The sequence below is a fragment of the Trichocoleus sp. DQ-A2 genome, assembly GCF_039961915.1.
Taxonomy (GTDB): domain Bacteria; phylum Cyanobacteriota; class Cyanobacteriia; order Cyanobacteriales; family FACHB-T130; genus FACHB-T130.
The window spans coordinates 1-47279 of record NZ_JAMPKD010000039.1 but is presented as its reverse complement, the minus strand read 5'-3'; the positions used below and the strand labels follow the sequence as shown (position 1 = coordinate 47279).

Annotated in this window: 40 protein-coding genes, 1 tRNA gene and 2 pseudogenes; 22 read left to right on the top strand and 21 right to left on the bottom strand. The window is 47.8% G+C overall.

All coding sequences use genetic code 11. From position 1 onward, the window contains the following. Window positions 1-160: 160 nt before the first annotated feature. Window positions 161-1447, bottom strand: a complete 1287-nt coding sequence (locus NC997_RS25905) for a DUF389 domain-containing protein (RefSeq protein ID WP_190528063.1) — start codon at window positions 1445-1447, stop codon at window positions 161-163. Between the two features lie 214 nt (window positions 1448-1661). Here NC997_RS25905 and NC997_RS25900 point away from each other — a divergent pair, with 214 nt between their 5' ends. Together NC997_RS25900 and NC997_RS25895 are read left to right on the top strand one after the other, a co-directional pair. Beyond that, window positions 1662-2468: an ion transporter gene (locus tag NC997_RS25900; RefSeq protein WP_190528061.1), complete on the top strand. Its 807-nt coding sequence runs from the start codon at window positions 1662-1664 to the stop codon at window positions 2466-2468. 151 nt (window positions 2469-2619) lie between these two features. After that, entirely contained in the window at window positions 2620-3207 is a 588-nt protein-coding gene (locus NC997_RS25895; RefSeq protein WP_190528059.1) for a hypothetical protein, read from the top strand. A 76-nt stretch (window positions 3208-3283) separates the two neighbouring features. Here NC997_RS25895 and NC997_RS25890 read toward each other — a convergent pair whose 3' ends face one another. Beyond that, window positions 3284-3853 carry a DUF3611 family protein gene (locus tag NC997_RS25890; protein WP_190412026.1) on the bottom strand — a complete coding sequence of 190 codons (570 nt, stop codon included), beginning with the start codon at window positions 3851-3853 and terminating at the stop codon, window positions 3284-3286. 302 nt (window positions 3854-4155) lie between these two features. On the opposite strand from NC997_RS25890, the gene NC997_RS25885 reads away from it, so the two are divergent. The 7 genes and pseudogenes from NC997_RS25885 to NC997_RS25855 all read left to right on the top strand — a co-directional run bounded on the left by NC997_RS25885 (window position 4156) and on the right by NC997_RS25855 (window position 9038). Then, window positions 4156-4929 (top strand): hypothetical protein, encoded by a 774-nt coding sequence (locus NC997_RS25885; protein ID WP_190528079.1) that lies wholly within the window; start codon window positions 4156-4158, stop codon window positions 4927-4929. A gap of 44 nt (window positions 4930-4973) precedes the next feature. Continuing rightward, on the top strand, window positions 4974-5360 hold the full coding sequence (locus NC997_RS25880; RefSeq protein WP_190528077.1) for a nuclear transport factor 2 family protein: 387 nt from the start codon (window positions 4974-4976) through the stop codon (window positions 5358-5360). Beyond that, window positions 5357-5827, top strand: coding sequence for a cupin domain-containing protein (locus tag NC997_RS25875; protein WP_190528057.1), 471 nt, complete (start codon window positions 5357-5359; stop codon window positions 5825-5827). Before NC997_RS25880 ends, NC997_RS25875 begins: the two co-directional genes overlap by 4 nt. Before the next feature lie 531 nt (window positions 5828-6358). Continuing rightward, a complete protein-coding gene (locus tag NC997_RS25870) occupies window positions 6359-6808 on the top strand; it encodes a GFA family protein (RefSeq protein ID WP_190528055.1) in 450 nt (149 codons plus the stop codon). A 309-nt stretch (window positions 6809-7117) separates the two neighbouring features. After that, complete coding sequence (locus NC997_RS25865) at window positions 7118-7321, top strand: hypothetical protein (RefSeq protein WP_190528054.1); 204 nt, start codon at window positions 7118-7120, stop codon at window positions 7319-7321. Then, window positions 7299-7628 (top strand): annotated as a pseudogene (locus NC997_RS25860) (type II toxin-antitoxin system PemK/MazF family toxin). Before NC997_RS25865 ends, NC997_RS25860 begins: the two are co-directional and overlap by 23 nt. Window positions 7629-7646: 18 nt before the next feature. Next, window positions 7647-9038: a nucleotidyltransferase domain-containing protein gene (locus tag NC997_RS25855; protein WP_190528051.1), complete on the top strand. Its 1392-nt coding sequence runs from the start codon at window positions 7647-7649 to the stop codon at window positions 9036-9038. A gap of 561 nt (window positions 9039-9599) precedes the next feature. Here the strand turns inward: NC997_RS25855 and ftsH3 are convergent. The 6 genes from ftsH3 to NC997_RS25825 form a co-directional block, all read right to left on the bottom strand. After that, window positions 9600-11438, bottom strand: a complete 1839-nt coding sequence (gene ftsH3, locus NC997_RS25850) for an ATP-dependent zinc metalloprotease FtsH3 (protein ID WP_190412024.1) — start codon at window positions 11436-11438, stop codon at window positions 9600-9602. Between the two features lie 333 nt (window positions 11439-11771). Further along, window positions 11772-12590, bottom strand: a complete 819-nt coding sequence (locus NC997_RS25845; RefSeq protein WP_190528049.1) for an aminotransferase class IV — start codon at window positions 12588-12590, stop codon at window positions 11772-11774. A 790-nt stretch (window positions 12591-13380) separates the two neighbouring features. Further along, complete coding sequence (locus tag NC997_RS25840; RefSeq protein WP_190528047.1) at window positions 13381-13929, bottom strand: DUF3124 domain-containing protein; 549 nt, start codon at window positions 13927-13929, stop codon at window positions 13381-13383. A 518-nt stretch (window positions 13930-14447) separates the two neighbouring features. Beyond that, window positions 14448-14840 carry a hypothetical protein gene (locus NC997_RS25835; protein WP_199306216.1) on the bottom strand — a complete coding sequence of 131 codons (393 nt, stop codon included), beginning with the start codon at window positions 14838-14840 and terminating at the stop codon, window positions 14448-14450. A gap of 79 nt (window positions 14841-14919) precedes the next feature. Continuing rightward, window positions 14920-15900: a hypothetical protein gene (locus NC997_RS25830; protein ID WP_190528045.1), complete on the bottom strand. Its 981-nt coding sequence runs from the start codon at window positions 15898-15900 to the stop codon at window positions 14920-14922. A 270-nt stretch (window positions 15901-16170) separates the two neighbouring features. Further along, entirely contained in the window at window positions 16171-18375 is a 2205-nt protein-coding gene (locus tag NC997_RS25825; protein ID WP_199306215.1) for an ATP-binding protein, read from the bottom strand. A gap of 398 nt (window positions 18376-18773) precedes the next feature. Here NC997_RS25825 and NC997_RS25820 point away from each other — a divergent pair, with 398 nt between their 5' ends. Beyond that, window positions 18774-19694: a bestrophin family ion channel gene (locus NC997_RS25820; RefSeq protein ID WP_190528041.1), complete on the top strand. Its 921-nt coding sequence runs from the start codon at window positions 18774-18776 to the stop codon at window positions 19692-19694. Window positions 19695-19924: 230 nt separating this feature from the next. Next, window positions 19925-20083, top strand: coding sequence for a hypothetical protein (locus NC997_RS25815; protein WP_190412018.1), 159 nt, complete (start codon window positions 19925-19927; stop codon window positions 20081-20083). A gap of 290 nt (window positions 20084-20373) precedes the next feature. Here the strand turns inward: NC997_RS25815 and ftsH are convergent, their stop codons facing one another. After that, window positions 20374-22314, bottom strand: coding sequence for an ATP-dependent zinc metalloprotease FtsH (gene ftsH / locus NC997_RS25810; RefSeq protein ID WP_190528040.1), 1941 nt, complete (start codon window positions 22312-22314; stop codon window positions 20374-20376). 231 nt (window positions 22315-22545) lie between these two features. On the opposite strand from ftsH, the gene NC997_RS25805 reads away from it, so the two are divergent. The 4 genes and pseudogenes from NC997_RS25805 to NC997_RS25790 all read left to right on the top strand — a co-directional run bounded on the left by NC997_RS25805 (window position 22546) and on the right by NC997_RS25790 (window position 26333). Further along, entirely contained in the window at window positions 22546-22740 is a 195-nt protein-coding gene (locus tag NC997_RS25805; RefSeq protein WP_190528038.1) for a hypothetical protein, read from the top strand. A gap of 183 nt (window positions 22741-22923) precedes the next feature. Next, window positions 22924-24117 (top strand): AI-2E family transporter, encoded by a 1194-nt coding sequence (locus tag NC997_RS25800; protein ID WP_190428982.1) that lies wholly within the window; start codon window positions 22924-22926, stop codon window positions 24115-24117. 70 nt (window positions 24118-24187) lie between these two features. Continuing rightward, a pseudogene (locus tag NC997_RS25795) lies at window positions 24188-25032 on the top strand (DUF4351 domain-containing protein). 101 nt (window positions 25033-25133) lie between these two features. Continuing rightward, window positions 25134-26333 (top strand): homocysteine biosynthesis protein, encoded by a 1200-nt coding sequence (locus tag NC997_RS25790; RefSeq protein WP_190412013.1) that lies wholly within the window; start codon window positions 25134-25136, stop codon window positions 26331-26333. A gap of 66 nt (window positions 26334-26399) precedes the next feature. On the opposite strand, the gene NC997_RS25785 is transcribed toward NC997_RS25790, so the two are convergent. Continuing rightward, the gene (locus NC997_RS25785; RefSeq protein ID WP_190528036.1) at window positions 26400-27350 is read right to left on the bottom strand and encodes a hypothetical protein; all 951 of its coding nucleotides are present in this window, start codon (window positions 27348-27350) and stop codon (window positions 26400-26402) included. A gap of 243 nt (window positions 27351-27593) precedes the next feature. Between NC997_RS25785 and NC997_RS25780 the strand changes: the two genes are divergently transcribed. After that, window positions 27594-28481 carry a tetratricopeptide repeat protein gene (locus tag NC997_RS25780; RefSeq protein ID WP_190528073.1) on the top strand — a complete coding sequence of 296 codons (888 nt, stop codon included), beginning with the start codon at window positions 27594-27596 and terminating at the stop codon, window positions 28479-28481. 68 nt (window positions 28482-28549) lie between these two features. Here the strand turns inward: NC997_RS25780 and NC997_RS25775 are convergent, their stop codons facing one another. The 3 genes from NC997_RS25775 to NC997_RS25765 all read right to left on the bottom strand — a co-directional run bounded on the left by NC997_RS25775 (window position 28550) and on the right by NC997_RS25765 (window position 31322). Continuing rightward, window positions 28550-29167: a TMEM165/GDT1 family protein gene (locus NC997_RS25775; protein WP_190528034.1), complete on the bottom strand. Its 618-nt coding sequence runs from the start codon at window positions 29165-29167 to the stop codon at window positions 28550-28552. Between the two features lie 263 nt (window positions 29168-29430). Next, window positions 29431-29586, bottom strand: coding sequence for a hypothetical protein (locus NC997_RS25770; RefSeq protein ID WP_190528032.1), 156 nt, complete (start codon window positions 29584-29586; stop codon window positions 29431-29433). An 8-nt stretch (window positions 29587-29594) separates the two neighbouring features. Beyond that, window positions 29595-31322 (bottom strand): succinate dehydrogenase/fumarate reductase flavoprotein subunit, encoded by a 1728-nt coding sequence (locus tag NC997_RS25765; protein WP_190528030.1) that lies wholly within the window; start codon window positions 31320-31322, stop codon window positions 29595-29597. 33 nt (window positions 31323-31355) lie between these two features. Between NC997_RS25765 and NC997_RS25760 the strand changes: the two genes are divergently transcribed. Next, the gene (locus NC997_RS25760; protein WP_190528028.1) at window positions 31356-31526 is read left to right on the top strand and encodes a hypothetical protein; all 171 of its coding nucleotides are present in this window, start codon (window positions 31356-31358) and stop codon (window positions 31524-31526) included. A 7-nt stretch (window positions 31527-31533) separates the two neighbouring features. Here NC997_RS25760 and NC997_RS25755 read toward each other — a convergent pair whose 3' ends face one another. Then, window positions 31534-31845 carry a hypothetical protein gene (locus tag NC997_RS25755; protein ID WP_190412006.1) on the bottom strand — a complete coding sequence of 104 codons (312 nt, stop codon included), beginning with the start codon at window positions 31843-31845 and terminating at the stop codon, window positions 31534-31536. 790 nt (window positions 31846-32635) lie between these two features. Between NC997_RS25755 and NC997_RS25750 the strand changes: the two genes are divergently transcribed. Further along, window positions 32636-36511 carry a PAS domain S-box protein gene (locus NC997_RS25750; RefSeq protein ID WP_348257835.1) on the top strand — a complete coding sequence of 1292 codons (3876 nt, stop codon included), beginning with the start codon at window positions 32636-32638 and terminating at the stop codon, window positions 36509-36511. A 159-nt stretch (window positions 36512-36670) separates the two neighbouring features. Further along, window positions 36671-37213, top strand: a complete 543-nt coding sequence (locus NC997_RS25745) for a GAF domain-containing protein (protein ID WP_347276121.1) — start codon at window positions 36671-36673, stop codon at window positions 37211-37213. A 241-nt stretch (window positions 37214-37454) separates the two neighbouring features. On the opposite strand, the gene NC997_RS25740 is transcribed toward NC997_RS25745, so the two are convergent. From NC997_RS25740 to NC997_RS25720, 5 genes are all read right to left on the bottom strand, one after another. Beyond that, window positions 37455-39164, bottom strand: a complete 1710-nt coding sequence (locus NC997_RS25740; protein ID WP_347276122.1) for a metallophosphoesterase — start codon at window positions 39162-39164, stop codon at window positions 37455-37457. 255 nt (window positions 39165-39419) lie between these two features. Further along, a tRNA-Pro gene (locus tag NC997_RS25735) sits at window positions 39420-39493 on the bottom strand. Between the two features lie 49 nt (window positions 39494-39542). Next, window positions 39543-39908 (bottom strand): DUF1818 family protein, encoded by a 366-nt coding sequence (locus tag NC997_RS25730; protein ID WP_190528022.1) that lies wholly within the window; start codon window positions 39906-39908, stop codon window positions 39543-39545. Between the two features lie 62 nt (window positions 39909-39970). After that, window positions 39971-40591, bottom strand: coding sequence for a hypothetical protein (locus tag NC997_RS25725; RefSeq protein ID WP_242031395.1), 621 nt, complete (start codon window positions 40589-40591; stop codon window positions 39971-39973). A gap of 19 nt (window positions 40592-40610) precedes the next feature. After that, window positions 40611-40838, bottom strand: coding sequence for a DNA-directed RNA polymerase subunit omega (locus tag NC997_RS25720; protein WP_190416141.1), 228 nt, complete (start codon window positions 40836-40838; stop codon window positions 40611-40613). Window positions 40839-41068: 230 nt separating this feature from the next. On the opposite strand from NC997_RS25720, the gene NC997_RS25715 reads away from it, so the two are divergent. Continuing rightward, window positions 41069-41806: a GDSL-type esterase/lipase family protein gene (locus NC997_RS25715; RefSeq protein ID WP_190528020.1), complete on the top strand. Its 738-nt coding sequence runs from the start codon at window positions 41069-41071 to the stop codon at window positions 41804-41806. On the opposite strand, the gene NC997_RS25710 is transcribed toward NC997_RS25715, so the two are convergent. Further along, a complete protein-coding gene (locus NC997_RS25710) occupies window positions 41792-42298 on the bottom strand; it encodes a pentapeptide repeat-containing protein (RefSeq protein WP_190528067.1) in 507 nt (168 codons plus the stop codon). The genes NC997_RS25715 and NC997_RS25710 overlap by 15 nt on opposite strands. 120 nt (window positions 42299-42418) lie before the next feature. Next, complete coding sequence (locus NC997_RS25705) at window positions 42419-43858, bottom strand: LCP family protein (protein WP_347276120.1); 1440 nt, start codon at window positions 43856-43858, stop codon at window positions 42419-42421. A gap of 263 nt (window positions 43859-44121) precedes the next feature. Here NC997_RS25705 and NC997_RS25700 point away from each other — a divergent pair, with 263 nt between their 5' ends. After that, a complete protein-coding gene (locus NC997_RS25700) occupies window positions 44122-45183 on the top strand; it encodes a mannose-1-phosphate guanylyltransferase (protein WP_190416139.1) in 1062 nt (353 codons plus the stop codon). 135 nt (window positions 45184-45318) lie between these two features. After that, entirely contained in the window at window positions 45319-46971 is a 1653-nt protein-coding gene (locus NC997_RS25695; protein WP_339380518.1) for an AarF/ABC1/UbiB kinase family protein, read from the top strand. Window positions 46972-47279: the final 308 nt, after the last annotated feature.

Genomic DNA, 47279 nt, shown 5'->3' with positions numbered 1-47279 from the left:
CGCTTTTATAGGCTTTTCTAGTCATAGCCGCAGTTTTAGGCAACATCCACTTATGGTATTGGCGGCATTGCTATCCACTCCCTGTCTTCAGATTTACTTTATAAATCAGCTCTTAAATGACGCTGCTCATATTTAGCTTGAAATTTAGCTTGAAAATAACTTAACTTTCCGATTGCGGCGCTTCCAGAACGCTGACATCAATTAAAGGGGTCACGTTAAACCCTTTGCCAAGTAATTGCCTTTGAATTGCGCGAGTCATGCGAGAGCGAATCTCTTCGGAAGACTCAGTAACACCCGCCTGACGCTGAACATAAATGGTACCCAACAACGTGTTCTGACCTTTGATATTCGAGGGGGTGAACCGAACATTGGCTTCCACCAGTTTTGCCAAACCGCTATCATTCACCACCTTCTGGATTTGGGCAACGGCTCGCTGTTCGCGGCTACTGCGCTGAAGCTCCGGGGAGGAGGAAAACTGCCAAGTCAGCAAGCCCAAGAGCGCTACAGCAGTCGCTGTAAAGGCAGACGGAAATATCCAGCGCTTGCCACGGTTATAGCGGGCACCTTGAGCAGACAGACCATAGGCGCGGAACATCAGGGAGGCGGATAGATTAATCCCAACCAGTTGTAGCAACAGCACAAAGACGCCGTTTACAGCCATATCCCAGCGACCCATTGCGCTTGCCATCCCCACCATTCCGGCAGGCGGTGCCAGCGAAGCCGCAACCAGCATTCCCACCGCCGCCCCAGAGACGAGGCTACTTCTTTCCGATTGGACAAGATTCAGAGCGCCTGCCGCACCTGCGACCAGTGGCAGCAGCACGGCTACTGCCGAAACCGTACTGGTTGTGTTCATGGAGGATGTCACCACTTCCTGTCGCAGAATCAAGGTGAGTGCCCCAGTGACTAGGATTGTTACCGCCAGGGCTGAAAAGTATCGTAAAAGGCTCCGTCCGAGAAGTTCTCCATCGCCGCGTGCCGTAGCGATCGCTGTATTCATCGCTGGCCCCGCAAACGGTGCAATCAGCATGGCAGCAACGAGAAGATAGCTAGTATTCGTGAACAAGCCGATCCAGACCACCACACCCGCCGCCGCTGCATAGCCCAGAAACCCTTTCCATGAGCCAACGCTTTGCAGCCCTGAGAGGAAAATTTCGATGGGACTGCGTGCCTGCACATCTGTCACCTGCTGCGCTGCTTTAAAAGGCGGTGGCTGCAAGGCGATGACTCCACGCGGAAGCAGCGTGATATGCAATTTTGGTACCGCTTGCAACTTTTCGAGTAGTTCCTCAACCTTCCCATTCGAGACGTGAACGATTACCACGTCTAACGATTCATCAGCTCCAGTCGCTTCAAACAGGGAAAGATTTGCTCCATCACAAGCTTGGGCAATATCCAGAACTGTTTTCCCACACCCACGGGGAACCTGTACAAGTAGTTGGCGCATTGCGGCTAGCTATATAAGTCTGCGTGCCTCGTAACCATCTCGCACAGTATGGAAGTTCGCTCTCTAGCTAGAGGAATATTTCACTACTTTTCTACTAACCTCTGCTGGGGTTTTCTGTGCACCTGGATATTTGCCCACAGTCTGACCGCTGTACCCTTGGCTCAGCTTTACGGCAAGCGCTTTCAAAACCGCTGTAGGAGTCATCAAAAATCTTATGAGCAATCTGAGTCCATCTGAAAAACGGGAACTCAAAAAAGAACAAGGTGAGGTTCTGCAACAGTTGGAAGACTGGCTAGAAACACCCATGCTATTGCTCGGCTTTGGGTGGCTGGCGTTGTTGGTCGTCGAACTGATCTGGGGCTTAAATCCCCTGCTGGAAATCATCAGCAACGTCATCTGGATCGTTTTTATCCTAGACTTCGCCTTACGATTAGTTCTGGCTCCTTACAAATTTATTTATCTCAAGCAAAACTGGCTCACAGCCCTCTCCTTACTGTTGCCAGCGTTGCGCGTCTTCCGAATTACCCGCGTGTTTCGCTTACTGAGAGCCAGCCGGGGGCTGCGACTGGTACGTGTCATCAGTTCTCTGAATCGCGGTATGCGATCGCTCCGAGCCAGCATGAGTCGTCGTGGTTTTGGCTACATCATCGCGCTGACGCTGGTGGTAACGCTGGTGGGAGCCGCAGGGATGTATGCTTTTGAAAGCAATACCCCTGATGGGCGCGGACTGAATGACTACGGTGCTGCACTGTGGTGGACAGCAATGATTATGACAACGATGGGATCGGAATACTGGCCTCAGACTCCAGAAGGTCGGGTACTCTGCTTGATCCTATCGTTGTATGCTTTTGCAGTGTTTGGCTATGTAACGGCAACCCTCGCCACCTTCTTTGTCGGACGCGATGCGGAAGACGAACAAGCAGAAGTAGCAGGTGCTAAATCTATCGCCGCGTTGCATGAAGAAATCGTTGCATTGCGGGCTGAGATTCAGGCGCTTTCCCGTCAGAAACCAGAAGCATGATATGAAATTGAATTAATTGCTTCGTTTATAGTTTGTTAGTAATGACTAATTGGGAAAAAGTTTTAAGTCTTGAATTAAAAAACTTTCTTCTAACTCAAAACTCAATACTGCAAACTCTCTTTACCCATGACCCATTTATGAGGAAAAAGCAATGCTGAGTAGCAATTGGCGAGGGTATAGAATCGCCGCTTGGGTTGGACAGTTTTTACTCGCGATCGCGATCGCCGTTGAATTGTATCACCGGAACTGGGTGGGTTCATTTACACTCGCCTGCTTCCTGGCTGCTTCGTTTCTGTTTGTGACCCTCGAAAATCAACTGCCAACGTTGTTTGATTTTCTGTTTGTAATCGCAGCCTTGATCAATGCGGGTGGCTGGGTTTGGGGTTTATTTTACCCACCGGGACCCTACGATGAAATTGCTCATGCCTTTACAACCTTTTCCATAACCCTGGCGCTGAGTTTTCTCGTGTATGAGTCAATGCTGACTCCGTTCCGCTACCACCGACTGCTGTATATCTTAACGATCTCTAGCTTCGGAATCGCCATCGGCGCTCTTTGGGAGATATTTGAATGGGTGGTGCAAGTGATCAATGACCTGGATGACACCATCGTGGATCTGATTATGGACACCATTGGAGCTTTAACGGCAGCACTGGTAAGCGTGTGGGCGCTACAAGAGCGAGTCCATCCAAAATCAACTGTCGAAGATCAATCAGTATCGCCAAAGCGCCGCCGTTAAAAATTTTTAATGAGTTGTAAGCCATGAGTCATTAGTCATCAGCAATAAACCAAAGACCCAGAGGTGGGGGAAATTCTTACTGATTATGCACCCACTTGAGCAGCCCTAGAGCAGTGACAACATTTACAAAGTGACCGGCAATCCCATTAAAATTCGCTAACACCACAAAAACATCAAGCGCCCGAATGATTTTGTAGGGGTCGGTGATTGCCACACCTGGAGGTTGGGATACAGATTTTGCTAGTAAGACTCCCATACTCGCTCCACCACCCAACAGACATAACAAAATCCCCACCAAACCTGTAATTAACGCTAGTCGCAGGACTTGAACGGTATCGGCTTTGGAGGGATGCACAGCCGAATTAGGATTTGCTAAACCTTTAGCGATGCGAGTGTAGCGGAAAGCTAAGAAGACACCGAATAACAGTGCGAAAAGTCCACAAATTGCCCAAAATATACCGACTCCTAGGGCAGGATTTGCTTCATTGGCAAAGTTACGACCAGAGATAGCAAATAATAAAGCGATGCCAGAAGCAACTGCCAATCCTAATTCGACCCAGAAGGCAATCCAGCCTACCAGACGAAAAATATTGGAGATTTTTTGTTTAGTTGGGGAAGGTGAGTGGGTGTCTGAGTGAGTTTGCATATCTGTCTCATGTTGCAAAAAGGAGCTGATACCCCACACCAGAACACTACCTCTACTGGCTCTGGTTATACGCCCACCTAGAGAGAGAACCGATCCCTTGCCTAAAGATGAAAATTTATCGGTCAATCAACTTGTTTAAAACTTGAAGAATCAGAAAAATCGGCTAAGGGGAGGACGCCTTAGTGCCCAAATCCTATCAAGCTAAAGAGCAAGGGCACTGATTTCAGAGCCGCTATTGACGAGTGGCGTGTCTTTTTAGTCAAGATATTCATTCTAAAAAATATTCCCTCTTCTCAACTAAGATGCTGTTGGCAGTTGCAGAGTCTTCGGTATTCAATCCTGATGTACGCTTCCTGTCTGCAATCCTTGCAGTCGGTCTGGCTCTGGTGCATCTCTACTCCGGTAAGCTGCGCTTTCTGGATGCCACCCCTCGCAGTATCTGGCTTTCTATCGGGAGTGGCGTATCTGTCGCCTACATTTTCGTCCATATCCTCCCGGAACTGAGTCAGGCACAGGAGACAGTTAAGGAGACGTTGGACGGGGGGTTTGCCTTTCTGGAACACCACGTTTACCTGGTGGCACTCATAGGCGTCAGCGTGTTTTATGGACTGGAGCGAGCTGCTACACTGTCGCGCCAGCGCAACCAAAAGGCGGGAAATGGAGATGTTACAGAAGCTGGGGTCTTCTGGCCGCACATCGCTTCATTCGCCGTTTACAATGCTTTGATCGGCTACCTGTTAATCCACCCGGAGGAACCGGGTTTTCAAAGTCTTTTTCTGTTTTTCTTCGCAATGGCTTTGCATTTCATGGTCAACGACAACGGCTTGCGCGAACACCATAAGGATGCCTATCACAAGAAGGGGCGCTGGATACTGGCGGCGGCGATTATCGTGGGATGGGTCATTGGGAGCGGAACCGAAATTCACGAGGCAGCGATCGCAGTCTTGTTTGCCTTCCTCGCCGGAGGAGTCGTCCTGAACGTGCTGAAGGAAGAACTCCCGGAAGATCGCGATAGCCGCTTTTGGGCTTTCGCTCTGGGTGCAGGTATCTATGCCGCGCTGCTGCTGGAACTGTGAAGCGGTGCCGATCTTTGTTTGCAACCAAAGCGTCTTTGCAGATCGTGCCAATCCTGAACGCAGATTTCGCATTAAGCTTTGCCCGCAGTTGGATCGAGGGCTGGAATCAACATGACATCGATGCTGTCCTAAGCCACTACGCGGATGACTTCGAGTTGGCTTCCCCTTTGATCCCATCGATTACTGAAGAATCTAGCGGCGTTCTACGTGGCAAGGCGGATGTGAGAGCCTACTGGAAGAAGGGGTTAGCGCAAATTCCTGACCTTTATTTTGAACTGAAAGAAGTCTTGACGGGTGTAGATAGCCTCACGCTCTATTACCGAGGGCATCGGGGCATGGTGACTGAAGTGCTATGGTTTGACAGTACTGGAAAGGTAAAGAAAGCTTGGGTTTGTTACGCCATTGATATAACAAGGGAGGGTGAGTTGTGAAGCAATCCCCAATCTCAGCTGAATCGATTTCAGCAGCTCTCGGTAAGACGATATATCCAGAACCTTATGCTTCCCTAGTGAAGGGACGACAAAAGCGAAAACTGGGTGAGTATTTTGGGTTGACTCATTTTGGAGTTAATTTAACCCATCTCTCACCCGGTTCAGTTTCTGCTCTTGCTCACAGCCACTCAAAGCAAGAAGAATTTATCCTGGTATTGGAAGGCAGCCCAACGCTGGTACTCGGCGAAGAGGAATTCGTTTTGCATCCCGGTGACTGCTATGGATTTAAGGCAGGCACGGGTATCGCCCATCAACTGATTAATCGATCCCAGGAAAATGTAACCTATCTTGAGGTTGGCGATCGCACTGAAGGAGATGAGGTCGAATTCCCAAATGACGATCTCAAAGCAACACAATTGCCAAATGGCGAATGGGCTTTAACGCACAAAGATGGTCGCGCTTATTAAGGTCACTGCCTAACAACCGCGCTACACGATAACATTGGGCGATCGCATTGTATTTTTCAACATTAATGCGATGGGCTCCGCCCAGCCGAAGGCTATCGCTCAATCGAGTCATGTTTAGGTTCACGTTACCGACTGATTTAAAAGTGGAAACATGGCGAGACATAGAGTGAGGGGCGATCGCAACCAACAATTTGATTCAAGAAACACTGACGACAGTTTTGTGGAAAGCAAGCCTTCTGAATTGATTGAGTTGCGCCATACTTTAACCTAGTTCAATGATGCTGTTGCCCAAGTTGCTCGAAGTGGCAATTTGGAGCAAGCCAATCGAGTACGCGATCTGCTTGTTCAGATAAAACGTGAGATTTACAAGCTGCTTGCAGAGCAGTAATCGTGAAGTTGCTATGTCATAAGCGCTCTGTTGGGTATTTGATATCGAGTTGTTTTAACGTTGTCGAGTAGGCGATATTTGGAAGTAATCGTTTGAGCGGTGGCAGATAATAAACATGAACAATTAGTTTAGGGCAATCAAGTATGACCGCTCCTTACACTGGAGGATGTCAGTGCAGGCAAATTCGCTACGAGATCCGAGCTGAACCTCTAACACTTTATGCTTGTCATTGCAAAGAATGCCAAAAGCAATCTTCCAGTGCCTTTGGTATGTCAATGCCCGTTCCCCGCGATGCAGTTATAATTCTCCAAGGGCAGCCGAAAGAGTGGAAGCGAGTCTCTGACAGCGGACGTGAAGTGAGTTGCTTATTTTGTGAGGAGTGTGGGACACGATTATTCCATAACCCTGCTCGAAACTCCAAAATTACCAACGTTAAACCTGGAACATTGGATGATACAAGCTGGCTTAATCCAGTTGGCAATCTATGGACTCGAAGTGCTCAAACATGGGTCATCCTGAGTGAGCAGATGCTAAACTACGACGCACAACCCAGTGATTTTACCCAACTGTTTGAGCGATTTCAGATTGAGTAGTGATGAGGTCGAATTCCCAAAAGACGATCTCAAAGCAACACAATTACCAAATGGTGAATGGGCTTTAACGCACAAAGATGGTCGCGCTTATTAAGGTCAACGCCTAACAACCGCGCTGCACCAGAACGTTCCGCGATCGCATCCTATCCTTCAACTTAATGCGATCGCTCGATCGAGTCACGTTTGGTTTCACGTTACCGACTGATTCACAAGCAAGGACGTGACAGGCTCAACCTAGCTTACAGCAAGGGGCGAGCGTACAAACCATGATTACGGCATAAAATCAAGGTATGGTTTCATACAACAGCTATGTTAAAAACGCTTTGGGCTACGGTTCGACAGGGCAAAATTGAGCTATTGGAATCAGCAGAGCTACCAGAAGGGGTGAGGGTATTGGTAACACTTTTACCTGACAATGAGACTGAATTTTGGTTACAAGCAAGCCAAACATCGCTCGATGCAGTTTGGGACAATCCTGAGGATGATGTATATGCCCAGCTACTCCAAGCATGACGTTATTTTGGTACACTATCCCTTCTCAGATTTGTCGAGTTCAAAGGTAAGACCTGCTGTCGTTGTGAGTACATCGCACCCGTCTCAAGACATTATGATTACCCCTTTAACAAGCAAAACAAGTTCATAGCTGGAAGGAGAATTTATGCTATCTGACTGGGCAGGAGCGGGTTTAAATGTAGCTACTGCGGTCAAAAGAGGCATTTACACAGTGCATGAAAATTTAGTGATAAAAGTGATTGGTCAGTTAATGGATATTGATGCCAAACAACTTGAGCAATCTTTGCAAGGTTGGTTAGGGTTGTAATCTGAGCTATATTGAACCATGAGCCGCAAAAGCATCGCAACAAATATTGCTCGTAAACTGTGGGCACAGTGTGGTGGATTCTGTCAAAATCCGAGTTGCATTAAATACCTCTTCGCTGGAGTCGAGGATGATGTGGTCAGCCTTGCAAATGTAGCTCACATCATCGGTCATGGTAAGAGCGGTCCTCGAAGCGAGCATGAACTAGCCGACTACATTGATAAAGATGGCATAGCTAATTTGATAATGCTTTGTCTAGAATGCCACAAGATTGTTGATGAGCTAGAGAATAAATTTTCTGTCGAGCGAATGCAGGCATGGAAGGCCGATCACGAGAAGAAGATAAATTCACTCTTTGATTTTCCTCAAATTCGCAATGAAAGAGAACTACTTGAGGAAGTCAATGAGCTTTTGACCGAGAACAGAGTTATTTTTGAAGAGTATGGTCCTTTCTCGCAACAGGCATTGCAGGGCAGTTCTGGGGATGCGCTAACTATCTGGCGACGACGATGCCTAGACACAATTCTTCCAAATAACCAAAGAATCGTTGGACTAATTGAGGCTAACAAAAGAAATTTTCCTTACCCGTGGGAAGTTTATAGACAAATGATGGGCTATAAACTTCATTCCGATTCTTTTCGAGATAACTGCCTATTAGAGAAAAAGGTTAACGACTATAAGCTATTTCCAAAAGAATTTGATGACTTCATCAAACAGAGCCTTGGTCTTCCTGTAGAAAACAGAGAGAATAGATCCGAAGAAGAAATTGAATTTAGAAAAGCGACTGTATCAAAATACATCGAAGATTTTTTGGCAACCCATTCTTTTATTACTCGAATGGAGAAACTCAACATAGCAATGTTTGATGTTGAACTTAAGGATGGACGCAGTCTTCGAGTTTTTGCGACAAATACTTATTTCTTCACTGAATACACGTTTGAACAAGTCATGGCGATTGACCCAGCGGTTGATGCAATCATTTGCTCTAACCCTTATGGTGCGTATACGCGAGAAGCTAAAGCCCTCTGCATTGATCATAAGATTGGCTTATTCACGCTTAAGACGTTCATGGGTGCCATCCGCAAAGATGGTGATGAGTTTCTAAACTATCTCCCAAACGATGAGAGATCTAGTCGTCTTAGCTTTTCAAAATCTCTGCTTAGTACAGCCTCAGTCCCCCCACGCTTTCAAGTGTATATATTTGGTTCGTATTTGAGACGAGAACTTTACAACGATATCGATCTCATCGTCGTGTATACAGTCGGAGCAGACCAAGAATTGATATCGTCAACATTAGAGAGCATCAGTCAAGTGTTTGAAAAGCAAGCCTCACAGCTTGATATAACAGTATGCTCAGAAGAAGAGTACGCAGCTATGAGTTTTGAAGATGATAATCGCAATAGAATTAGGTAGTTAGCATCTATAAGGCAGCTCAACAATTCAAATGCAGTGGATGCTTGAAAGCCGCTGGTGCTGAATTCGAGATTATCTGCCGCCGCTGCGTTTTGCCGTTAGACCGCTATGTATGCGACATAAGCTACAGGTTGTAATCAAATAAACGCTAATCATTGGAGATCCTAATTGGAACCTCTAGGGATGGCAAGTACGACCATTGTTTGAAGAGTAAAGTGTGACTTCTAGATTCCCAGTTTGAAATCTAATTTCGTTCGCGCATCCTATCCTTCAACTTAGTCCTGTAGAGAGAAGAAAGTTTTAGAACTGCCTGCTAAAACACTATCAAATCGTCCGCCAATTTGAAGCCTCTGAATTTTTTTGCACTACAGCTACGGATGCTGGGAATTTTTTAGGCTGTAAACAATCAGAGGAGATTTGTTGTGAGGTCTCGAAGACTGCAATCATTGTTTCGCGATCGCTCCTGATGTCTTTGTGCAACCCCAAACAAAAATTGGGGTAGTTCTAGAAAATATCCTAGAACTGCCCCAATTTTTTGACGCTCAATGAGCAATTAGCGAATTATGCGATCGCTGCCATCTTCACATCGTTATTCGCCAGAACCTCTTGCAGTTCCTCAGCGTCTACCGTTTCCTTTTCAATGAGCATTTGAGCCAATTGATCCAGGATGTGGCGGTTATTCACCAGCACTGCTTTGGCACGATGGTAAGCTTGATCCACCAAATTGTGGACTTCATCATCAATCGTCGCCGCAGTTGCTTCCGAGAAATCCCGCTCGGCGGCAATGTCGCGTCCCAAGAACATATTGCCTTGCTGACGACCTAAAGCAACTTGTCCCAAGCGATCGCTCATGCCAAACCGCATCACCATTTGACGCGCCACACGAGCCACCTGCTGCAAGTCATTCGAGGCACCCGTTGTTACTTCTTCTTCACCGAAGATGATTTCTTCAGCAAGCCGACCGCCCAAGGCGACTGCCATCTGATTTTGCAGATAAGAGCGGCTGTACAGACCAGAATCCATCCGGTCTTCACTCGGTGTAAACCAAGTCAAACCACCCGCACGACCGCGAGGGATGATGCTGATCTTTTGCACCGGGTCATAATCTGGCATCAAGGCACCGACGAGAGCGTGACCCGCTTCGTGATAAGCCACCAAGGTTTTGCGCTTCTCGCTCATCACCCGGTCTTTCTTCTCTGGGCCAGCTAGCACCCGGTCGATGGCATCATTGATTTCATCCATCGAGATTTCGGTCAGGTTGCGACGAGCCGCCAGAATCGCTGCTTCGTTCAGCAAATTGGAGAGGTCAGCACCCGTGAAACCAGGAGTACGACGAGCGATCTTCTCGAGATCCACATCCTTCGCCAGCGTTTTGCCACGGGCGTGAACGTTGAGAATCTCCAAGCGACCGGCATAATCGGGACGATCCACGACCACCTGACGGTCAAAGCGACCCGGACGCAGCAGTGCTGCATCAAGTACATCTGGGCGGTTCGTAGCAGCGATGATAATAATTCCCGTGTTGCCCTCGAAACCGTCCATCTCGGTCAGCAACTGGTTGAGGGTTTGTTCCCGCTCATCGTTACCGCCGCCTAAACCTGCACCCCGCTGACGCCCCACGGCATCAATTTCATCGATAAATACGATACAGGGAGCATTTGCCTTGGCTTGTTCAAACAGGTCGCGCACGCGAGATGCACCGACACCGACGAACATTTCTACAAACTCAGAACCAGAGATAGAGAAGAAAGGCACACCTGCTTCCCCAGCAACTGCACGAGCGAGCAGCGTTTTACCCGTTCCCGGAGGTCCAACTAGCAGCACGCCTTTGGGAATTTTTGCTCCAATGGCGGTGAAGCGGTCGGCGTTCTTGAGGAAGTCAACGACTTCATTCAGCTCTAGCTTGGCTTGGTCAATGCCAGCGACATCCCCAAAAGTTACTTGGGTTTGTGGCTCCATTTGGACTCTGGCTTTGGATTTGCCAAAGTTCATCGCTTGAGAGCCTGGGCCACTCTGAGCGCGGCGTAGCAAAAAGAATAATCCAACCAGAAGCAGAACGGGGAAGAAGAGACTGCTCAAGGCGCGGAACCAGAAGCTGTCATCGCTCTGGGGCAGAACTGAAATGTCTACACCCTTGGTGGACAGAATGCTAATCAGGTCTGGGTCATTAGGCAGGTTAACGACAATCTTGCTGCCGTCTTGTGCTGTAACAAGCGCCTTAGTGCGGTCGGCACTAAGACCAACTCTTTCAATCCGACCGTCTTGAACTTCCTGAATCAGCTTGCTGTATTTCCAGGTTTCCCGACTTTGGGGTTGTTTGTCTAAAAATGCTGTTCCTAAGGCGATTACAACTATTGCTAGCAGCGCATACAGCCCTGCATTTCTCCACCGTTTGTTCACCGAGTTTCCTCCTAAGCTCTAGGATATGGGGACGCTTTGAATTTTTATTTGTATTAACTTATGTTAACCCGTCTCAGAATTCCTTGACACGGTTGGTTCATAGAAACCTTCAACAACGTCATCTATCTTCATCGTAACCGTCGCCACAAAAACAACCATCCTAGCCGGAACAATCTACTCCCACACCCTAGAAATGGGGCTACACAACATAGTCCCCACCCTAGAAGGGTAGGACTACACAGACAAAGCCTGCCTACGCAGGCTTTGTCTCCTAGCCTGTAAAGACAGGGTTCGTTTGTGGAGTCGCGACTTCAGTCGTCGAGCTTTTTACGCTCAGGGGGAAGCTTGATGGGTTTGGTAGCGCTGAAATAAGCTCTGCAATTGCTCTAGGCTGCTGTGTAACGGGTCAAAAGTCAAAGTACCTTCTTGGCAAAGAACGGTATGAATCGGAACGACTTGCACCACGCAATTACTATAAGCAAGAACTGACAATCCTTTCACAAAGTCAGCATCCCAAGGTACTTGCTCAGGGGTTTGATTCTGACTTGCCAGCCAGTTGATCAGTTGCGATCGCGCGATTCCCGGCAAAATTCCAGCATCTAGAGGCGGCGTCCACCACTTACCATCCCGCCATCCCCAAAGATTGCCCGTACTGGTTTCTAACCAATTTCCCTTATCATCGACCAAAATTGCTTCTGTCGCTCCCATCTGCTGAGCTTTTCCCAATGCCAGCCAAGCAGGCAGGTAGTTCCCCGTTTTATGTTCGGGAATTGAGCGGCAAAATAACGGCTCTGCCGCTAACCAACTTTTAACACCATATTTTTGTCTGTCTGTCAAATCATCCGGGAAAAACCGCCCGCTAATCCACTCTCGCCCATCGGGAAATAGGGTAATTCTGAGAACGGGGAAGTGGGGGATTAACGCTTCTGCTTGTTGTCGTAATTTTTCCCAGTCTGGCTGCTGCCAGTCAAACGTTTGCACGCTGCAACAGAGGCGATCGCAATGTCCCTTCCAGTTAGTCAGCGGACTCTCCAACGACTGCTCATAAACCCGCAGCGTTGTAAACACCTTCGCTCCATAAAGCAACCCCGGATCGTCAATCGCTAACTCCAGGGTTCCCGACTCAATCAGGTTGCCGTTATACCAGTACATCTCATCACCTTTGGGTGAATACAATATACTTCAAAATACTACATAGAGGCGACAAACACTACACAAACGTCCTTTTGTACGTGCAACGCGAGACTTTTGAAACCCGCTTCGGTCGGGTTTAGTCTGTATAGATGCGAATTCTCTTCGCCCTTTTTACAGGCTGTATAGTGACTTTTTATTGGACGTGGAGACAGATCGGATTAGTGTCGTTAAAGAGGCAAAGCTAAACCTGACTTGCTTTTTCCGCTCAATCTAAATTGGCAATGCTGATGGTCAAATGCTAGATCGTTGAGTAATCTTTCTCTGTAATCCTGCAATCGGGAAAGTTTTGCTCAGTGACACGAAATTGTCTCGACGCCATTTAATTTGGCACTGTACATCAACGTTGAAAAGGTGATTGATGAGCAAAAATGTCCTGAGTTTCCAGAATGGTTTCAACTCAGGCGGCAAGGAGCTATTAAACCGAAATTTATTAATGATTGACGTGATTAGGTCGATTCCATCTTCATGACGATGAACCCAGCTAAATTAAGCGCAAGACTCGCAATGTATTAAGACTTTTTTTGGAGATGCGATCGCCTTCAACAACTATGTTATTTTCTGTTCTCTTTGAGTAATTTAGCTGAACAGCTTAGCGCTTTGGGAAAGGATAGCTTCGATATTATCCTCACTGAAAGCTAACGTGTTTTCCTTTTTATCGATATTGTGGCTAGAAGTTTGATAGTAAACTAATAATCGTTAAAAAACTTTGGTAGTATCTTTTTGTGTCAAAAAAAGCTAATAATACAAATTACTTATTGTTATGACTTTTAATAACTCTACCAGGACTAACAAAAGAAATTCCTTGGTTGGATGCAGCACTAATCATAACGGCTTCAACGACAGGCTCAGAAACTTTCTTTTTAGCTATCCACTCAACAATAAAGTTAGCTCCTAACCCCCCAGTGGTGTCAGTTCTCGCTACAACAAAATCTGTAGAAGCTAGAGAACCAAGTTCCACAGGGCGATCTAAATAGTGCTTGATTAATTTTCCCTCTGTATCATAGTAGCGCACTGAAGTGACAATGATGGGATTGCTCAAATCCGTATTGCGAATACTAAGAGTGGCTGATAAATATAAAACTTCCTTCTGGTTTTCGTAATAAATATGAGAATAGATAGGGACATAGATAGTTTGCCCCATCGCTATCTTACTATTGTCATCCAACGTTACCACCCTGAGTTGGGGTTGAGTCACCTGACCCATATTAGATTGTGGCTTCTGTGGAATCCCCGGTAAACTGCAAGAGGCAAGGACAATGAGTGCTAGGGTCGAAGAAAAATACAAATAAAGCTTCATTAGAGGTAATTGTTAGATTTTGCTAACTGCGATTAATTTTCGATGCTACCCGGTACCCTGGCTTTAAAAGTCAGGGTATTTTTTATGTTTTGGTTCCAATTGGGGCTAAAAAATTTTGCATTACAAACGACTGTTTGTGTACAGTGCCAAATTAAATGATGTCGAGACAATTTCGGGTCACTGAGCAAAACTTTCCTGATTGCAGGATTACACAGTAAAGATTACTCAATGAGCTAGCATTTGACTATCAGCGTTGCCAAATTAGATTGAGCCGAAAAAGCAAGCCAGGCTAGCTTTGACTCTTTAACGACACTAATATGTCTCCACGTCAAATAAAAAGTCGCTGTACAACTACTGGCGATAGCTATACTTCAAAATGCTACAAAAAGGCGACAAGCGCTACACAAACGTCCTTTGGTACGAGCAAAGCGAAACTTTTGAAACCCGCTTCGGTCGGGTTTAGTCTGTATAAATGCGAATTCTTTTCGCCCTTTTTACAAGCATTGGGATGCTCCCGATCAAAACGACCATTCATGGTTTGGATCGTTTAGTGCTGCTTTGACAGAAGCTAAGTTGGCAATATCTTTAAAAGGGCTTGACTTTGCTATTTCCGTAATTGAGTTCAAGGCTAGAGCTAATTGCTCGTTATTGCCTGTTGTAATTGCTAGATCGACGACACCGAACAAAGCGCGAAAGTTTTCTGCACGTTCATCAAACGAACGGTCAAGGTATGCCATTAGCACGTCGCGCTGGGCATTAATATTGGCTATTGTTTCTTTTTCCCAAGCTTCGATTTCGCAGCGCTTAGTCTGTTCCTGCTCTGCAATAATCTTGTATTCGGTATAGCCTGAGACAATTTTCTGTAAGCATTCAGAGACGATTTGCGGTAAGCATTCAGATGGATTTAGCATTCAGAGACGATTTGCGGTAAGCATTCAGATGGATTTATTGCCTTGTTTAATGCAACAGCGATTTTTTGGACTGACATAGCTAGTTTTTTCCAAGGGCACAGTACTTCGCTTTGATAGATGCAGTCGCAGGATTCAGATGCCCTTCCTTATCTAAGACAGGGGTTTTCATGATTTCTGCAAGTGCCGTGACTAGAAGTGCTACCTGTTGAAATTTGCCAGAATCTCTGTTTTTGTCAAATGATGATTGAGATTCAAGTTCGTTCAGACTTAAAACAGCGCGGTTGTTAAGGGATTCAAGCAAATTCCTTAACTCATTAATTCGCCGTTTGACTTGTTGCATAAAGTCTTTTGCAGCCTTAATCTTTGCAATCGCACTGTTGACTTGAGCTTCGTACTCCCGTGCCTTTGTCAAAGCTTTCTCACCCTCACCAGCCAGCACAAAACCACCAATCAGGACAGCTGGGCCAACAGTGATACCACCAAGCACAATAGAACCAAGAGCCATACCTCCGCCGCCCGCTGCCAGCGATCCGCCGCCTAGCCATGCTAAAGTCGCATTCCAAGCAGCGGCACCACTAAGACCCCCTATAAGTGTTCCGGTACTTGCAACTCCCACAGAAGTAGCAAGACCCATTGCACCGCCGTATCCTGCTGCTGCTGCCCCAACAGCCTTAGCGCCGCCGATGAAAAATTCCTGAGCCTCAATCGCCGCAGTTTTATACTCCTGGAGTTGTTGAATTGAAATTCCTTCCAACCCCTCCAAAAATTCCTTTTCACTTTTTTTATTCCGCTGACCAATACGCTCAATAAAAGCAACAAAGCGTCCAATTGTACGCATCATGACATCAAGCTGAAGTTGACCATACTCTTCTGCTAGCTTGTTAGTAGCTTCCCAGTCTGCTTTCAACTCACTGACAGCTTGTTCATAACGTTTTTGGGCACGTTCACCAATTTCCTTGGCTTCATTCATGTTGCCAATGCCTTCAGCCGCTTTGACTCCACCGAAAGCGGCAGTCGCTAAAGCAACTGCGCCTAAAATAATCGGTATAACAAAGATCATGAAACACTCCTAAACCTAGGTTTTCGGACGCTAAGATATTTCCTGATAAGAATTTAGATTGGCGACAGGAATTTAATTCAGCAACATCAAAACCATAAGAATAAACACAGAACTATGCCATCCGAATAAACACTGGCATTTCTTGCAGAGGATTATGTTGGAAATGTGAAGATGTCAGTAATGATCACCGGGGCATCATAAAACCCAAAAATTTACTGCATGAATGCGCGATCGCCCTTGACCTCAGTTACAACGCGATCGCATCCCCAACTAGGAGACTATATTGAAAGAATTTCTAGCCAAGCTAGCGATTGTTGCAGCGAATGCGGCTGCCTCGACAGGCTTTGTGACGTGCTGCTGGAAGCCTGCCAAAATCGCACGCTCGCAATCCTCGCTTCTGGCATACGCCGTCAGTGCTACCGCTGAAATCTGTCCTCCTTGCTCTGGCGTCATTGCTCTAATTTTGCCGATCAACGTGTAGCCATCCTCATCGGGCATCCCAATGTCGCTCACTAAGACATCTGGTTTTACCTGTTGCAGCGCCTCAAGTGCCTCCTGTACCGATGCTACTGCTGTTACCCTCGCTCCATACTGTTCAAGCGCGATCGCGAGAAAATCTCGGCTATCAGCCTCGTCATCTACAACCAACACCTGTAACCCTTCCAGTACAGTGCTGAAGCTTGATGAAGGCTGTGTACTAAGTGGGGCTTCTAGCTCAGGCTTGAGTCCTTTCAACTCAGTCTTCATCATCAGCGGCAGTTTCACCGTAAAGATTGCCCCCTGCCCCTCCCCAGGACTGTCAACACAGACAGTTCCGCCGTGTAGTTCGGTGAGGTGACGAACAATTGCCAAACCTAAACCAAGCCCTGTTTGCGATCGCGTGCTGGTACTATCAGCTTGACGGAAGCGCTCGAAGACATAGGGCAGAAAGTCAGCCTCGATTCCTTTGCCTGTATCGCTCACCTCAATCTGGGCGTAGGAGCCAGTGCAATCGAGCTTGATTTCCACTCGTCCCCCGGAGGGTGTGAACTTGATCCCATTCGAGAGCAAGTTCCAGATAATCTGCTGCAAGCGGTTTGGATCGCCGATAACCAAACCGATGGCGGGATCGAGTACAGATTCCAGTCGAATGCTTTTAGCCGCTGCGGCTAGATGTACCGTCTCCATCGCCGCTTGAACAATTGAGATCAGATTAACCGGGCACACATTCAAGGAAAGTTTGCCTCGAATCATCCGCGACACATCCAGAAGATCCTCAATCAACTCTGCCTGTAACTTAGCGTTGCGCTCAATGGTTTCCAGGGCGCGGGCAGTCGTTGCTGCATTCAACTTCTGAGTGCGAAGCATCCCCGACCATCCGATAATTGGGTTGAGGGGCGATCGCAATTCGTGAGAAAGTACCGCCAAAAACTCGTCTTTCATGCGGTTCGCCGCCTCTGCCTCGGCGCGTGCCGCTTGTTCGCTAGCCAACAGTCGGGTACGTTCTTCCTCCGCTCGCTTGCGCTCCAGTTCGGCTGTCGCACGGGTGGCAAAGATTGTCAGCAGCGATTCTGCCAGATGGGTATACTCCAACGGTTTTCGAGCCATCACCCCCACTAATCCCAACACTCTCCCTGTGGAGCCTAAAAGCGGAGTTGCGATATAGCTATCAACGTCCATCTCGGCAAGCAAAAGATTACCAGGAAATTGCGCTTGGAGATTGCGGGGATAGCAGCATAGCTTTCCTTGCTGAATCACCTGTTTGCAAGGTGTATTCAGCAGTGAATACTCAATATTGTCTGCAATCTCATGCTGGGCATAGAGAGCAATCGTGCTGACTTTATCTTCGTCTTTCCCCGCCAGTTCCCCAATAAAAGCGAAATCAACATCCAATGCCTTAGTGAGGTGTTGCGCCAGGGAGTAGAAAAACGCCTCCCCTGTCGCTGCCGAAACTCCCTTCGTCACCTCAATGAGGGCAGCATCCATCTGAGCAATTTTGTGTGCAGCCAGCCGCAACTCTAGCTCATCAACCACCATCGCCGCTAGATCGGCAAGGGTTGCTCGCTGCTCGGCAGATAACTCATGGCGCGGCTTGCTGTCTACAAGACAAAGGGTGCCAAGATTAAAACCATCCTTAGCGATCAGGGGCGCACCTGCATAGAAGCGAATCCCCGGTTCGCTAATTGCATAGGGCTTACAAGCGAAGCGAGGGTCATTTCTGGTATCTGCAACCACGAAAACATCCTTAGACAAAATCGCGAAGCTACACATTGTTGCTTCACGATTAATTTCGCGGGTGTCAAAGCCGTAGCAGGATTTAAACCAGGCTCGAAATTGGTCAACTAAAGAAACGAGGGCAATGGGTACGTCAAAAAGCCGAGCCGCCAGAGCCGTAATGCGGTCGAAGCTTTCTTCGGGAGGTGTATCGAGAATGTTGTAGCGACGCAGTGCCTCTAGGCGTTCTATTTCGTTAGGCGGCAGGGGAACAGTGGTCAAAGTACCTCCAGAAGACACTTCTTAAATATGGCTTGGGGCAGCTAAGATAGCTTTGCGTGCCTGTCAAAGAGCGCTATATTTTATAATTATTTAAATTTTAGGGCAATCTCAAGCAAAGCCCAATAATTTACCACAATCCGGGTAAACAATACTGCAATTGTTAATACTTTTAGCAATTCCGAAGCGCGATCGCGATTGAAATCATCTAACAATGCGATCGCTTACCGACTCCTAACCGCAATGGAACATCGTTGACACAATTGACGCCTAAACAGACAAGACTGTTTCAGAAACATTTGCTGACCATGCTACAACCTAAAAGAATTCTCAGGGATAAATCGAGTATTATCTTTTGGATGTAATTCAGCGTCTGAATCAAAGTTAGAGGTTAAAGTTGAATGGATAAAAAGAAATGGCAGTGGTTTCAAGTTACCTTCCAGTTAAAAGGCTCGGTCATTCCAGCAGTCTTGCCTAGAACCCTTATCTGTGGGGGATTTGGCTTAATTATTTCTGTTCTTTACCATTTTAAATTAGCTGTATCTTTGCCAATTCTAGCTAGCTTAATTCCCAATATTGTTTTAGGTTTATTACTGGTGTTTCGGACGAATACAGCTTACGAGCGGTTCTGGGAAGGTCGGAAATGTTGGGGTAGTATAGTAAACACTGTCCGCAACCTGGCTCGTCAAATTTGGGTTTCGGTTGACGAAAATGAACCGAAAGATAGAGAGTCTAAAATAGCTGCTTTACGGCTTCTAGTAGCTTTTTCTGTAGCGACTAAATTGCATCTAAGATCGGAGCCAGTCAACAGCGAACTCGAAGATTTGATGTCTGCGTCTCGCTACTTTAAGTTAAAGACAATGAACAATCCACCGCTTGAAGTTGCGTTTTGGATTGGAGATTATCTACAAGAACAATATGGTCGAAATTGCCTGAATGTTTATCAAATGAATTCTCTGCAAAACTTAATTAATATACTGGTAGACAATTTAGGAGCTTGCGAACGAATTCTCAAAACTCCAATTCCAATGGCTTATGTAATTCATCTCAAGCAGTTACTGTTAATCTATTGTCTATCTTTGCCGTTTCAAATGGTTGGACAGTTGCATTGGTGGACTGGACTAACGGTTGCTTTGATTAGTTTTACATTGTTTGGAATTGAAGAAATTGGGATTGAAATTGAAAATCCATTTGGTCACGATGCAAATGACCTGCCTTTGGATGCAATTTGCGCCACGATGCGGCGCAATATCGAAGATTTAATTTCTCTAGCCCCTAGTGTTAGGGATTGGAAGACCACACGAATCGATAAAGCAGTATAGGAAAAAATCCGGCTCGCGATCGCAGAAGACGAATCCGATTTTACTGGATGTCTACAACAGAAACAAATATTCCTACTCGCCTTCAAAAGCGATCGGGAGATTCATTGTGGAGCATCCTCAAGGGAAATTAGGTCGCGCGATCGCTTCAATGTTGCTTAAGATACATGACGATTTTGAGAAGGTTGGTATCATGTTTAAGAAATTAAACTCTGCCCAAAAGGAAATCTTCAATGAATGGTGCATGGCTCATAAAATTTAGTGTAGTTTTATACTTTATAACAGCGGCTGCACTTCTGGCAGAATTGATAAATTTTCATCCATTTTCAGGTGCCCCAGTAGTGACTAGCGAAGAGCAAGTCCAACCGATTGCTGTAGATTATCAACTTTGAAGGGTGACGCACTAGGGGAAGGCCGTTACAGAGGATGGTTATATAAATTTTTACAAAAAAGATGCGTTTCACTACCCACTCTCGTTAGCGAGCGCAACTTGATTCCATCATTCTTCTCTGGAACCAGGTAATAATACTTAGTACAGTTACCTTGCAGATTTCTTCACTAAAGCCGTAAAACAGGCGAAAGAAAACCGCTGTTGTAGATTGGCACGTATCAGGATGCTCCCAAAGGAAAAGCGATCGCTTTAAAGGAAAAGCGATCGCTTTTTTCTCACCTCAAGGAGTCATTAAACCAAAGCGGCTTGCTTCAACTGTATCCCGTCAGGTAACTTCCCGCTACGCAACCATTCATCCATTTCTGAAGGAATATTAGCGGATTTGAGTTGTTCCCGCAGTTCAGCGCCTTCCAAAACTTCTTTTTGCAAAAGCATCTGTGCCAAATCTTCCAGCAAATCCCGATTCTTGTCTAGGATTTCTAAAGCCATGTGATGCGCTGCATCAATCGTTTCCTTCACTTGACGGTCAATCTGCTCAGCCACCACGGGACTCACTGAACGACGCGGATTGCTGTAACCCTCCATGAACTGTTGCTGCGGCTTCTCAAACGCCACGGGTCCCAATTCATCACTCATGCCGTAGAGAGTAATCGCCCGTTCCGCTAAATCTGTTGCTTTTTGGATGTCGTCACTCGCACCCGTAGACACCTTTCCAAAGATTAACTCTTCCGATGAGCGTCCACCTAAGAGAGTGGCGATTCGACCGCGAATTTCATCTTCTACCATCAAAAAGCGGTCTTCCTCTGGCATCTGGAGCGTGTAGCCTAGGGCACCGACGCCACGGGGGACGATAGAGATTTTCTCGACTTTACCAGCTCCCGGCATCAAAGCCGCGATAATCGCATGACCGACTTCGTGATAAGCGACAGTCTTTTTCTCAACATCATTCAGAACGCGGGATCTGCGCTCTAATCCGGTGACAACACGCTCAATTGCTTCGTTGAAGTCTGCCATCATCACAGCGTCGCGGTTCTGACGTGCTGCCAGTAGCGCCGCTTCATTCACCAGGTTGGCTAAATCGGCACCGGCAAACCCAGGTGTGCGACCCGCGATCGCTACCAAGTCTACATCATCTGCTAACTTGACATTTCGGGAATGGACGCCAAGAATGGCTTCTCTACCCACTTTATCCGGGCGGTCTACCACCACTTGCCGGTCAAAACGACCCGGACGCCGCAGAGCCGGATCTAGCACTTCTGGGCGGTTGGTGGCGGCGACGATAATCACCCCGGTATTCCCATCAAAACCATCCATTTCGGTGAGCAACTGGTTAAGGGTTTGTTCGCGCTCATCGTTTCCACCGACAAAGCCTCCAGCACCGCCGCGAGATTTACCTAGCGCGTCTAGTTCGTCGATGAAGACGATGCAAGGGGCTTGTTTTTTGGCTTGTTCAAATAAGTCGCGGACTCGTGCAGCGCCAACACCGACGAATAGCTCGATGAATTCGGAGCCAGAGATACTGAAGAAAGGAACGCCCGCTTCACCCGCGATCGCTTTTGCTAAGAGTGTCTTTCCAGTTCCCGGAGGTCCCACCAGCAGCACGCCTTTGGGAATTTTTGCTCCCAATCGGGTGTACTTCCCGGCATTTTTCAAGAAATCCACAATCTCTAGCAGTTCTAACTTGGCTTCATCGACACCCGCCACATCACTAAACTTGATGCCGGTGCTGCCTTCTGAGTAAATCCGTGCCTTGCTTTTCCCAACCGTCAGCGCTGCGCCACCTGCGCCTCCACCCCGGTTCATCAACCATCCCCAAATTCCAAAGAAAATCAGGGGAGGAACAACCCAACTGAGGAGGGTTCCAATCCAGCCATTGTTGTTGGGTGCAGGTGCAGCAAACTTTACGTTATGTTCGCGCAGGATCTTGGGTAGATCCAGATCGATTGCCACTGGCGTGGTGACGAATACCTGATCTGGTGCGGCTTGCTCTCCCGTGGCATCGGATTTAAGCGCATACTCGATCCGGTCATTGCTCACAACTGCCTGCTCAACTTTACCGCTTTCTACCTGATTGATAAAGTCGCTGTAGGGTACCTGCGGCAATTGAGAGCCAAAACTCGGAATGATAAAGTTTAGCAGTAGAAGGATAGTGAACAAAATCAGGAAGCTGCCGCCAAACTGCTTTGTTCTAGAGGCTTTGGGCGATCGCTTATTATTATTTTCAACAGGCATTGTAGATACGAACCTCTTAAAAGTTATAAAGTTTGAAAGGTTGCTTTCAGATGTCTACTGAGTGAAAGCTAAATGTACTCTTGGCTTTAGTATGCTTTTAGAGCATCGAAATTGGTAACAGGGTGAGGCTCTAAAAGCTATTGTAAAAAAGGGGATGCGATCGCCTGGGTTCGGTGTCTACCCCTACAAGCATCCGTATAGCCGTACTTTAGTCTTTGTTTATTAAGTTGTATGACAACTCAGGCTGGATTCATTCTTAAAGTGCTAGTCGCCTCAGCGGCACTGTCAATCTTGATTAAGTACGGTGGTCCCTATTTATCAATTCCAGCATCCCCAGCCCTAGTGCTGATGGTTGTGTTTCTGCCAACGCTGATTATGGCCGTGACCTTCTGGCAGCGATCGCGACAATATCGCCAACTGGACTAAGTTGTATTTTAAGTATCAATGAATACTTATCTGAGTAGAGCGGCTTACATAAAAACACTGAAACAGTTGACGCTTGGCAGCTATTCAAACCTTACTTTCAACCCATGCGAAAGTTGCCAAAATCGGCTAATCTAGCTGCATTAAACGGCAATTACAGCCTATGTCAGCTCGGAGTCAACACCTGTGAATCTAGGTCAGTGGATTGGCTTATTCGTCTTAGTCGTTTCTCTTTATGTTTTGTGGCAAATTCGGCAGGTGTTGCTGTTGGTGTTTGCCGCCGTTGTGTTGGCGACTGCCTTAAACCGATTGGCGCGGCGGCTGCAACGATCGGGAATGAAACATGGCATCGCGATCCTGGCGTCGATTGTCTTATTATTAGCTCTGATTGTTGGGTTTTTTTGGCTGATTGTGCCGCCCTTTACCGTCCAGTTTCAAGAACTCACAGAACGGGTTCCTAGAGGGTTTGAGCGCTTGAATCTTTGGGTAGATCGCCTCAGAACGGGTCTTCCTAGCCAGCTGACACCGTACCTACCCGATGTGGAGAGCATAAGCCAACAAGTACAGCCCTTAATCAATCGGCTATTGGGCAGTTCGGTCGCCTTTTTCTCCAGCTCTTTAGGGATTATCCTCAACGTTTTGCTGGTGCTGGTTTTAACCGGAATGTTCTTAGCAAATCCCCAAGCTTACCGCAAGGGATTTGTGCGGCTATTTCCTTCTTTTTATCGGCGGCGCGTGGATGGGATTTTGGACCAATGCGAGGTGTCATTAGGGCGATGGCTTGGAGGCGCTCTCATCAGCATGAGTGTAGTTGCGCTGATGAGTATGATTGGCTTGTCGGTTTTGCGAATCCCGTCACCGCTGGCTCAAGGGATTTTGGCAGGGGTGCTAAATTTGATTCCCAATCTTGGCCCGACGATTAGTGTCATTCCACCAATGGCGATCGCGCTGTTGGAGGCTCCTTGGAAATGCTTGGCTGTGTTCGGTCTTTACTTTTTTATTCAGCAGGTTGAAAGCAATTTCTTAACACCCTACGTTATGGCTCAACAGGTGTCGCTGTTGCCAGCCGTAACGTTACTTGCTCAAGTATTTTTCGCCACATTCTTTGGATTTTTAGGGTTGGTCTTGGCGTTACCGCTAACCGTTGTTGGTCAGATTTGGTTCAAAGAAGTCTTATTCAAAGATGTTCTCGATCAATGGCGCAGTCAGCGCGAAGCAGATTTTGATCCAGAGGGTATAGCAACGTCTCATGAAGCGGCTGAATTTGAGCGAGAAACTGTGGTGTTGCCGGAAGGGAAGTCATCCATTAATGACAAGCCTAATCTTGATAACGAGAATCAGGCGAATGTTAATGATGTGACTGGTAAAGGGAAGAAGTAGCGATAAGTAGCGATCGCTATTCTCAGTAACCTCCGATGAGAGAATAATAAGACTTTCTCCAATTGCCCTCTTGGAATACGACAACACTTGCAAGTATCTCGCTGAGAACTACCCAGATGAATTTGCCAAGTGGCTACTGTCATCTGAAGCTTCAGACATCCAGGTAATCAAAACCGAACTCAGTCTGGAACCGATTCGCGCCGATTCTGTCATCTTCCTGCAAGTCGCTAACCAAATCTTGCACCTGGAATTTCAAACCTCGGCGCAATCAACTCCTCCCCTCGACTTCCGGATGCTCGACTACTACACGCGACTGAAGCGGCAATATGGGTGTGAAATTGTGCAGATAGCAATCTTTTTGCAAGCCACTACCTCAGAACTCGTCTTTCGACAGCAGTACACAGACACAAACACCAGACATCAGTATCGAGTCATCCGTCTGTGGGAAGAAGATCCCACTCCGCTGCTCGCAAATCCAGCTCTCCTACCACTGGCAACCTTAGCTCGTAGTGATTCACCCAGAGCTTTATTAGAGCAAGTCGCCGCTGGGGTCGCTAGAGGATCGAGAAAACCACCGAGCGACAGAATATCCTCGCTTGTGCAGGGGTTCTTGCTGGTTTGCGGTTTAAAAAAGATTTGATCCAACAACTATTCCGAGAGGCAATTATGCAGGAATCTGTTATCTATCAAGACATCCTCCAAAAGGGCGAGCAACGAGGTCTGCAACAAGGAGAGGTGGCGCTAATTTTGCGGCTGCTCAGGCTACGATTTGGTGACATCAATCCCGAACTGCAAGAACAGATTCGCGGTTTATCGATTCCTCAATTAGAGGGATTGGCGGAAGCGCTGCTGGATTTCTCCAGCCAAACTGATTTAGTTAGTTACTTGGCGGCGATAGACTCATCGGCAATCTGAACAGCAACACATACCGTTAACCTCCCAAAAGCGTCGCCCCACGAGGCATCGCAATAGTGGAAACTAGGGATGAGCAAAAGTCCGACCCTTCAACCTTCCCTATGCGAACCCTTGCCGAAATTAACGACAAAATCAGCCACCAGCGTGCAGTGGTGTGGACAATAGAAGAATTAAAAGCACGGGTGGCAGAAGTGGGAGTCACCCAAGCTGCGAAGCAAGTAGATGTCATTACCACCGGCACTTTCGAGCCGATGGAGTCTTCGGGGGCGATTATTAACCTGGGACACACCGATCCCCCAATTAAAATTCGCTCCTGTTGGTTAGATGGGGTTTTAGCCTACTCTGGCTTTGGGGCAGTGGATCTGTATCTGGGAGCAACCCAGATGGTGGAATATCGGAGTACGGGCGAACCCCTAGACGGCGAGGAATCTAGAGAACGCGGCGGCGGTCATGTGATTGAAGATTTAATTGCCGGGAAAACGGTGCAACTACGCGCCATTGGGCAAGGGACGGACTGCTACCCTCGTGCTTCCTTTGAGACAACCATCACCCGCGACACGATTAACCAGTTTTATCTATATAATCCCCGCAATCTATACCAAAATTTTATCGTCGGGGTGAATGGAGGCGATCGCCCACTTTATACTTACCTCGGCCCTCTGCAACCCCGCCTCGCCAATGCCGTCTACTCAAACGCTGGGGCAATTTCTCCCCTCCTGAACGATCCAGACCTGCAAACGATCGGGATTGGCACTCGGATTTTCTTAGGCGGCGGCGTTGGCTATGTAGCGTGGGAAGGCACCCAACACTTCCCCTTACAAAAGCGGTTGCCAAATCGAACGCCTGTTGGTCCGGCGGCTACCCTTGCCTTAATGGGAGACGCCAAACAAATGAATTCTCGCTGGGTGCGCGGCTGTTACTTCAAAAATTATGGCCCTTCTATGATGCTCGGCGTTGGTATCCCACTGCCCGTTTTACAAGAGCAAGTCGTCGCCAATTGTGCCGTGCAAGACAAGGAGATCGTTGCGCCGGTTGTCGATTTCTCGATTCCTCGGCGCGTCCGTCCCACTTTTGGGCTTGTGAGTTACGCCCAGCTGAAGACGGGACGCATCACAATAGAGGGCAAACCCGTGCGGGTTGCCCCCTTAGTCAGCCTATTTTTTTCTAATCAAGTAGCGCTGGAGTTGAAGCAATGGATTGAGGCGGGGACATTTACCCTCACCGAACCTGTTGCCCCCATTCCACTGGATCGCTCATTTTTACCCCAAGACCGATGGGGTTCTCAAATTTCCCTAGATTAGTCATTTGTCATTCGTTATTCGTTATTAGGTGTAACTCATCACAGTGACTCATGACTAATAGCCAGTTTATTCTGGCGGCGGGGAAGAGCGCTTAACCGGCTTTGGCAAGGGTTCCTTGCGTTTGGGGGATGGGGGCGCGATCGCTGCGGGTCTTTCTCCGCTTGGACGCACGGGACGCTCCCGGCTTCCTCCTCCTGGCTTTCTGCTGGGAGGACGCCCACCTCCACCTCCTCGGAATGGCTTCTTGCCCGGAATCTTTCTAGGAGGCAGGCGACCAATATCCTGGCTCTCCTGAATTACCAAGGAGTTCCCCTGTCGTTGCACCTGCAAATCCATGAAATGACCGACTGCCTTTTCTTGAACCACACCATTGAGTTTCAACTTGAAAAACTTAGGTGTGTCTTCCTGCTTGCGAGGAGACTGCTTAATCTTGACGATGATGCCTTCTTCTTCTTCTCGCGACTGAAAAATCACTTCCCCGCGAATCGAAAAATAGCCATCGTTCGCCGCCGACTCGCTTTGAATATCCGTAGGTTCGGACGATTCTGCTGCTTCCGCTTCTGGGTCAGACGACGGCTGGTTCAGCCTTTCCGGCTCCCAAACGCCCACAATCTGGACGTGCAAGTTGCCGTCTTCTTGTCGCATCCGGGGATAGACAACCCATAAATGTTCCTGCTCTAAGTTCAGGTGATTTTTGACTAAACTCATCACCCGACCTAATAGCACGGCATCGATGGCTGTTCCATCGCTTGCCAGCAGCATTCCTCGCGTAAATTGCTCGTCGGAGGACGTGTACTTACCCTTTACTAGGCCGATGGCCCGGTATTGCATGGGTTCGCTAGGGGGAGGAATGGGTTGCTGTCGTGTGACAGCAGGATTCTCTTCAGTTGTTTGTTCCAAATCGCTGTTTGACGCTGTATCCGCTGGCGTTGGCGGACTGGATAGGGGTGGTGGTTCTGGCTTAGGATCGCCAGAAGACTGGGATAATTCGGAGAACCGATTCACAGAAGGACTCATAATACTCCTCGCGGCGGAGACACATCCCCTTGGGGGGAGTCAGTCAGCTCATTGTACTGAATGCGGTGATACGACTGGTAGATCCGTAATGTTTTTGCACTCAGCAAAAACACTTACACCTTATCAAGTTCGGTTCGATGCTGCCACTATTTTAAAATGTGGAGACAGTGATGCGGTTTGCCAAGTGTGACAGTGGAAAATAAGATTGTGTTTGATAATGGCAATAGAGTTCAGAGCAGTCGTGTGTCCCAAAAGCGCAATCGCTGGTTTATTAATCTAGTCCTAGGGCTAGGCGTGTTAATCTTTGTCGGATTATCCATCATTCCGTTGGTGGGTATTGTTTTTGACGGCAAAGAGCCTACTACTGGGGCAACCCCAACACCGACTCAGACGGCAGGGGTAGCTAATCAAGCGGAACTGGAAGCGCAAGCGAAAGGTTACGAACTGGTTTTGCAGCGAGAACCACAGAATCAAACGGCGCTGCGGGGGTTGTTAGAAGCACGGCTAAAAATGCGCGATATCAAAGGCGCGATCGCACCTTTGGACAAACTGGCAAAGCTGAATCCCGATCAAAGCGAGTACGCAGTTTTACTTGCACAAGCTAAACAGCAAACAGGAGATCGCGAAGGGGCTGCCCAAACTTATCGCTCGATTTTGACTTCTAAACCGGGAGATATGAACGCCCTGCAAGGTCTTGTGAGTCTCTTGGTACAACAAAACCGTCCGGAAGCAGCGATTGGCTTGCTGCAAGACACGTTGAAAACTGCTCCCCAAGTGAATCAAGTTCAACCTGGTAGCGTCGATGTCACTTCGGTGCAGTTGGAGTTGGGCAAGGTTTACGTTGAGCAAAAGCGCTATCCGGAAGCGATCGCTATCTACGATGACGCCATCAAAGGCAATCGACAGGATTTTCGTCCGGTGCTAGCGAAGGCACTGGTGCTGCGAGAACAAGGCAAAATCGCCGAAGCTAAACCCCTATTCAATACGGCGATCGCTCTAGCTCCAGCTAGAGTCAAAGACCAAATTAAACAACTGGCGGCTGACGCACCCGCACCCACGGCTGCGCCCACGACTGCGCCCACGACTTCACCTACGACTTCGCCTTCTGTATCTCCCAGCCCTACGCCTTAACCTGAGTCTTAAGAATTAAAAATGCTTTCATCAAAAAACAGAATTTTTAATGCAGGCATTTTTAATTTTTAATTTCCTTCCAATAAGGCGAGCGCTCCAAACAGCAAAAACAAGCCGCCCCCAATTGCTGTAATTAATCGCTCGGAAATTCGTCCGGCGATCATCCGACCCCCCAAAACAGCGATCGCTGCACAAATACTATGCCCCGCAATAGCCCCAGCCGTAACCCCTACAGCCGACTGGGACGCAGCTAGAGCAATTGTGGCAATCTGAGTGCGATCGCCCCACTCTGCTACAAATGTCAGCATAAAGGCTTCGAGGACAATCGCCCAAGGAGTTTTCTTTTTTGGCATTTTCGACTCAGCTTCTTTAACCGTGGCGATCGCTTCTTCGGCTTCTTCACAGTCTGGTCCCGCTGGCATCTGGCTTGCTTCGTACAATAACTTCACCCCGAAGCCAACAAAAAAAATAATTTCCGCCAAATGAAGATAATGCTTGGGGAGTAGAGACGCCACTTGTCCCAAGAGAACCGACAGAACCGTCATTGCTGCCAATGCCGCCACAACTCCTGCAAATACCAGTCGTCGGGAGTGGCGCATTGCCAGAATTACCGCAATGAAAAAGGTTTTATCGCCTAATTCGGAAAAAGTGATGAATAATAAACCGGCAGTAAAAGCTGTCAGCATCCTCTCAAGCTCCTCAGAATGTTCTACCTATCGCATCTGAGTGAGCTTTCTGGAGGGTACATGGGACTTCACCAGCAGCTCACATCTGATGTGAACTCGGTGAAGGTCTCGCTCCCAAGGTTTGAAACTATTAGTTCAGCGACTAGGCGCTTATTTTTAGTTTCTTTCGCTTGTCACCTGAACCAGGCTCATCGCCAGTATGTTGATTCAGATGGGCTAGCATCATTCTTCGCTAGCAGCTACTCCCCTTCATTGTTAAGTAATTATACATCTAACTGTGGGTAGAAGAAATTAATAAATCTACATAAATTTATTTGGGGAGTGTCATGACAGGCGATCGCAATATATCCCCCATTCGCAGCCAGCACGCCTGTGGGCAGGTGGAAAGTCGGCAGGTTATGAACTTGCAAACTTTCCACCTAATCACTTAATACTTCCGTTCCTTTGGCTCAAACATAGTAATGTTTACCGGGCGATCGCGCAAATCGATCCCGGCTGGAGAATAGAAAGCCATCGTGTGCTTGAGGAAATTCTCATCGTCACGCTCAGGATAATCTTCGCGGTAATGAGCGCCTCGACTTTCTTGACGGTTGAGCGCCGATGTCAGAATCATTTGTCCGACAATAATCAAACTGCGGAGTTCCAGCGCCTCGATGACTTCAGTGTTCCAGAGTTTACCCTTGTCATCCAGGTAAATATCCTGGGATTGCTGCTGAATCTGTTGCAGCTTGTTCAAACCTTCGCGCATCAATTCCTCGCTGCGGAAGACACCACAATACTCAGTCATGCAGTCTTGGAAGGCTTGACGCACTTGGTTAATCCGGTATTGACCCGATTGTTCTAGTTGCGCTTGGATTTTGCAGTGAGCTTCTAGCAGATAGGGTTGCTCATCCAGTTCGGGCAACTTGCGGTTTTGGACAAATTGCGCGATCGTTGCCCCCGTTTTTCTGCCATAAACCACACACTCCAACAGGGAATTACTGCCCAATCGATTTGCCCCGTGAACCGAGACACAAGCAGCTTCTCCAGCGGCAAAGAAAGCGTCAATTAAACCATCTGGGCCACTTTTCACCTGACCGCTGGTATTGACGGGGATACCGCCCATTGAATAGTGAGCCGTAGGGCGCACGGGCATCGGTTGATCTACGGCATCGATGCTGAGTAATCGGTGAGCTTCTTCCCAAGCAAAGGGAACCCGACTCATAATTTTTTCTCGCCCCATGTGGCGCAAGTCGAGATAGACAAACGGGCCACCGGCGCTGCCATCGGGATGAACGCCCCTTCCCGCACGAATTTCTCGCGCGATCGCTCGTGAAGTAATATCGCGGGGAGCGAGTTCCATGCGACTGGGGGCATAAGTCGCCATAAAGCGATCGCCCTCAGCGTTGATCAAATACGCGCCTTCACCCCGCACAGCTTCCGAAATCAGCACCCCCACCGGATACAAGCCCGTCGGGTGAAACTGCACAAACTCCATATCTTCCAACGGCACCCCGGCGAGGGCAGACATCGCCAACCCATCCCCCGTCGAGGCGTAGTCATTCGAGGTGGTGTTAAATACCCTGCCATAGCCGCCCGTGGCGAACATCACCGCCTTCGCCCGTACAACCTCAATTCGCCCGTCCAGAATCTGGTACATCACCACACCCTTCGCCTGGGCGTCTTCCAGAATCAGCTGCATCACGTACCACTCATCGTAGATGCGGACGCCGTGACGCCGGAGATTATTCACCAGTTCGTGCAGAATCGCGTGACCCGTCTTATCCGCTGCATAGCAAGTGCGCCGGTGAGAATGTCCCCCAAAAGCTCGCTGGGCAATCCGACCATCCGGCAATCGGGAAAACAATACTCCCATGTGTTCCAGGTCGATGATCGTGTCTGGAGCCTCGCGGGTGAGGATTTCCACCGCATCCTGATCCGCCAGGTAGTCAGATCCCTTTACGGTGTCAAAAGCGTGGTCTTTCCAAGTGTCTTCAGGGTCTACATTCTTCAGCGTTGCCGCCATACCCCCCTGCGCGGCGACCGAATGGGAACGAATTGGGTGAGTTTTGGCAATCAGCGCCACATCTAAGCTGGGTTCTGTGCGGGCAATCTCTAAGGCGGCGCGACACCCCGCTAATCCACCTCCCACAATCACGACATCGTGTTCAAGCATCTTTAAGATCCGCTCTTTGGAATTCTTACATCCATGCTGACGCAAATAAAAACTTCCCCACCACAAAGCGGGGAAGTTCTTCATAAATTTCTTTTTAGTCCTAATACCAGTCCTCAGTCCTCAGTCCTCAGTCCTCAGTCCTCAGTCCTCAGTCCTCAGTCCTCAGTCCTTAGCCCTCAGTTCTCAGTGTTGACCAAAGACTGATGGCTCTTCAACTGGTTACTTGGGCAGGGTTTTGGTTGGGTAAACTGCCACCAACGGTCTCAGTGGTGTCCTGGATATCCATTGCAGAAACCTCAATGTGGTTAAACAACGTAGTCACGAAGGCAAAGAGCAAGAACGGCAGAGACAGCACGAGGATGAGTCCAACAGTCATTAGGGCGTAAATTTGCCGAGTGGTACTCCACAGCGCTAGTGCAGAGGCGAGACTAATGAAGATGACAATCAGCCAAACGATGATTTGCCCATAGATATCGCCAAAGGAGAGAGTACAGACGAAGCGATACTTTTGCATTTTATCCATGACGTTTCCCTTGCAACATTCCTTTAAAGTTCTAGGTTAAGGTTCTGACACGGGCTTGGCAGATTTCTAAATCTTTTTACAAGAGTTGCAATATAGCTTTACAATCTACCCCAGTGTGCCGAACGGTTGCTACTCACTGCGTTCCAGCCATAGCGATCGCTCTCGAATTTAAAATCATTATCCTTCCTAGCCGCATTCTAAGAATGATTATCGGAAGGTGATTCTTCTTTTTATAGCAAGAAAGCCCAGCTTTGAGTGTTTTAGCGCCGCAGCGACTCCGATTGAGCATTTTGTCGGTAATTTTCTAGCTAATTTTCAGCGATCGCTCTCTTGACAAATGAACTCTCGTTTAATTTATTAATTTTCTACATTGACGCCAGAGACCTTTTTTAACACAACAATTGCGTAGAAAAACCTATCAATCGTTAAACATTGATATTCATTTCCAGTTGGCATACGTAATATTACGGCGATCGCTATGCGAATTGAGTATGTTTTCTAGAAAAATTACAGTTGTCGTGGCTATGGGCTGGGATTAAAAATTTTAATTACTAAACATAATTTTCTAGAATTTTGGCTTCTCAGCTTCTCTCGTTGAGAAAAAATGTAAAGGTTAATTGTATGTTTTTATACTCTACAAATTTACAAAGTTGAGCAAAAATTAAGAACACGTAGTAGGAGCTATATGCTGCAATTTTTGCAGACTTTTTTGGGTTCAAACTCTTTTATTCCACATGGACATTGTTACTTGTGGCAACCAGAGCTAGTAGGGCTGCATATCATATCAGATATGCTAATCGCTCTTGCCTATTACTCTATTCCTATCACGCTTTTTTACTTCGTCAACAAGCGAAAAGATTTACCCTATGCTGGGATATTTCTATTATTTGGAACCTTTATTATTTCCTGTGGGACCACTCATCTCATAGAAGTGTGGACGCTTTGGCATCCGATTTATTGGATAGCTGGTTTCATCAAAGCGCTAACGGCTGGAATATCAGTTTATACAGCAGCCAGCTTAGTCCCACTAATTCCCAAAGCCCTCGCGTTACCCAGCCCAGCTCAATTGGAGGCAGCAAATCGCAATCTAGAAAACGAAATTATTGAGCGCTATTGCGTTGAAGAACAACTGCGGAAGTCGCAACAAATGCTGCAATTGGTGATGGATAATATTCCCCAATTCATCTTTTGGAAAGACAAGAATTTAGTTTATTTAGGGTGTAATCAGAACTTTGCCCAATTAGTAGGGGTTGGCAAGCCAGAAAATATTGTTGGAAAAACCGACTACGATTTGTTGTTCACAGAAAAAACGGGCTTATTGCGGGATAGCGAACGGCGAATTATGGAAACAAACACGCCAGAATATCACAGCATTGAATCAACGCTCAAGGCGGATGGTAAACCGTCTTGGATAGACAGTAACAAAGTTCCACTCCATGATGGTGAAGAAAACGTGGTCGGCATCCTTTGCACTTTTGAAGATATTACCGAACGGAAAGCTGCTGAAGAAGAGTTACGTAAGAGCCGAGAACGGTTTGATTTAGCAGTTCAAGGTTCTAAAGATGGATTATGGGATTGGGATATAGCAACCAACGAGACCTATTTTTCACCTCAATGGAAGAAGATGCTGGGCTATGAAGAGCATGAGTTGCCCAATCAGATTGAAGAGTGGGAAAAACGATTGCATCCCGATGACCGCGATCGCGCGATCGCGATCGTCCAAGGTTATCTCATGAATAGCCAAGCTTCTAATTACGAATTACAGCATCGCTTGCAGCACAAAGATGGCTCCTATCGGTGGATTTTAGCGCGGGGAGCAGCGCTGCGAGATGACAATGGCAAAGCGATTCGGATGGCGGGATCGCACACGGACATCACCCAACGCCAGCGAGCCGAGGAAACTGCGAAAAAAGCCAAAGAAGAACTAGAATTCAGCTACAGCCTTGTGTGTGCGGTGATTGAAGGCACCCCGGATGCTATTTATGTGAAGGATCTTCAGGGTCGCTATTTGATGATCAACTCGGCGGGTGCCGCTGTTTTTGGCAGACCGGAAGGGAAAATTATCGGCAAGGATGATACCGAGTTACTGCCTCTAGAGTTGGCACATCCAGTCATGGAGACTGACCGCCAAATCATGACGACGGGCGTGACTCAAGTTGTCGAGGAAACGATACTCACCACAGGGATTACCCGGACATTTCTTTCCACAAAAAGCGTCTACCGCGACCCTAAAGGAAAGGTTATCGGTTTAGTTGGCGTAGCGCGGGAAATCACCCAGCGCAAACAAGCAGAGGAAGCACTCAAGAAAGCCAAAGAAGAACTAGAAATCCGCGTTGAGGAGCGTACCTGCGAATTAAGAGCTGCCATTGGGCAATTGCAAAGCGAAATTGCCAACCGGGAAGAGGCAGAGGCGGCGCTGAAGGCGAGTGAGCAAAGATACCGCCATTTGGTCGAGACTTCCCAGGATTTGATTTGGTCGGTGGATAGACAGGGGCGATTTACATTTGTCAACTCTGCGGTCAAACAAATGCATGGATACGATCCCCAAGAAATGATCGGGCGTTTGTTCACCGATTTCCAGCCACCGGAACAAGTGGAGCAGAACTGGCAGATACATCTGCGCCTGCTGGAGGGTGAGCCGTATTTCCAATACGAAACGGTGCATCTGCGTAAAGATGGAACGCCAATTCAGATGAGCTTCAACGCGATCGCATCTAAGGACGACGCCGGAAACATCCTCGGCACCACGGGCACTGCGAGGAACATCACAAGTGACAAACAGGCTGAAGCCGCTCTGAGGGAGAGCGAACAGCAGCTTCAAGCAATTCTGGCTTACTCTCCAGCCGCTATCTACGTCAAGGATATTCAAGGTCGTAATATTTTGATGAACCGCAAGTGTGCCAACTTGCTCAACGTGGATGCAGAGGCAGTCAAAGGGAAGACCGAGTTCGAGTACTTACCTTATGAGGTCGCTGAGGCATTGCAAACCAACGATCAAAAGGTACTTGCGGCAGGGATTCCTTTAGAAAGTGAGGAAGTGATTCCTCAAGACGACGGCTTACACACCTACATTTCGATGAAGTTTCCGCTTTACGACGACAATGGTATGCCTTATGCAGTTTGCGGCATTTCCACCGACATCACCGAACGCAAACAGGCTGAAGTCGCTCTGCAACTATCGGAAACTCGATTCAGACAACTCGCTCAGCAGGAAGAACTACTCAACCGTCTAGCTAACCAGATCCGGAACACCCTCGATCTAGATACGATTCTAGAAACCGCCGTAGGGGCGATCCAAAGGCGGATGGGGATTGAGTCATGCACCTTCGCTTGGTATCGCCCCCATTCCTCACCCCCCGGATGGGAGGTTGTTAAGGAAGCGAGAACTTCCACCGAAGCGAACTGGCTTGGCTTCTATCCGGTGGGATTTTTTCCAAAGTTTGAGGAAAAAATGCTGAATTTAGAAATGTTCCGCCTGGATGAAGTGCAAACTCCGGACGATCCAGTCATTCCGCAAACATTACTCGTTGCAGGCACTCGGTCAGCGCTGGCGCTGCCAATACAGACACCGAGTGGCGAACTGGGTGCCTTGGCTTGTCATCGCCGGAACCAAGTGCAACCTTGGACGGACAGCGAGGTGGAATTACTCTCGGCGGTTGTCAACCAGCTAGCGATCGCGATTAACCAAGCCGAACTTTACAACCAGCAGCTCGATGCTGCCAGCACTGCCCAAACTAAAGCCGCTCAGCTTGAACACGCCTTGCGCGAACTGAAGCAAACTCAAGCTCAACTGATTCAAAGTGAAAAAATGTCCTCTTTAGGGCAGTTGGTTGCAGGGGTTGCTCACGAAATTAACAATCCCGTTAACTTCATCTCCGGCAATCTCTCTTACGCTAATGCATACGCTCTCGATTTACTACGCCTGCTTCAGCTCTACCAGGAACACTATCCCCAGCCACCCGCCGCCATTCAAGCTCAGGCGGAAGAAATCGACCTGGTTTTCCTACTCGAAGACCTGCCTAAAATCCTATCTTCTATGAAGGTAGGAGCTGACCGCATCCGCGAAATAGTCCTGAGTTTACGAAACTTCTCTCGTCTTGATGAGGCAGAGATGAAGACTGTCGATATTCATGAAGGCATCGATAGCACGCTGCTGATCCTGCAAAATCGTCTGAAAGCCAAACCGGATCGTTCGGGTATTCAGATCGTCAAAGAATATGGCAACCTACCCAAAGTTGAATGCTATGCGGGACAGATTAATCAAGTATTTATGAATATTTTGACGAATGCGATTGATGCCCTCGAAGCAGTTCATTGCTCGCCGTTCGCCGTTCGCGGCAATAAACCATCAGCGATGAACCCCGAAGAATCTCCAACAATTTGGATTCGGACTTCTACGGTGCAACCCAATCAAGTCAGGATTCAGATTGCTGACAATGGCCCAGGAATGACGGAGGAAGTCAGCAGTCGGTTATTCGATCCGTTTTTTACAACTAAGCCGGTCGGTTCTGGGACAGGTTTGGGGATGTCAATTAGCTACCAAATTGTAGATAAGCATAACGGTCAACTGAAATGTACTTCAGCACCGGGACAGGGTGCAGAGTTCTTAATTGAGATTCCAATTGAGCAACAAAAAAGTCAATTACTGGTGAATCAAGAAGTATAAAATGTGAATTTCTGCTGTATAGGACATTGCACACCCCCAAAAAATAAGAGCGATCGCTGTTTGCATCAATCTCTTAGCTTTTAGAGTGGATGCTATTTGGACTATAGCGTTATGATAAAAAACATTCAATTGTCATAACTCAGTCGCATTTGTCTTCCCGTGCAAAGTAACTTTAACAGAGATTCTGACTCTAGTCCTGCTATACAAGATAGCGATCCGGGTTTGCGAGCATTTGCTAACCGTCTTGCCAATAGTATCGAGCGAGATGTTTTAGTTCAAAAGACGACCGACGAGCTAAGAGATTTGCTTCAAGTCGATCGCGTCGTTTTATATTACTTTTATCGCCAATGGAAAGGGCAGGTTACGTTTGAGTCCTTGAGGTCTAGAGAATACTCGATCTTCGGCTCAACAGGCCCCGATGATTGTTTTAATGATGAATATGCTGCCTTGTACCAAGCAGGAAGGATACGAGCGCTCGCAGATATTGAATTAGAACCGATTAACCCTTGCCACCGCGATTTTCTCCGCACGATGAAGGTACGCGCTAATTTAGTGGTGCCAATTCTCAATTCTGTTCGGTTGTGGGGATTGCTAGTTGCTCATAATTGTCAGGATGCTCGTACCTGGACATCATCGGATCTTGAAGCAATGCAAAAAGCAGCAGAAACTTTGGCAACGGCTCCTTCAATCCGAGATAGCTAAGTTGTGCTATTTCTTCAATGATTCGTGAAGGCGAAATCCCCGATTTCGAGCGAGAAACCGGGGATATAAACCACTGGTATCTCAAAACTCATATCGGATTCTTATAAAAGTAACTGTAAAGGGGATTGCTTTACCTAATTTTAGGCAATTTATGCTTGCAAAATGGTGGGGTAACAACTTTTTAGAATGATTGAGCGATCGCGCTCATTGCCTACTCGATAACTTGCCGGGTAAATTTCCTCTATTTCAGCTTAAATTCATCAAACTTTACCACTTCTGAGTCCGGTTTTCGCGTATCAAAACGGTAACTGCTCACCATACCCGTACCCGTGTTGAAGATACTAAATGCCGTCATCTCATTACTTGCCACATACGACAATGGCTTCCCATCTTCACCTATCAGCGGCGCAATGGTCGGTACCACTGCTTCCAACCCATTCGGATCGCCCGTTACGATATCATTCTCTTGATACTCTTCTGGTACAGGTCGCTTCTTTTCGCCCAACGCCGCACCATAGGAGTTGCCGACATTCGAGGTTTCTAAAAAGTGCATCCCGCTAGAACTGACAAAGCGATTCCACAGGTGCGAGTGCCCATAAAATACTAACTGCACATTAGCAGCTTCTAGCAGTGGTACTACATCTCGGATAATGTAATCTGCTTCTCTAGGGTACTTGTAACGCACCGATTTAATATTGCCATTCCCATCTCGGTCGATCGTCTGCACTGGGTCGGTATAAGGAGGGACAATGTTATCGCCCAGTGAATGCGGTGGGTGATGAAACATCACGACTTTATACTTTGCTTTCTTAAAATCTGGGCTATTCAGTTCTTTTTCGAGCCAGGTGTATTGTTCGCTACCCTTGGCAATTGGCTCAAAGATGTGCTGCCCATATCCCCACTTTTCCGGGTTATTTAAGTGTTTTTCTCGTTCGCGGTATCTTCCCTTTGTCTTCTCCTCCAATCCCCAGTAACGCCACGCATTGGTCGCGTAAAGTACCACCAACCGCACATCACCAAATGTGACGGCATAATATTTTTTTCCACCCTTCTTGCTTTCGGGTAAAGTAAAAATTTCTTCGTAAGTATCGGTATTAAAAGAATTATCTTTTAACTGTTGAAGAGACGCGAAATTGCGCTTCGTGTCCTCACCGGGGTTTAGTTGCTCTGCCTTTTTTTCTTCTGCCTTTTGTGCATAAATTTCCTGAGCAGCCCAACGAGGATAGGAGTCATCGAACTGGTCGTTTAAGCTACTTTCCATCGAGAAGCGTCCCATCACCTCATGATTGCCAATCGCTGCAAACATGGGGGCGTTTTGAATTATCTGTCCACCCCGATAAACCGTCTTGACACCGTTATGTTCAAGTTCGTAGTTGCTGCGACCTTGGAGACAAGGAAAGAAGGCACCCCCCCGATTATCATCAAACCACTCGGAGGCACGGTCGGGAATGTTGACTAAGTCACCGACAAAGAAGACAGCGTCTACTTGCCCGACTGTCTCAACGACCTTCTGAAGATTGGCAGATGTCATCGGCTTGAGCTGGTGGTCGGAAGTCAGCAAAATTTTCAGTGATGTGCCCGGTGTGGGTTTGGGGGCGAGCGTGAATACCTTACTGCTAACGCTCGTACCATCTTCCCGCAGACTGGTGACGCGATAAGAAACTCGCTTGCCAGGAGTTAAGCCAGTCACCTCTGCTTCGTGCCGCCAGATGTCTCGGCTGGTTGGCTGCTGGTAAATCTGACCGTCTTGAGTCTGATTTCCTACCCGCGATTGACTATCCTCACGAGTGCGGCTGAGTTTGGTGGTACTGGCGACGACACTGCGAGCGAGATTCTCACCGTAGGCGACACGATGCTCACCAGCAAACTCAGTAAACCACACGACTCGCACGCTTGTTTCGGTCGGCAGTTGTAGAAAGGGATCGGTTAGCAGCTGGGGTTGAGATGTCATAACTGGCTGCTTAGTTAATAGGACAATTATTAGGGTAAGCGATGTCACAACCAGAAAAATAGCTGCCGTCAGCAGAGAGCGGCTGGTTAAACGTCTGAGCATAAGCGATCGCTCCACAGCAATAACCGCGATACAGGCTCCCTACACGCTAAGCCATGAGCGTCTATGACTTAGCTTCTATGACAATGATGAGCGATTTTTTATCTCCCTCAGGAGAACTCGCCCCTTTCAACTTAACGGATTCTGCCGGACTAATCGGAGTGGCGGGATTCGAACCCACGACCTCAGCTACCCCAAAGCTGCGCGCTACCAACCTGCGCTACACCCCGGCACAGTCTTATATTCTATATCAGCTTTTTTAAAGCTGTCAAGATGCAATCAGAAAACCTTTAACATTTGAGCCGCTTGCATCAAACCCGGTACTGCTGCCTCATTCCAGCTACCCTCACCCCGCCGTCCCGTGTGGAGAATGAAGCGAAGGCTGTAAGCATGGGGGTAGCCCTCCACTTCCATCCAAAGTAAGTCGCTTTCAGTTTCGCAGGCGATTTTCTCCTCATCCATCAACTCAGTCGCGATCTGGCTCATACTTTCTGCCAATTGCGCCAGCAAGCGACAAAACTCATTTAACTCTGCCTCTGTCAGCTCTATCGCCCAATCATCCCCACCAACTAACCCTTTAAACTCACTCGTGTTAGGGTTCCAGCCAATGCGCCAGCCAACTCCACTTTTGATGAGACGTTCCATAAAAGTCATTAAAAATCAAAAACTAAAGCGCTTTTCTTACATTTTTAGTTTTTAATTTTTCCTTACTTGAGTAACTGAGCATCTCCTGGCTGAGGCAGTGCTAGCCCTCCACTGGGTTTGGGTGCTGCCTGTGGCTGAGGTGAAGCGCTGGGAGAAGGTACGGGTGCCTGCTGCTGAGAATTGGGAGTGAATAGACTCACGAGGACTTGAACTAAGGCGTCTCGTTGCGCTCGATTCAGGCGTTCAATGACCGCGCGATCGCTCTGCATGGGATTTTTCTGCAACGTATCATAACCCGGATATAGCGACTCCTGGATTAGTTCGTTTGCGCCCAGATAGTCCGCCAAGGTCAGTTTCCAATCCAGCCGATAGTTGGGTGGACGTGACTTTACATAAACGTGATAGCGGATGATGCGACCTACTAGGGTATTTTCCGATGCCTGCTTGCCAGTTTCCTTGCTGATGTATTGATTTTCTAGCGGCAAATCCGGTAGGCGTTGATAAACTTGCCGCCAGACATCCTGAGTTCCGTACATCTGGGCAATCGCAGGCTGTTCGGAAAGATGAAAAAGCGAGGATGAAGGATCAAAGATGCTTCCCCAAGGAAATAAAAACAGCGCCGTTAGAGAGGCAACGGCAAAACGTAGCATTCGCTTGGGAAATTTTTTGGTTTGTCGCTTCATCTTGCTTGTTATTTTTTATCTAATCGCCAATAATTTCCGGTTGCGTTAGCTCATCGGACATTTCCAGAATCGCCCGCAGCACTGGCTTCATCATCGGATCGTCAACATTATCAAAGTCTTCATAGCGACGGCGCTTAGCGCGATTCGCTACTTGAACGGTAATCCGGTAGCGATTGGAAGCAGCACTCACCAGCTCTTCAGCCCGGAGTAAAACTTCGGTTGTATCAAACTTGAAACGCTTTTGCATCACGTTGGATTAGTTGTTAATTGTTGTTCGTGAGTAGCGGCGCACAGTCGCGCGACCCTCCTGTCACCTTGCACCCTTCAGTCTAGCAGGAGTCCCCAATTTTTGTGGCTGTTAGCACCGCCCGGAGATTCACTGAAGAATTTCTTTCAAGACAAAGAATCGTTTAATATTATGTAGATTCTTATCAATCTATCTATATCATTCTGAAAATAAGTTCGAGATTACAGTCCATGCAAACCCTTGTCCCTCCTACGATTAAGCCGTTTCCTGAAAGCGATCGCCATCCTCTGAAGCTTGTAGCACTGGGAGACAGTCTTGTTTATGGATTCGGCGATCCGGAAGGTGGCGGGTGGGTAGAGCGGCTGCGGCGTCGCTGGATGCTGCCGGATAGTCCGGGACACGTTCTCTACAATTTGGGTGTCCGGGGTGACGGCATCAGCCAAGTGCAACAGCGGTTAGAGCAGGAGTTTCGCCATCGCGGTGAGCTGAGAAATCGCGTACCCGATGCAATTATTCTATCAGTCGGGGTCAATGATTCGGCTCGGTTGGCTCGACCGACTGGGCGGAATTTTACCGACTTTGAAGTTTTCAAAGCAGAAATGGATTTGTTGCTAGAGCGATGTACTCAGAGCGCTACCGCAACGCTAACCCAAAGATTCTGTCCGGTAGTCTTTGTGGGGATGGTGCCGGTAGATGAGGCGAAAATGCCATTTTTGGACTGTTTTTACTACAATCACGGCGATCAATATCGGTATAAAGAAGCAACGCGGCTAGCGTGTCAGGCGCGACAGATTCCCTATCTGGATATTTTCGAGCTGTGGATGAATCGGGGTGAAGATTGGTGGCGATCGCATCTTACTGAAGACGGACTCCACCCAAATGTCGCAGGCTATCAGGCATTGCTCCAAGATGTCCTTAACTGGGAGCCTATGCAACAATTGGCGAACGACCGTTTAGCGACAGCCTAAGCTGTCCCGCGTAGAAACACCCGTTACTGGGTTCACACCTTCTGCTCGCTGACAGAGCTGAGATACTTCGTAGCGGTCAATTAGTGCATCCGTAAAATCAGCGCCCGTAATGATGGTGTCGTAAAAGCGAGTCCGCGTCAACGTTGCTTCCGTTAAAATCGCGTTGGTTAAATTAGCCTCGTCCAACGTTACTCGGTCTACCAAAGCCCCAGTCAGGTTTGCTCCTTCCAGATTTGCTTTTAATAACACTCCCTTGGTCAAAATCGCATTGGTAAGGTCAGCTCCCTGGAAGTTTGTTCCTCGCATTTCAGCTGCGACAAATACACCACCAACTAAATCAGCATTCGAGAAATCCCGATTTTCCAAATTAATATTGGTGTAATTAATTGTCCCTGCCTGAGCAAAAGCAGGAGTAGCGCTCAACATCACCCACAGCCATGCCAAAGCTAATAGCAAGATACCGCTAAGCACGCGCACCACAAAATTTTTAATTGCTTTTGAAGTTAAAGGTTGCATAGGATTAATCAAAAATTTAAAAAGCAAGTTGTTCTTTTTAAGGCTCTCCAGCTTCGTCTGCAATCAAAGATAAAAATAAGGCGGTTTTTCAATTTTTTATTGTACATTTTTCATTGTATCGAGCCAGTCTTCACCCACTCGTAGGGTAATCTCAGATTCCAAATCACCGATAGAAGCCGCTTCAATATGACCGACGCCCAGCACTCTTTTCAAAGCCGCTGCTTTTGTTAAGTCGCCTTGCTGGACAATAATTTGAGTTTGGCGTTCGCGGTCGGGCCAATCATTGACAACATAAACATTTACAAATCCCTTCGCCGCCAGATATTCAGAAACACGATAAGCGATACCAGGCTGCTCGGTGGCATTTTGGATTGCGATTCTCAGGGTGCTAAGAGAACGGCTTTCCTCTACAGAGGCAAGAGTCGTTTCTTGCCCAAAATATTGGCGCATGATGCGATCTCTCCCCTCGGAATCCAGAATCCAATAGCTGGCAATGTACTCCTGGGGGTCGCTGAATCGACCGGGCAACAACACCATTTTGAAATCATCTTGCTCCAAGTTGATGCCAAAATTTGCCAGCGCTAGGGTTTCTTCTAAGCTGAGATTCGTGTCAACGTACTTCCACATCACCCGGATCAGTTGAGGCAAGCGAGGCAATACGGCTGGGTTCGTCAGACGCTGCCGCAACGACTTGAGAAGGGCTTGCTGTCGCTGCACCCGACCAATATCGCCGTTCTTGTCATTCCGGAACCGCGCAAACTGTTCTGCTTGGTCGCCATTGAGAGTTTGCCAGCCTGGGGAAAGATCGATTTTGAGTTTTTGGGTTTCGTCTACATAGGACATCTGGCGAGGAACAAATACCTCAATGCCGCCCACCAAATCCACCAACTCCCGAAAGGCATCGGTGGTGACTCGCACGTATCGATCGATCTGGACGTTGTTTAGGGTACGGCTGACAACTCGTGCGGATAAGGCTGCGCCCCCGTTGACATTTGCCTGGTTGATCTTGTTAAAACCAACGCCCGGAATTTCCACTCGCGTATCTCGTGGAATGGAAAGCATTTTTACTGAATGGTCAGTCGGGTCTAACCGCAACAGCAGCATCGTATCGCTGTTGCCAGTGAAATTATCCGGCGAATTATCTGGTGAGTTGTGGAGGCGGTCAATTCCCATAACCAGGATATTGACGGGTCGCGCCAGACGGTACTGAAAACCTCTACCCCATCCCTCAGTCGCGGTCTTTTCTCCTGGAGTCTGGGAGGCAACGATCGGCGACAAAGGGGTAATCAGTGCTAAAGTTGCTCCCACTGTGGCAGAAACTGTTGCTGTGATGATAAAGACAGCGATCCATAACAAGCGCCGCCCCAAGTTGTTTTTTTGGGGCGAAACCTCATTTGCCACATCGCTTGTCTGCGATTGGGGTGAGGTGTCGGAATCGTCATCAACGGCATCTGTACGGGGTGCCTGCTGATTGCTAGAACCTTTAGACGTTTCGTGGTCTGGACTGGTTTGAGACTGTTTGATACCTTCTTCCACGTTTACCTCATCACCACAACCGCAGACTATATGTATCTTTCTGGAGACTTATTTCCAAGGTGGATTATAACTTTAGGTTCTCCATCTCCCAAAGGAAATGACATTGCAGCGGTGCCTTAAGCTTGTTTCTACAGGTTGGTTTCTACAGAAATTTGGGAGAAGTTGCACGAGGCGTTTGATCGGGAGCAAGCACAAAGGTTAAACAGCGATCGCGATCGCGTCAAGGTTAACATAGAGCCGAAAACAATAGGCTAAAGCCAAAAATGAATCAATCGCTAATCCCTGTAATTCTCGCCGGTGGTAAAGGGGAACGCTTCTGGCCCCTCAGCCGCAAGCACCGACCTAAGCAGTTTTTAAGTTTGGATGGCAGCGGCAAGAGTTTGCTGCAAGCGACGGCTGACCGGCTGTTATCTCTGGCTGGAGGCTGGGAGAAGCTATGGGTCGTTACTTCGGCTTTGCTGGCAGATGGGGTGAAAGAACAACTGCCCCAGCTACCCGTGGAAAATTTGCTCGTTGAACCAGAAGGACGCGATACTGCCCCAGCGGTCGCCTGGACAACGCTGGAAATTGCTAAGCGGTATGGAGAAAACGCGGTTGTGGGCTTTTTCCCCGCCGACCATTGGATTGCAGACGAGAAGGCTTTTCAACAAACGCTGGAAGCCGGTGCTACTTTGGCAGCAACTCAGCCGTCGATTGTGACATTGGGGATTAAGCCGAATTATCCATCTACGGGCTACGGTTACATTGAGCAAGGAGAAGAAACTGGCAAGGTTGGGGAGTTTCCCACCTACCGCGTCAGCCGATTCACCGAAAAACCCGACCGCCCGACGGCAGAGGAGTTTTTGGCAACGGGTCGATTCAGCTGGAATAGCGGAATGTTCATCTTCCAAGCTGGGGTCGTGCTAGATGAACTTCGCACTTACGCGCCGGAAATGATGGATCTTCTCGAAGAAAAAGGGGTTGCAGCTTACTCTCAGATGCCGAAGAAGAGTATCGACTATGCGCTGATGGAGAAGACTCAGCTGGCTTATGTGCTGCCAGTGTCCTTCGGGTGGGACGATTTGGGAGATTGGAACGCCATCGAACGGTTGCTGAAAGGCGATAAGCCCAATGTAGAACTGGCGACTCACGTGGGAATGGATACCCAAGGGGCGATTCTCTACGCCGAGGGTGAGGATGAGGTAATCGTGACGATTGGGATGGAGGATGTGGTGATTGTACGCGATCGCAATGTCACGCTGATTGTCAAAAAAGACCGCACCCAAGAAATCAAAAAGGTTCTTGAGTTGCTACGAACCGATCCGAAGCTTGAAAAGTTGCTGTAATCTACCCTCCAACGGAAGGCAGAAGTTGGAAGTATGAAGTATTAATAAGAGGGATGATGGCTAATGGCGAATTGCGAATTGTTCAAGACCCATTAGCCAGACTTCCATGATTCCATTAGCTATCCCTTAAAACCCGTGTTTTCCTTAACCCAAACCACTTCTCGCCAAAGAGAAATCCTTGAGGTCGTCTTCCGCAACGGTTGGGACTACATGAGACGGCTCTTGACCGGCGGCAAAGCTGATGAACCGAGGCTGCCGACTCCCGCCGTCCTTCGCAACATCTTAGTGGATTTGGGGCCAGTCTATGTCAAGCTGGGGCAACTGCTCTCGACTCGCCCTGACTTACTCTCGGCGGACTACATTGAAAAACTGTCAACGCTTCAATCTGAGGTACCGCCCGTGCCTTGGTCAGAGGTTGAAGTGGTGATTCGGAAGCAATTGGATCGTCCGATGGAGGAGGTTTTCAGCACCATCAACCCGGTGGCGGTTGCTGCTGGTTCAATTGCTCAGACGCATCGCGCCACCTTAGCAGATGGGCGGGAAGTGGCTCTGAAGGTGCAGCGACCGGGAATTGATGCGATTATCTCTCAAGATATTTCCATCATTAAAGGTTTAGCCGATTTAGTTGCTCGCACCGATATTGGGCCAGATATCGATATTGTCGCTTTAGCGAACGAATTTTCTAATGCTTTGCTGGCTGAGCTTGATTTTACCCAAGAAGCCAATTTCACCAACCAGCTACGCCGCAATTTATCGACCAGCCGCTGGTTTGACCCGAAGCAGGTGGTGATTCCGGAAATTATTTGGCAGTTAACCACCCAAAAGCTATTGGTACTGGAATGGCTAGATGGGGTACCGTTGCTAGAGGCAAATTTCGAGCAAATCAACGACGGTAAAAGCCCCAGCGACCAGCGGCGAGACATCACTCGGCTACTGTGTCGCGTTTTCTTTCAACAGTTGTATCTTGACGGCTTCTTTCACGCTGACCCGCATCCAGGCAATATTTTTTATCTGAGAGATGGTCGCGTAGCGCTGCTTGACTTTGGGATGATCGGGCGACTAGACCCCCGGACTCAGCAGATTTTAACGGAGATGCTGTTAGCGATCGCAAATATTGATGCCCGTCGCTGTAGTCAGTTGACTTTGCAATTAGCTGAATCGGCTCAACCAGCAAATTTAGCAAAGTTAGAAAGTGACTTTGAAAAGCTGTTGCGAAAGTATTACAACCTGAGTCTGTCACAAATCAATTTGAGTCAAGTTTTTTATGAAGTGTTGCAAGTCGCCCGCGACAATAAAATCCGGTTGCCTAGCAATATGGGATTATATTCAAAAACGCTAGCAAATTTAGAGGGAACAGGGCATTTATTTGACCCAGACTTAAATCTCATCGAGGAAATTAAGCCTTTGATGACCGATTTATTCCGGCGTCAATTATTCGGGGATGACCCGTTACAAGCTTTGCTGAGAACAGCTTTAGATATTAAAAGTTTGTCTTTGGAATCTCCCCGCCAAGTGGAGTTGCTGCTCGAAAGAATCACTTCTGAAACGTTGAAGTGGAATATCAAGATGCCAGACATCGTTCCATTTCGTCGCAGTTTGGAGAACTCTGCTAACCGCCTTTCCTTTAGTGTTGTCGTGGGTTCCCTAATTATCGGAGCGGCGATTATCTCCAGCAATGCTCAAACAGGAGGGGGGCTATCTTTATTAAGCAATGGTCTATTTGCTGCTGCTAGCTTCCTGGGTTTGTGGTTAATTGTGAGCATCCTACGTTCTGGGCGTTTGAAGTGATAGAGTTACTGTTGTCCGGGAAGTAACCTTTTTAAATAGTGAATCAAGCTTAATAGGGCAAGCCTATTTAAGTTGCGATATCCTTAGAGTTCAAGTCCCCGACTTCTTAAAGAAGTCGGGGATTTCGCCTTTCGGAATCATATAGGACGGCTCTATCAAGGCTATCTGCTAACCGATGTTTACAAACAGCCTCTAAGAGCTGATTTATAAAGTAAATCTGAAGACAGGGAGTGGATAGCAATGCCGCCAATACCATAAGTGGATGTTGCCTAAAACTGCGGCTATGACTAGAAAAGCCTATAAAAGCG

Bases quoted from the DNA above. Each gene is read 5' to 3' on its own strand.
- NC997_RS25820 (WP_190528041.1), top strand. From the start codon at position 18,774: ATGGATAAAAAGAAATGGCAGTGGTTTCAAGTTACCTTCCAGTTAAAA.
- NC997_RS25815 (WP_190412018.1), top strand. From the start codon at position 19,925: ATGAATGGTGCATGGCTCATAAAATTTAGTGTAGTTTTATACTTTATA.
- NC997_RS25830 (WP_190528045.1), bottom strand. From the start codon at position 15,900: ATGATCTTTGTTATACCGATTATTTTAGGCGCAGTTGCTTTAGCGACT.
- NC997_RS25760 (WP_190528028.1), top strand. From the start codon at position 31,356: ATGCTGACGCAAATAAAAACTTCCCCACCACAAAGCGGGGAAGTTCTT.
- NC997_RS25900 (WP_190528061.1), top strand. From the start codon at position 1,662: ATGAGCAATCTGAGTCCATCTGAAAAACGGGAACTCAAAAAAGAACAA.
- NC997_RS25865 (WP_190528054.1), top strand. From the start codon at position 7,118: ATGTTAAAAACGCTTTGGGCTACGGTTCGACAGGGCAAAATTGAGCTA.
- NC997_RS25890 (WP_190412026.1), bottom strand. From the start codon at position 3,853: ATGCAAACTCACTCAGACACCCACTCACCTTCCCCAACTAAACAAAAA.
- NC997_RS25840 (WP_190528047.1), bottom strand. From the start codon at position 13,929: ATGAAGCTTTATTTGTATTTTTCTTCGACCCTAGCACTCATTGTCCTT.
- ftsH (WP_190528040.1), bottom strand. From the start codon at position 22,314: ATGCCTGTTGAAAATAATAATAAGCGATCGCCCAAAGCCTCTAGAACA.
- NC997_RS25725 (WP_242031395.1), bottom strand. From the start codon at position 40,591: ATGAAGCGACAAACCAAAAAATTTCCCAAGCGAATGCTACGTTTTGCC.
- NC997_RS25790 (WP_190412013.1), top strand. From the start codon at position 25,134: ATGCGAACCCTTGCCGAAATTAACGACAAAATCAGCCACCAGCGTGCA.
- NC997_RS25885 (WP_190528079.1), top strand. From the start codon at position 4,156: ATGCTGTTGGCAGTTGCAGAGTCTTCGGTATTCAATCCTGATGTACGC.
- NC997_RS25765 (WP_190528030.1), bottom strand. From the start codon at position 31,322: ATGCTTGAACACGATGTCGTGATTGTGGGAGGTGGATTAGCGGGGTGT.
- NC997_RS25730 (WP_190528022.1), bottom strand. From the start codon at position 39,908: ATGGAACGTCTCATCAAAAGTGGAGTTGGCTGGCGCATTGGCTGGAAC.
- NC997_RS25720 (WP_190416141.1), bottom strand. From the start codon at position 40,838: ATGCAAAAGCGTTTCAAGTTTGATACAACCGAAGTTTTACTCCGGGCT.
- NC997_RS25845 (WP_190528049.1), bottom strand. From the start codon at position 12,590: ATGTACTGGTATAACGGCAACCTGATTGAGTCGGGAACCCTGGAGTTA.
- NC997_RS25895 (WP_190528059.1), top strand. From the start codon at position 2,620: ATGCTGAGTAGCAATTGGCGAGGGTATAGAATCGCCGCTTGGGTTGGA.
- NC997_RS25755 (WP_190412006.1), bottom strand. From the start codon at position 31,845: ATGGATAAAATGCAAAAGTATCGCTTCGTCTGTACTCTCTCCTTTGGC.
- NC997_RS25870 (WP_190528055.1), top strand. From the start codon at position 6,359: ATGACCGCTCCTTACACTGGAGGATGTCAGTGCAGGCAAATTCGCTAC.
- NC997_RS25855 (WP_190528051.1), top strand. From the start codon at position 7,647: ATGAGCCGCAAAAGCATCGCAACAAATATTGCTCGTAAACTGTGGGCA.
- NC997_RS25700 (WP_190416139.1), top strand. From the start codon at position 44,122: ATGAATCAATCGCTAATCCCTGTAATTCTCGCCGGTGGTAAAGGGGAA.
- NC997_RS25750 (WP_348257835.1), top strand. From the start codon at position 32,636: ATGCTAATCGCTCTTGCCTATTACTCTATTCCTATCACGCTTTTTTAC.
- NC997_RS25740 (WP_347276122.1), bottom strand. From the start codon at position 39,164: ATGACATCTCAACCCCAGCTGCTAACCGATCCCTTTCTACAACTGCCG.
- NC997_RS25785 (WP_190528036.1), bottom strand. From the start codon at position 27,350: ATGAGTCCTTCTGTGAATCGGTTCTCCGAATTATCCCAGTCTTCTGGC.
- NC997_RS25805 (WP_190528038.1), top strand. From the start codon at position 22,546: ATGACAACTCAGGCTGGATTCATTCTTAAAGTGCTAGTCGCCTCAGCG.
- NC997_RS25835 (WP_199306216.1), bottom strand. From the start codon at position 14,840: ATGCTAAATCCATCTGAATGCTTACCGCAAATCGTCTCTGAATGCTTA.
- NC997_RS25905 (WP_190528063.1), bottom strand. From the start codon at position 1,447: ATGCGCCAACTACTTGTACAGGTTCCCCGTGGGTGTGGGAAAACAGTT.
- NC997_RS25715 (WP_190528020.1), top strand. From the start codon at position 41,069: ATGCAAACCCTTGTCCCTCCTACGATTAAGCCGTTTCCTGAAAGCGAT.
- NC997_RS25775 (WP_190528034.1), bottom strand. From the start codon at position 29,167: ATGCTGACAGCTTTTACTGCCGGTTTATTATTCATCACTTTTTCCGAA.